Consider the following 57,671-nt stretch of genomic DNA (forward strand, 5'->3'; position numbering starts at 1 on the left):
AATTCGGCAAGGGTGCGGTGATGCGCCTCGGCGAGCGGCCGAACGAGCCCATCGAGGTCATCCCCACCGGGTCGACCGCACTCGACGTCGCACTCGGCGTCGGCGGCCTGCCGCGCGGCCGAGTGGTGGAGGTGTACGGCCCGGAGTCGTCCGGCAAGACGACCCTGACCCTGCACGCGGTGGCGAACGCGCAGAAGGCCGGCGGCCAGGTGGCCTTCGTGGACGCGGAGCACGCCCTCGACCCCGAGTACGCGAAGAAGCTCGGCGTCGACATCGAGAACCTCATCCTGTCGCAGCCGGACAACGGCGAGCAGGCTCTGGAAATCGTGGACATGCTGATCCGCTCCGGCGCTCTCGACCTCATCGTCATCGACTCCGTCGCCGCCCTGGTGCCGCGCGCGGAGATCGAGGGCGAGATGGGCGACTCGCACGTGGGTCTGCAGGCCCGTCTGATGAGCCAGGCCCTGCGGAAGATCACCAGCGCGCTCAACCAGTCGAAGACCACCGCGATCTTCATCAACCAGCTCCGCGAGAAGATCGGCGTGATGTTCGGCTCGCCGGAGACCACGACCGGTGGCCGGGCCCTGAAGTTCTACGCCTCGGTGCGGCTCGACATCCGTCGTATCGAGACCCTGAAGGACGGCACCGACGCGGTCGGCAACCGCACCCGTGTCAAGGTCGTCAAGAACAAGGTCGCACCGCCCTTCAAGCAGGCCGAGTTCGACATCCTCTACGGGCAGGGCATCAGCCGCGAGGGCGGCCTGATCGACATGGGCGTGGAGAACGGCTTCGTCCGCAAGGCCGGCGCCTGGTACACGTACGAGGGCGACCAGCTCGGCCAGGGCAAGGAGAACGCGCGCAACTTCCTCAAAGGCAACCCCGACCTCGCCAACGAGATCGAGAAGAAGATCCTGGAGAAGCTCGGAATCGGAGCACCGACGAAGGCCGCAGTCGCCGAGGACACGGGCGCCGTCCCAGTCCCTGGTGCCGCCCGGACCTCGGCGGGAAACGCCGCCTGACAGGCATGGGCGCCGCCTGGCCGGGGACAGGCTTCCGACATGTTCAGCATCTCGGCGTGCACCACGGCCCAGATCCGCTCGCGTCCCTGTTCCCTGCCGAGAACGTGCTCGTGCGCATCCGGGCGACACCAGCCGATAGGCGAGGCGCAGAGGACACCGCGCTCGGCAAGGATTCGATGACCGCGTCAGGATCCGGCTGGTCGGGAGCGGCCGGACGTGTCGGGGATGCCGGGCACTTCGGGCATGGTTGCCTGGAGATCTCGTTGGACTCCAGGCAACCCACCGGACGGGGCTCGGAGGAGATCGGCATCTCGTGGGCCTTCCGCAGGAGTGGGGGCGCCTTGTGGTCTCCGCCGGCTTGGTTCGGGCCGGGCCGGCCATCTCCTCCGGATGGCAAGGGTGGAGCCAGGATCATCCTGGCTCCACCCTTGGTGCGGGCGTGCCGGTGTGTCACTCCGTGGTGCGGGCGGGCGTGTCACTGGAACTGTGCGAAGAACCTCCAGATCTCTGCTTTGGTCCAGGTGGTGACGCCGCTTTCGCCGGAGGAGCCGTCGACCGGACCCGGTATGTGGCCTCCGTCGAACGCGGCCCATTGGACCGGATATCCGGCACGGCAGCCCGCATAGGTGGTGGTGATGTGCGTTCGGCTGCCCGGCGCGGGCTCGCGCGGGCTTTGGCCGGTGCAGCCGTTGTTGGCGACGAACTTGTCGCGCAGGGACCGTCCTTGCGCGATGCCGAGTACGTTGTCGCTGATGCCGTGGATTCCGAAGTAGGCAATGGGCTGGGCGCCGCCGCTGCACCCGCTGATCTGAGCACCGGAGATGACCGCGACGGCCCTGAAGGCGTTGGCTCGGCTGCATGCGAGTGCGTAGCTCATGCCGCCGCCCCAGCTGAATCCGGTGGCGAAACGCTGTGCCGGGTTGACACAGAGGCCGCCCTCGATACGCCGGATCATGTCGTCGACGAAGGTGATGTCCTCACCGCCCGAATTGGCCCAGCCGTTGCCGAGGCCTTGGGGAGCGACGAGGATCGCGCCGTTGTTCGACTGTTCCTGTTGGCCGTAGTAGGACCAGGCGTTCCCGCTCGTGCCGCCCGAGGCGACGTCGCCGGCGGTTCCGCCCCGCCAGTGGAACGCGAAGATCAGCCGGTAGGGACGGCTGTTGTCGTAGTTGGCGGGAACCCTGAGGATGAAGCTGCGGCTCTTGCCGCCGCTCTGAATCGTGTGCGTACCGCTCGCCAGAGCCGGGGCGCTGCCGCATCCGCCACCACCGCCACCGGACGACAGTTTGATCATCTGCCATTGCTGGTTGGCGCCGCCCCAGTCGGGGTACTGGACGACGTTGCCGCCGTCGGCGGTGGAGGCGCCCTGCACCTCCACCGCCTTGCTGCTGGTGCGGTTGATCAGCCGGACGTGGCCCGCGTCGGAGTCGGCCAGGCGGAACTGCTGGTTGGCTCCGTTGTGGTCGGTCCACTGCTGGATCGCGGCACCGTCCGTGGTCGAGGCGCCGGCCACGTCGAGAACCTTGCCCGAATGCCGGGCCTTGAGGCGGTAGAAGCCGCCGCCGGAGTCCACGAACTGCCACTGCTGGTTGGTTCCGTCGCTGCGCGTCCACTGGCCGGCCCGCGCGCCGTCCGCGGTGGCCGCGCTGGCCACGTCCAGCGCCTTGCCGCTGTTGCGATTGACCAGGACGTACCAGGCGTTGGTGTCCACCGTCGCCGCCGCGGCGGGCGCCGGATCCACCACCGCGAGCATGCCGATCGCCAGGGTCGCCGCCACCATGCCGGCGACCCGGGACCACCAGCGGCGTCTGGGTGGAGGGGCGGAGGAGGAGGCCGCACCGTAGGTCTTCATCGCTTCACCCTCTTCTTCGCGGCGGGTCCCATCAGGTGCGGGTCCAGCGTTGGTTGCTGCCGTTCGAGCAGGTGTAGAGCTGGATCAGGGTGCCGTTGGCGGTGCCGCTTGCGACGGCATCGAGGCAGAGGCCGGACTGGACGCCGGCGATGGATCCGTCGGAGTTGAGGCGCCATTTCTGGTTGTCGCCGCCCCAGCAGCTGTAGATCTGGACTTTGGTGCCGTTGCCGGTGCCGGCGGCGTCCAGACACTTGTTGCCGTAGACCCTGAGCTCGCCGGCAGCGGTGTACGTCCACTGCTGGTTGCTGCCGTTGCTGCAGTCCCACAGGTTGAGCTGGGTGCCGTCGGTGGTACTGGTGCCGGGCACGTCCAGGCAGCGGCCCGAACCGACGCCCTTGACCGGTCCGGATTCCGCCGGAGGCGTCGTGGAACCGCCGTTGAGGGCGTTGAGGACGGAGGTGTAGGCGGGCTTCTTGCTGCCGTTGCCGTTGAACAGCAGCGGCGTGTCCCCCGGTCGCCAGGAGTCGGTGTCGCGTACACCCCAGACGGTGATGCCGAGACAGCGCGGCACGGCCAGGCAGTCGTTGGTCACGTTGGCGTAGGTCGTGGCCGACGCGCCCTGGATGTCGAGTTCGGTGATGGCCACGTCGACGCCGAGGGCGGCGAAGTTCTGCAGGGTGGTGCGGAAGTTGCTGTTGTAGGGGCTGCCGCTGTTGAAGTGCGACTGGAAGCCGACGCAGTCGATCGGCACGCCACGCTGCTTGAAGTCCCGGACCATGGAGTACATGGCCTGGGTTTTGGCCCAGGTCCAGTTCTCGACGTTGTAGTCGTTGTAGCAGAGCTTGGCGGCCGGGTCGGCGGCGCGCGCGGCGCGGAAGGCGACCTCGATCCAGTCGTTGCCCGTGCGTTGCAGGTTGGAGTCGCGCCGGGCTCCCGAACTGCCGTCGGCGAAGGCCTCGTTCACGACGTCCCACTGGGCGATCTTGCCCTTGTAGTGGGCCATCACGCCGTTGATGTGGCCGACCATCGCCTGGCGCAGCGTGCTGCCGCTGAGGCTCTGCATCCAGCCGGGCTGCTGGGAGTGCCAGGCCAGGGTGTGGCCGCGCACCTGCTTGCCGTTCGCCACCGCCCAGTTGTAGACGCGGTCACCGGCGGTGAAGTTGAACTGGCCCCGCTGCGGTTCGGTGGCGTCGATCTTCATCTCGTTCTCGGCCGTCACCGAGTTGAACTCACGGCCCGCGATCGTCGTGTACGCCGAGTCGCCGAGCCTGCCCGAGGCGATGGCGGTGCCGAAGTAGCGGCCGCTCTGCGCCGCCGCGGCGCCGAGCGTGTTCTCGGCGGCGTGTGCCGTCGGCGGCGCGACCAGTGCGGCGGCCGCACCGAGGACGCCGACGAGCAGCGCCAGCAGCAGGCTGCGGATCTGTCGGCGGAGAACGGGTCTGGCAAGGGCATACGAGCCCATGACTGTGCCTCCAGAGTAGGAATCACGGAAGGACGGAAGGACGGAAGGACAGAGGACAGAAGCGCAGGGGAAGGCGTCGCGTACCTCTCCGCTGTGCGAACAGCCAGGACGCGCTGGTACGAGCCTCACCGGAACGAAACGAGGTGGCGCAGGTGCTTCGGTGCGCGGATCTGCAGTGCAGCTGTGCGTGGATCTGCCGTGCTGCGCAGGTACTCAGGGTGACGTCGTTCGGAATACCGAACCGCGGTCGGCCACTCAGAGAGGGATGATTGAGGGATTGACGATGAATCGTCAAGACTCACCACAGAGAAAGTTTCTGTTCGTCGCTCGAATCTTTCGACACTTCGACGAGCGGCAGCTGCCGCTGAGTCAACTCCCCTCCCCCGTGCAGGCCTTGGAATGGCGAGCCGAATCACCTACCTCCGGAGCGCCGCCGGGAGGAACTGTTTGTGGACAGATCGGCGACAGACCTTGACCGGCGGGCCCCGCATTCTTAGCTTGTGGCGTCAAAGGTTCGGAGAGGTCTTCGAAAGTTTCGAGACTGTCTCTGCTCCCGGTACGGCCGCTCCGCGGTTCATCGGCGGCACCCCACCCCGCCCCCAAGGAGGCCTTCTGATGTGGTTTCGCCACCCGTCCCCGGTCCGCCCCAGACGCATACTCGCCGTTCTTGCGCCGCTGCTGCTCGTGGCCACGTTCCTCGGTGCCCAGCCCGCCGCCGCGGCGACCGTCGACCCCAACGCCTCGTATGTGCTGGTCAACCGCAACAGTGGCAAGGCCCTGGACGTCTACAACCTGGCGACCAACGACGGCGCCCGCATCACCCAGTGGACCAGGAACGACCAGAACCAGCAGCTGTGGCAGTTCGTCGACTCCGGCGGCGGCAACTACCGCATCAAGTCCCGCCACTCCGGCAAGGTGCTTGACGTCGACACCGGGTCCACCGTCAACGGCGGTGCGATCGTCCAGCGGTCCGACCTGAACAGCACCAACCAGCAGTGGCGGCTGGCCGACAGCTCGGACGGCTACGTACGGTTCATCGCGCGCCACAGCAACAAGGCTCTCGAAGTACAGGGCGGCTCCACCGCCGACAACGCGAACATCGTCCAGTACGACGACTGGGGCGGCACCAACCAGCAGTGGCAGCTCGTCAAGGTCGGCGCCACCCCTCCCGGCTCGTGCAATCTCCCGTCGACCTACCGCTGGACGTCCACGGGCGCGCTGGCGCAGCCCAAGGCCGGGTGGGCCTCGCTCAAGGACTTCACCGTCGTCCCCTACAACGGCAGGCATCTCGTCTATGCGACGACGCACGGCGCCGCGGGAACGGGAGCGGGCTGGGGTTCGATGAACTTCGGCCTGTTCAGCAACTGGCCGGAGATGGCCTCGGCCAGCCAGAACACGATGTCGAACTCCGTCGTGGCACCCACGCTCTTCTACTTCGCGCCGAAGAACATCTGGGTGCTCGCCTACCAGTGGGGAGGTGGAAGCGCCTTCTCCTACCGGACGTCGAGCGACCCCTCCAACCCCAATGGCTGGTCCGCACAGCAGGTGCTCTTCTCCGGAAGCATCACCGGCTCCGGCACCGGCCCCATCGACCAGACGCTCATCGCCGACGGCCAGAACATGTACCTGTTCTTCGCCGGTGACAACGGCAAGATCTACCGGGCCAGCATGCCGATCGGGAACTTCCCGAGCAGTTTCGGCTCGAACTACACAACGATCATGAGCGACACGACGAACAACCTGTTCGAAGCCCCGCAGGTCTACAAGCTCCAGGGCCAGGACCGCTACCTCATGATCGTCGAGGCGATCGGCTCACAGGGCCGCTACTTCCGCTCGTTCACGGCCACGAGCCTGAACGGCTCCTGGACACCTCAGGCCGCGACCGAGAGCAACCCCTTCGCAGGCAAGGCCAACAGCGGCGCCACCTGGACCAACGACATCAGCCACGGCGAACTGATCCGCACCACCGCCGATCAGACCTTCACCGTCGATCCCTGCAACCTGCAGTTCCTCTACCAGGGACGCAGTCCCAACTCCGGCGGCGAGTACGGCCACTGGCCCTACCGGCCGGGTCTGCTGACACAGCAGCGCTGATGGCGTGACACCGGTCCGGCTCCCGTGCGGAGCCGGCATGGCGGGCTCGGCGCAAGGCCGAGTCCGCCCGGTCACGCGTCCACGTCGGCGCTCGTGCGGCGATGGAGCGCGGGTCGGGCAGCGCTCACCGGTCCGGTCGGCTCCAGGACGACCGGATACAGTGCGCGAGACGGCAGCCCGGTCAGGGAGGGAAGCGTGACCGACACCAGCAACACCCGGCCCACCGACAGCGAAGCGGGGGCTCCGCGGCAGAACCGACTGCACCGCCTGATGCGCTACCTCCCCCTGATCGCCCCCGTCCTGCTGTGGGCCGTGCCCTGCTGGGTGCTCCTGCACACCGGCCAGCACTGGCCGCTGCCCGTCACGCTGGGCGGCACCGCCCTGTTCGTCCTCGGCCTCGCCGGTATGCCGCTCGCGATGGTGCGCGGCCACGGCCGGCGCCAGCAGGACGTGGCGGCGATCGTCGGTGACACCCTGCTGGGTGCCAGCTGGGTTCTGTTCTCCTGGTCCCTTCTGCTCGGCGTCCCGTTGCGGCTCGCCCTGGCCCTGGCCTGCGTCGGCGAGAGTCAGGACCGGGCCCGAATCGTCACGTGGACCGTCCTCGCCGCCACCGCCGTCCTCCTCGCCTGGGGGTACGCCGAAGCCCGCCGCGTGCCGCGCGTGCGCCGACTCGACGTGCAACTCCCGCGGCTGGGCGCCGGGTTGGACGGACTTCGCGTCGTCCTCATCACCGACACCCACTACGGCCCGCTCGATCGCACTCGCTGGTCGGAGCGGGTCTGCGAGACGGTGAACACGCTGGAAGCCGACCTGGTCTGCCACACCGGCGACATCGCCGACGGCACGGCCGAACGCCGCCGCGCCCAGGCCGCCCCACTCGGTACCGTGCGGGCCACCCGGGCCCGTGTGTACGTCACCGGCAACCACGAGTACTACACCGAGGCCCAGGGCTGGGTCGACCTGATGAACGAGCTCGGCTGGGAGCCGCTGCGCAACCGCCATCTGCTGCTCGAACGCGGCGGCGACACCCTCGTGGTCGCCGGCGTGGACGACGTCACCGCCGAGTCCTCCGGCCTACCAGGCCACCGCGCACACCTCGCCGGAGCCTTGAACGGCGCCGACCCCGACCTACCCGTCCTGCTCCTGGCCCACCAGCCCAAGTTCGTCGACCGGGCGGCAGCCGACGGCGTCGACCTCCAACTCTCCGGCCACACCCACGGCGGCCAGATCTGGCCCTTCCACCACCTGGTCCGCATCGACCAGCCCGCCCTCGCCGGCCTCAGCCGCCACGGCACCCGCACCCTCCTCTACACCAGCCGCGGCACCGGCTTCTGGGGCCCGCCGTTCCGCGTCCTCGCCCCCAGCGAGATCACCCTCCTCGTGCTCCGCTCCCCGCACCTGCCCACCTCGCCGTAGCACCGGGCGGGCCGGCACATCCGCTCGGAGCGGTGCACGTGCCGCGGGGTGCGCCGTCGCCAGATCGGCGCGAGGGGGACGCAGGCGCGACAGGCCGGCGCTGACCGCCGGAGAGGGCCTTCGGCTTGCGGGCCCGACGACCTGCACCGCCCACCCGCGTGCCGCCACCGGAGCCGGCCCCGCACGACCACACCCCGGCTCAGCCTCAGGGGGAGAAGAGCATCGGGGGACAAAACTCTCCCTGCCACGGGCGTCACCGGTGGTGCCACACTTCCGGCGTGACCGGCCGCGGCTGTGATCCCCACGGTCTTCCAGGTCCGCCGCGACGCCGGTCCCGCCTCCTGCCGTGCCGCAGTGTGCGGCATGATCCGTCCGCGATGCGAAGGCGTACCCATGCCCACTGAACCCCCCGAGCCGGCCGTTGCACCCCCCGCACCCCCCACAGAAGCCGGTGAGTCCGCTCCGGCAGCCCCCAGTCGGCGTACTTTCATCGCCACCACCACCGCGGTCGGTGGTGTCGTCGTCGCGGGCGGTCTGATCGCAGGGACCGATCTCGCCGGTCCGGGCGAGGCGTCCGCAGCCGAGGCGTCGCCCGCGAGCCGCGTCTCCCTGACGGTGAACGGCACCCGGCGGACGGTGACGGTCGACAACCGCACCTCGCTGCTGGATCTCCTGCGCGAACACTTCGGCCTGACCGGCTCCAAGAAGGGCTGCAACGCGGGTGCCTGCGGCGCGTGCACGGTCCTGGTCGGCGGGCATCGGGTCAACTCCTGCCTGACGCTCGCGGTGCGGCTGGAAGGTGCCGAGGTCACCACCATCGAGGGCCTGGCCGACGGGGACCAACTGCACCCGCTCCAGGAGGCGTTCATCGAGCAGGACGCCTTCCAGTGCGGCTACTGCACACCGGGCCAGATCCTGTCCGGCGTCGGCTGCATCCAGGAGGGCCACACCGGCTCCCCGGAGGAGATCCGGGAGTGGATGAGCGGCAACATCTGCCGCTGCGGCTGTTACGTGAAGATCGTGCGCGCGGTCGAACAGACCGCGGGCCGGAAGTAAGGAGCGGCCACCATGCACCCCTTTACATACACCAAGGCGTCCGACACACGCGAAGCCCTCGACGCGGGCCGCCACGGCGGCCGTTACATCGCCGGCGGCACCACCCTGGTCGACCTGATGCGGGAGACCGTCGAACGCCCCGAGACCCTGGTCGACATCACCGGTCTGCCGATGCGCGCGGTCACGGCCACCAAGCGCGGAGGTCTGCGCATCGGCGCGCTGGTGAGCATGACCGAGGCCGCCGCCCACCCCCAGGTGCGCGCCCTGTATCCCGTCATCTCGCAGTCGCTGGAACTGAGCGCCTCGGCCCAGCTGCGGAACATGGCCACCATCGGCGGCAACATCATGCAGCGCACCCGGTGCACCTATTTCCGTGACGTGACGGCCGCCTGCAACAAGCGTGATCCGGGCTCGGGTTGTGCCGCGCGGGAGGGCCACAACCGCGCCCACGCGATCCTCGGCACCTCCGACCGCTGTGTGGCCACGCACCCCTCGGATGTCGCGGTGGCGTTCGCCGCGCTGGAGGCGACCGTGCACCTGCTGGGCCCGGACGGGGAGCGTCATGTGCCCTTCGCCGGCTTCCTCCTCAAGCCCGGCAGCACTCCCGACCGTGAACACGCCCTGAGAAAGGGCGAGTTGATTACCGCGGTGGAGATCCCGGCTCTCACCCGTCCACTGAGGTCGGGCTATCTGAAGGTCCGTGACCGGCAGTCGTACGAGTTCGCCCTGACCTCGGCGGCCGTCGCCCTGCACGTGCGCGGCGGGGTGATCCGGGAGGCGAAAGTCGCCGCCGGCGGGGTGGGCACGGTGCCGTGGAAGCTGCCCGCGGTCGAGGAACACCTCGTCGGCGAGCGCCCCTCCGCGGCCCTGTGGACGGCCGCTGCCCGGACGGCGGCGGACGGGGCCCGCCCGCTCACCCACAACCGGTTCAAGGTCGAACTGCTCCAGCGGACCGTGGAACGTCAGCTGCGCATCGTAGGAGGTACGAAGTGAGTCCTCAGCCGCAGGCCGCCGTGGGTGCGCCGCTGTCCCGGGTGGACGGCCGGCTGAAGGTCACCGGCAAGGCGCTGTACGCCGCCGAGTTCGACGTCGGCGGAGCGGTGCACGCCGTCATCGTCGACGCGAGCATCGGACGTGGCCGCATCACCTCCATCGACACCCGTGACGCCGAAAAGCACCCTGGGGTGCTGCGGGTGATCCACCACGGCAACGCGCCGAAGCTGCCGTACCGCGACAACGCCGGCTCGAACAACATGCCCGGGCGCAGGCTGCGGGTGTTCCAGGACGACAAGGTGCTCTTCCACGGTCAGCCGGTGGCCGTCGTGCTCGCCACCACCCTGGAGGCCGCCCAGCACGGCGCGAGCCTGGTCGAGGTCGGTTACGACGCCGAGCGTCCGTCGACCGACCTGCACACGGCCGAGCCGGACGAGCCGACGGACTACGCGCGCGGCGACGCGGAATCCGGCCTGCGCGACGCGGCGGTACGGCTTGACCTGACGTACCAGCTGGCCCGCAACCATCACAACCCGATGGAGCCGCACGCCACCGTCGCCCGCTGGGACGGGGACAAGCTGACCGTCTGGGACAAGACACAGTGGGTGATGGGCACCCACGACGAGATCGCCGCGGTGTTCGACCTGCCCGCGGACGCGGTGCGCGTCATCAACCCGTTCGTCGGCGGCGGCTTCGGCAGCGGGCTGCGCTGCTGGCCGCACACCATCGTCGCCGCCCTGGCCGCGCGGGAGACGAAGCGCCCGGTCAAGCTGGTGCTCAGCCGTCGGCAGATGTACTTCGGCACCGGTTTCCGGCCCTCCTACGAGTACCGGCTGCGCCTCGGCAGCGACCGGCGCGGCCGGCTGGCCGCCGCGGTCCACCGGATCGACGCCGAGACCTCGTCGTACGAGACGTTCACCGAGGCGGTCATGCTCGCGGGGCAGATGCTCTACAGCATGCCCGGCGTCAGCCAGGCGTACCGGACGGTGCCGCTGGACGTGAACACCCCGATCTGGATGCGCGGGCCGGGGTTCGCGTCGGCGTCGTTCGTGATCGAGTCGGCCATGGACGAGCTCGCGCACAAGGTCGGCATCGACCCCATCGAGCTGCGCCGACGCAACGAGCCGTCCGAGGACGAGGGGAAGAACCTGCCGTTCTCCACCCGCCGGCTGCGTGAGTGCTACACGGTCGGTGCCCGGGAGTTCGGCTGGGACCGCCGTAACCCCGAGCCCCGTTCGACGCGTGACGGGGACTGGCTGATCGGCATGGGGATGGCTGCCGGGGTCTACGATCCCGGGCGTTTCCCGGCGCAGGCCAGGGCTCGTCTGGATGCCGACGGAACCGCGGTGGTCGAGTCTGCCACCAGTGACATGGGCCCGGGCACCTACACCTCGCAGACCCAGGTGGCCGCGGACGCGCTCGGACTGACCGTGCGCGCCGTCACGTTCCGGCTCGGCGACTCGCTGTATCCGCAGACCGGGCCGCACGGCGGCTCGGCGACCATGGCCAGCGTCGGCTCCGCCGTCGTCGACGCATGCGACCAGGTGCGCAGGCAGGCGATCAAACTGGCCGTCGAGGACCGCGAGTCGCCGCTGTACGGGGTGGACGCCGGCGACGTGGTCGTACGTGGCGGCCGACTGCACGTGCAGGGCCGCCCGGCGCGCGGGGAGACCTACCGGAGACTGCTGGCCCGTAACGACCGCTCCCACCTGGAGGCCCGCGGTGACTACACCGGGCCGCCGACTCCCGAGCGGGAGTCCTACGCCGCCTACAACGCGACCTTCGCCGAGGTCGCGGTGGACGCGACGCTCGGTCTGGTGCGGGTGCGGCGGATGCTCGGTGTGTACGACGCGGGCCGCGTCATCAGTCCCAAGCTCGCCGACAGTCAGGCCATCGGCGGCATCGTGGGCGGCATCGGCACGGCCCTGCTGGAGCACACGGTCACCGACCACCGCGACGGCCGGATCGTCAACGCCAACCTCGCCGACTACCTCGTGCCCGTGAACGCCGATGTCCCCGAGGTCCGGGCGATCTACCTGGACGGCGAGGACAACGCGGGCAACGCACTGGGGGTGAAAGGGCTCGGCGAGGTCGTCCAGGTGGGGGTGGCGGCCGCGATCGGCAACGCGGTCTTCAACGCCACCGGCCGCCGCGTCCGTCAACTGCCCATCACTGCCGAGGCGTTGCTCTGAGCAGAGTGGCCCGGGCCGCTGCGGAGCGACCCAGCGGCCCGGGCCACTCCGTCATCGTCCGGCAGTCGGTCCCCCCGTCCGGCTGCCGGACCTTCCGGGGCCGCCGCCGTGTGCTGACGCTCCCCCGCGACGCGGCGGCGGCCCGCCCACGCCCCCTGCACGAAGGACCCGTTCATGCTGAACATCGCGGAGACACTGCACCGCTGGTGCCGCGAAGCCCGCCCCTTCGCCCTGGCCACCGTCGTCGACGTCACCGGCAGCGCACCGCTGCCCGCGGGAACGTCGGTGGCGGTGGACGCGGACGGCAACGCGGTCGGCAGTATCTCCGGCGGCTGCGTCGAGGGCGCGGTCTACGACCTGTGCCGACAGGTGCTGCGCGACCGGGGCGCCCCCCAGCGGGCCTGGTTCGGCTACTCCGACGACGACGCCTTCGCCGTCGGCCTGACCTGCGGCGGAGAACTCGACGTCCTCGTCCAGCACATGGATCCCGCAGCCCAGCCACACCTCGCCGCGGCCCTCGGCGAGGTCGTCCAGGGACGGCCCGCCGCGGTGGCACAGATCGTGGACGGCCCCCGCGACCTCCTCGGCTCGACCCTGAGCGTCCTCGCCGGCGGCGGCGTCACCTACGGCACGCTGGACGACGGAGCGGCGGACCAGCTGGTGGCGGACGAAGCCACGGCCCTGTTGCGATCCGGGCGGACCGCCCGCGTCACGGTCGGCGGGGACGGGGACGGCTGCCCCGAACCTCTGACCGTCCTCGTCCACGTCCACGCGTCCCGCCCGCGTCTGCTGGTCTTCGGCGCCGTCGACTTCGCCGCCGCGCTCAGCCGGGCGGGGGCCTTCCTCGGCTACCACGTCACCGTCTGCGACGCCCGCCCCGTCTTCGCCACCGCCGCACGTTTCCCGTACGCGGACGAGGTCGTCGTCGACTGGCCCCACCGCTACCTGGAACGCACCGACGTGGACGCCCGCACCGCTGTCTGCGTCCTCACCCACGACGCCAGGTTCGACATCCCCCTGCTGCGCCGGGCGCTCGATCTGCCCGTCGGCTACGTCGGTGCGATGGGGTCCCGGCGCACCCACGCCGAACGCCTTCGCCTCCTGCGGGAGGCCGGCGTCCGCGCGGAGCAGCTCGCCAGGCTGCGCTCACCGATCGGCCTCGACATCGGGGCCCGCACACCCGAGGAGACCGCGGTGTCCATCACCGCGGAGATCATCGCCCACACCAGCCGGGGCACGGGCCTGCCCCTGTCACAGGCCACCGGTCCGATCCACCGGCCGCTTCCCACTCGGGGGGCCGAATCGCCGCACGGCGCATCAGCGGTTCCCTGTCCGTGAAGCGGCGGCTGCCGGGGATTCGGCCGCTCGCCGTTCTGCCACGAAGCGGGAAGAGGTTCCTCCCCGTCGCAGAACGCCGGTGCGGTGCGATGTTCTCGGCATCCCCACACCGCGGCGGTCGCACGTCGCCCCGAAAGTCGCCCCGAAATGAGAGTGCCACCGCATGTCGTCCCCGCCCGGCAGCCGCAGGCTGCCCTTCGTCGTCCTGGTGCTGTCCGCCGGAACGTTCCTCATGGGCACCACCGAATTCGTCATCGCGGGCCTGCTCCCCGAGATCGCCGGCGATCTGGAGGTCAGCGTGTCCCGCGCGGGTCTGCTGATCACCGTGTTCGCCGCCGGCATGGTCGTCGGGGCACCGGCGATGGCCATCGCGACGCTGCGCCTGCCCCGGCGCTCCACACTGATCCTCGCGCTCGTCGTCTTCTCCCTCGGCCACCTGGCCGCCGCGCTCAGCTCGTCCTTCGCTCTGGTGGTCGCGGCCCGCGTGGTGACCGCGCTGGCCACGGGCACCTTCTGGTGTGTCGGCGCGGTCGTGGCGACGACCGCGGCGGGACCGGCAGCGACGTCACGGGCCCTGGGCATGCTCATGGGAGGCCTGACCCTGGCCACCGTGGCCGGGGTACCGCTGGGCTCGTGGCTCGGACAGTTGTCGGGCTGGCGTGGGCCGTTCTGGGTCCTGGCCGCGCTGTCAGCCGTCGCGGCGGCAGTCGTGGGCCGGTTCATACCTGCCGACGAGCGGCGTGAAGCGCCTTCTGTTCGGGCCGAGCTCGCCGCGCTGCGGGACGGGAGGGTATGGCTGACGCTGAGTGCCATGACGCTGCTGATGGGCGGTGTCCTGGCGACGTACAGCTACATCTCGCCCCTGCTCACCGAGCGGGCCGGCGTCCCCGCCGGGGCCGTACCCATGGTCCTGACCGGCTACGGTCTGGGCGCCCTGCTCGGCACCACGGTCGGCGGGCGCCTGGGCGACCGTCGGCCCCTTGCCACCCTCTTCACGGCCACCGCGACGACCACGCTGGCCCTGCTGCTGTTGACCGTCTTGTCCACGAGTCCCGTGACGACCATGGCCCTGGTGACGTTCCTGGGGGTGACCGGCTTCGCCGCGACCCCGGCGCTCGGCGCGCTGGCCCTGCGCTTCGCCGGCTCCGCGCCCACCCTCGCTTCGGGCCTGAGCGGAGCGGCGCCCAACGTGGGGATCGCCGTCGGCTCCTGGACGGCAGGCATCGCCCTGACCTCACCGCTGCGGCAGGCCGGACCCCCGCTGGTCGGCACGGTGGCGGCCGCGCTGGCCCTCGTACCACTGACCGCCCTCGCGCTGATGCACGGCACCCGTGCCGAGACACCCCGGCCCCGGCCGGGAACGGCCACGGACCAGGCGGCCGGGGCGCGCACGCAGGACGTCGGCTGACGCGGTGCCCGTCCCCGGCTCGATGAGCGTGTCCCGCTCGTGGGCCGTCGGCATGTGAGGTCACGGCACGGCACGGGGCGCTGCCGGGTCGGCACGCCATCGCTCCCGGGAATGACCGGAAGTCCGTCGGTCGGCGTGGGCCGCGGTCAGCGGAGGGACGAGGAGGGCGACAGGTTCTGCTCGGCGGCCCAGGAGGCGAGGATGCGCAGCCGCTCGTGGGTGGGGGAACCGGGGGCGGCGGTCCAGACGGTGAGGTGCTGGTCGGGGTCGGTGTTGGCGGTGAGGGTGTCCCAGTCCAGGACGAGTTCGCCGACGACCGGATGGTTGAGGGTCTTCGTGCCCACGGTGCGGGCGGCGACCTTGTGGTCGCCCCACCACTGTGCGAACTGCTGGTCACGCGTGGACAGTTCACCGACCAGCTCGACCAGCCGGGGGTCCTCGGGATACCTGGCCGCCTCCATCCGCAGTTGCGCCACGGCGATCCGCGCCGAGCTCTCCCAGTCGGCGTACAGGCCGCGCATCGCCGGATCGGTGAAGATGAGCCGGGGGTAGTTGCGGTGCTTCTCCCATACCTGGGAGAAGTCGGTGACCAGCGCGGCCGCCAGCGCGTTCCACGCCAGGACGTCCCCGCGCCGCCCCTGCACGATGGCCGGGGTGGCGGTGAGGTCGTCCAGCACGCGTTGCAGCTGCGGCTGGACCTTCTGCCTGCCATGACGCCGGGTGCGGGTGGTGGTCTTCCCGGCGAGCTGGAACAGATAGCCCCGCTCGTCGTCGTCCAGATGCAGAACCCGGGCGAGGGTGTCCAGGACGGGAGCCGACGCCTGCATACGGCCCTGCTCCAGCCTCGTGTAGTAGTCCGTGCTGATCGAGGCCAGCTGGGCGACCTCCTCCCGGCGCAGCCCCTCGACCCGGCGCGGCCCGCCCGTCTCCGGCAGCCCCACCGTGCGCGGACTCAGCTCCGCCCGGCGCTTCTTGAGGAATTCACCAAGCTCATTGAGAGGAACGTTGCTGGTCATGCTTCCCATCCTGACGAGGCCGGCGGGCAATAGTCGGTGACCCGCTCGTCGTCGTCCAGATGAAGGACCCGGGCGAGGGTGTCCAGGACGGGAGCCGATGCCTGCATACGGCCCTGTTCGAGCCTCGTGCAGTAGTCCGTGCCGATCGAGGCCGGCTGGGCGACCTCCTCCCGGCACGGCCCTTCCACCCGGCGCGGCCCACCCGTCCCCGGCAGCCCCACCGTGCGCGCACTCAGCTCCGCGCGGCGCTTCCTGAGCAATTCGCCCAGTTCATCGAGGGTGGCGTTGCTGGTCATGCTTCCCAGCATTGCATCGATCGCACCTGCGGAAGGGGGGAGAGTTTCCTCCCTGGATGTTCCTCTCCCGGGAGAGGTTCCTCCGCTTTTCCCGCCCGCTCCCGCGTGTGAGGCTCGATCGTGAGCAGCCTTTCCCGACTCCGGCTGCGGCTCTCCGTCCCCGTACCGAAGGAAGCACCATCATGCGCGGAGCAGTCATTCACGCCCCCGGCGACGTGCGCTTCGAGGAGCTGGACGATCCGAGGATCAGCCGTCCGACGGACGCCGTCATCCGGACGGTCGCCACCTGCGTGTGCGGTTCGGACCTGTGGCCCTACCGCGGCGCGGAGCCGGTGGACGAGCCCCATCCGATGGGGCACGAGTACGTCGGCGTCGTCGAGGAGGTCGGCAGCGAGGTCACCAACGTCAAGCCGGGCCAGTTCGTGGTCGGCTCGTTCGCCACCTCGGACAACACCTGCCCGAACTGCCTGGCCGGCTGGCAGTCCAGCTGTCTGCACCGGGAGTTCATGAGCACCTGCCAGGCCGACTACGTCCGCATTCCCCACGCCCACGGCACGCTCGTCGCCACCGACGAGCACCCGTCCGCCGATCTGGTGCCCAGCCTGCTGGCCGTCTCCGATGTGATGGGCACCGGCTGGTACGCCGCCGTCGCCGCCGAAGTGGGCCCGGGCTCGACCGCGGTGGTCGTCGGTGACGGCGCGGTCGGCCTGTGCGGTGTCATCGCCGCCAAGGAACTCGGCGCCGAGCGGATCATCGCCATGAGCCGGCACGCCTCCCGCCAGAAGCTGGCCGTCGAATTCGGCGCGACCGACATCGTCACCGAGCGCGGTGAGGAAGGCGCCGCCCGTGTGAAGGAGCTGACGAACGGCATCGGCGCCGACTCGGTCCTGGAGTGTGTCGGCACGTCCGAGTCGATGCGGCAGGCCCTGCACTGCGCACGGCCCGGAGGCAGCGTCGGCTTCGTCGGTGTCCCGCACGACGTGGCGATCGACGGCCAGGAGCTGTTCTTCTCGCACGTGGGTCTGCGCGGCGGCCCCGCCCCGGTCCGGCGCTTCCTGCCCGACCTGATCGGCCGTGTCCTGGACGGCAGGATCGACCCGGGCAGGGTCTTCGACCTCACTCTGCCGCTGGAGCAGGTGGCCGAGGGCTACAGGGCGATGGACGAGCGCCGCGCCATCAAGGCCCTCCTGACGCCCTGAACCCGTGAACCGTCCCACCGCCGGGGGCGGGCATCCACAGTCCGGCCCCGGCGCCCCCTCCGACCAAGGACTCACCGTGACCACCTTCGCTCTCATCGGTGCCGGCCCCGGCCTCGGGCTCGCCACCGCCCGACGCTTCGCCGCGGCCGGCCACTCCGTCGCCCTGCTCTCTCGCAACGCCCAGAACCTGGACGACCTGGCGGCCGGGCTGGCCCGTGACGGCGTTCAGGCCCGCGGCTTCCCCGCCGACGTCCTCGACACCGCCTCCCTCACCGCCGCCCTGCGCGCCGCCGCCGACGCCCTTGGGCCCGTCGAGATCCTCCAGTACAGCCCCGTGCCCCGCGCCGACTTCATGAAGCCGGTCCTCGACACCGGCGCCGACGACCTCGACGCCCCGCTCGCCTTCTCCGTCAAGGGCCCCGTCACCGCGGTGACCGCCGTCCTGCCCGGTATGCGCGAACTCGGCCGCGGCACCCTGCTGTTCGTCAACGGCTCCAGCGCCGTACGGCCCAACCCGAACGTCGCCGGCACCTCCGTGGCGTTCGCCGCCGAAAGCGCCTACGCCCGCATGCTCCACGACGCCCTGGCCCCGGAGAACATCCACGCCGCGCAGCTGATCGTCCCCGGCGCCATCCGGCCCGACGCCGAGCACAGCAGCCCCGCCGCACTGGCCGAGCGCCTTTACGGCATGCACACCGAGCGCGACGGCTTCCGCCACTACGCCGAGGCCCTGCCGACCGAAACGCCGGACGGCCCGTGACCGCGGCCGCCCCTCTCGGCCTCGCCCGTGGTGCCGTGGCCGCGGCTCTCCTGCTTGCCGTGACCGCATGCACCGACAGCTCGCCGTCCCCCCGGTCCTCGTCCGGGGCGACGTCCACGTCCCCGAACACGCCGGAGCGAAGGACGACGAGTCCCGCACCCTCCACACCCCCTGGCAGGTCCACCGCCATGAAGATCCGGATCACCATCGACGGCACCCCGGTCGCCGCCACGCTCAACGACAGCGCCACCGCCCGGGACTTCGCCGCCCTGCTCCCCCTCACCCTGAACCTGACCGACTTCCACGAGAACGAGAAGATCGCCGACCTGCCCCGCCGGCTGTCCACCTCCGGCGCCCCCGACGGAGTCCGTCCCCGTACCGGCGACCTCGCCTACTACGCGCCCTGGGGCAACCTCGCCATCTACTACCGCGACGGTTCCCCCAGCCCCGGCAACGACCTGATCGTCCTGGGCCACATGCCCGAAGGCGCCACGGCACAACTCGCCGACAACGACGAGGTCAGGGTCACCGTCGAAGACGCCTCCTGAGCTCCCCGCAGCCTGGTGGCCCCTCCCCCGGCGCGCGGTCCCCGATCCACGACAGGAGAAGCACGACATGAACCCCACCTACGACTTCGCCGGCCAGGTCGCCCTCGTCACCGGAGCCGGCTCCGGCATGGGCCTGGCGACCGCCCGCGCCTTCGCGGAGTCCGGGGCCGCCGTCGCCCTCACCGACATCGACGAAGCCGCCCTGAACGCCGCCACGAAGGAACTCACCGACGCCGGCCACAAGGTCCTCGGCCTCACCTGTGATGTCACCGACGAGGACCAGGTCGCCGCCGCGGTCGACCGAACCGTGGAGACCTTCGGCCGCCTCGACATGGCGTACAACAACGCCGGCATCCAGATCCCGCCCAGCGACGCCGCCGACGAACCCGCCGAGCGGTTCGACCGCGTCAACGCCATCAACCTCCGCGGCGTGTGGGCCTGCATGAAGCACGAACTGCGGCACATGCGCGCCCAAGGCAGCGGAACCGTCGTCAACTGCTCCTCACTCGGCGGTCTCGTCGGTCTCCCCGGCCGCGCCTCGTACCACGCCGCCAAACACGGTGTGATCGGCCTGACCACCAGCGCCGCCCTCGAATACGCGCCCCGGGGCATCCGCATCAACGCCGTCTGCCCCGGCACGATCGACACGCCCATGGTCAGCGACATGATCGGCAAGGGAGAGCTCGACCGCGCCGAGGCCGAGGCCAACCAGCCCATCAACCGTCTGGGCACAGCCGAGGAGATCGCCCAGGCCGTCCTGTGGCTGTGCAGCCCCGGAGCCGGATTCGTCGTCGGCGTCGCCCTCCCCGTCGACGGCGGCTACGTTGCCCGGTAGGGACCGGCCGCGTGCTTCATGTCACCGTCCGGGCTGCGGCAAAGTCCGCCGTCGTGGGACGCCTCCCCCTACAGTGGCCTGTGCAGCTGGTTCGCCCCGTCCGCCAGGCGGGATGCGTCGCAAGAGGGAACCCGGTGGGAATCCGGGACTGCCCCGCAGCGGTGAGCGGGAACGACCGCCGTCATACGCACTGGGTCCGGTGAACAGGGCCTGGGAAGCGACGGCCAGTAGGTGTCCTCCGTACGGAGGACGTGCTCGCGAGTCCGAAGACCTGCCCGTTGCCCGCGCGCGATCCCTCGTGCGCGGCCATCCCGGTGACCTCGTGGGCGGGTCGGCGTACATGTCTGACGGAGGACCGCGCCGTTTCGCGCGGGATCGGCTCCGTCGGGCTCGTCACCCCTTCGCGTTCGCGTTCCGTCCCGGGATCCCAGGGAGATATCTCGCGAAGGAGATTTCCGTGACAGCGAAGTCCGCGACCGCGGCAGCACGTGCCACCGTGTACGGCTACCCCCGCCAGGGACAGCACCGGGAACTGAAGAAGGCGATCGAGGGCTACTGGAAGGGCCGGGTCGACGCCGACACCCTCCGGACCACCGCCGCCGGCCTGCGCCGGACGAACTGGCTGCAGTTGACCGGGGCCGGCCTCCACGAGGTGCCCACCGGCGACTTCTCGTACTACGACCACGTCCTGGACACCAGCGTCATGGTCGGCGCGATCCCCGCACGACACCGTGCCGCCGTCGAGGCGGACGCGCTGGACGGCTACTTCGCCATGGCGCGCGGCACCCAGGACGTGGCCCCGCTGGAGATGACCAAGTGGTTCGACACCAACTACCACTACCTGGTTCCGGAGTTGGGCCCTGACACCGTCTTCGCGGCCGACTCCACGAAGCAGGTCTGCGAGCTGCGGGAGGCCCTCGCCCTCGGCCTCACCGCCCGTCCCGTCCTCGTCGGCCCCGTCACCTATCTCCTGCTGGCCAAGCCCGCCCCCGGCGTGGCCGCCGACTTCGACCCGCTGACGCTTCTCGACCGGCTGCTGCCCGTGTACGCCGAGGTCGTCGCCGACCTGCGCGCGGCGGGCGCCGAGTGGGTACAGCTCGACGAACCGGCCCTCGTCCAGGACCGCACCCCCGCCGAGCTGAACGCCGCCACCCGCGCCTACCGCGACCTCGGAAGGCTCCCCGACCGCCCGAAGCTGCTGGTCGCCTCGTACTTCGACCGGCTCGGCGACGCACTGCCGGTGCTGGCCAAGGCTCCGGTCGACGGCCTCGCCCTCGACTTCACCGGGGCGGCCGCCGCCAACCTGGACGCGCTCGCCGCCGTGGGCGGGCTGCCCGGCAGGCGTCTGGTCGCCGGTGTCGTCGACGGCCGCAACATCTGGGTCAACGACCTGGCCGAATCACTCGCCACACTCGGCACCCTGCTGGGCCTGGCCGGCCGGGTCGACGTGGCCGCCTCCTGCTCCCTGCTGCACGTGCCCCTCGACGCCACCGCGGAACGAGACATCGAACCGCAGGTCGCGCGCTGGCTCGCCTTCGCCCGTCAGAAGACGGCCGAGATCGCCGTCCTCGCCAAGGGCCTCACGGGCGGCACCGACACGATCGCGGCCGAACTCGCCGCCAACCGGGCCGACCTGGCCTCCCGCGCGACCTCGCCGATCACCCGCGACCCGGCCGTCCGGGCCCGCGCCGCCGCCGTCACGGACGCCGACGCCCGCCGTTCCCAGCCGTACACCGAACGGGCCGCCGCGCAGCGCGCCCGTCTGAGGCTGCCTCTTCTGCCGACCACCACCATCGGCTCCTTCCCGCAGACGAGCGACCTGCGCACCGCGCGGGCCGACCTGCGCGCCGGACGGATCGACAGCGCCGGGTACGAGGAGCGCATCAGGGCCGAGATCGGCGAGGTGATCTCGTTCCAGGAGAAGACCGGACTCGACGTGCTCGTGCACGGCGAGCCCGAACGCAACGACATGGTCCAGTACTTCGCCGAACAGCTCACCGGCTACCTCACCACACAGCACGGCTGGGTCCAGTCCTACGGCACCCGTTACGTCCGCCCGCCGGTCCTGGCCGGGGACATCTCCCGCCCCGAGCCGATGACGGTGCGCTGGACCACGTACGCGCAGTCACTCACCCCCAAGCCGGTCAAGGGCATGCTCACCGGCCCGGTCACCATGCTCGCCTGGTCCTTCGTCCGCGACGACCAGCCGCTCGGCGACACCGCCCGCCAGGTCGCCCTCGCCCTGCGCGACGAGGTCGACGACCTGGAATCCGCGGGGAGTTCGGTCATCCAGGTGGACGAACCCGCGCTGCGGGAGACACTGCCGCTGCGCGCCGCCGACCGTCCCGCCTATCTGGCGTGGGCCACCGAGGCGTTCCGGCTCAGCACGGGCGGGGTACGGGCGGACACCCAGATCCACACCCACATGTGCTACGCCGAGTTCGGCGACATCGTCCGGGCCATCGACGACCTCGACGCCGACGTCATCAGCCTGGAGGCGGCCCGCTCGCACATGCAGGTCGCCCGGGAGCTGGCCGGGCACGGCTATCCGCGCGAGGCCGGACCCGGTGTGTACGACATCCACTCCCCGCGTGTGCCGAGCACCGGCGAGGCGGCAGCCCTGCTCCGCAAGGGACTTGAGGCCATTCCGGCCGAACGGCTGTGGGTCAATCCCGACTGCGGTCTGAAGACCCGCGGCTGGCCCGAGACCCGGGCCTCCCTGGAGAACCTGGTCACCGCGGCCCGGACGGTCCGCACCGAGCTGTCCGCGTCCTGACCTCACCCCTGGTTCCGCCGCGGGTCCGCGGCGGAGCCAGGGGCTGTCGGGGGCCGGCCGGGGCTACCGTCGGCTCCGTACCAGCAGATACAGGAAGTACGGCGTGCCGATCACCGCTGTCATCAGGCCGGCGCCCAGCTGGGCGGGGGCGATGACCGTGCGGCCCAGCAGGTCGGCCGTGCAGACGAGTGCCGCGCCGAGCAGGACGGCCACCGGCACCACCCGGACGTGCCGCCGGCCCACGAGGGCGCGTGCCGCGTGCGGGGCGACGAGGCCCACGAAGCCGATGGTGCCGGCCGAGGCGACGGCGGTCGCGCTGAGCAGCACACCCACCACGAGGAATCCGAGCCTGGCCCGGGACAGTCCGAGGCCCAGGAGCCGCGGGGTGTCTCCGTCCAGGGAGACGAGGTCCAGCTCGACCCGCCGGGCGACCGCGACGACGAGACCGAGCACCAGTACCAGCGCGACGGGCAGGACGTCCGGCATGGTCCGGCCGTACGTCGAACCGGACAGCCAGGTCAGCGCCTTCGTGGCGTTGAACGGATCGGTGAGCACGATGAGCAGGCTGATCAGCGCCGCGGTACCGGCGGCCATGCCGATACCGACGAGAACCAGCCGGTTCTGCTGGTAGCCGCCCCGCGCGGCGAGCCCGAAGACGACCACGGAAGTCGCGGCCGCGCCCGCGAAGGCGGCACCCGCGATACCCCAGGTGCCGGCGGCGGGCACGGTGGTGACGAGGAGGACGGCTCCCAGTCCGGCTCCGCCGGACACGCCCAGGACCCCCGGCTCCGCGAGCGGGTTGCGGGTCACGGCCTGGATGAGCGTGCCGGCCAGCGCGAGCGCGGCGCCCGCGCACAGGGCCGCGAGCACCCGTGGCGTCCGGGTGTCGAGGACGAAGGAGACGGCCTGGCCTGCCCTCCCCTGGGCCCAGTTCACGAGGTCGCCGAGCAGGAGTTTGCTGTCGCCCAGCAGAGCTCCGGCGATCGTGACGCCGACGACCGCGGCGACGAGGGCGACCAGGGTCACCAGGAACGCCGTCCGGCTGGGGATGCGCAGCCGGTCCGGTGCCTCGGCCCCTGACGTGTCCCGCAGTCGCAGGGCCATCACGACCAGGAACACGGCACCGACCAGGCTGGTGACGACGCCGGTGGGCACGGCGACGGCCGTGTCCGAGGGCACGAGGGCCCGCAGCAGCACGTCCGATCCGAGCACCAGTCCCGCGCCGACGACACCGGCCACGGGCAGGACCGTACGGATGCGGACGAAGCCCCGGAAGCGGCGGGCGAGCGGACGCACCAGGGCCGGTGCGCACAGGCCGACGAAACCGATGGGCCCGGCGAGCGTGACCGCCGCGGCGGAGAGCAGGGACGCCAGTACGACGACGGTGACCCGGGTCGTCCGGACGGGGACGCCCAGTCCACGGGCGGCGTCGTCACCGAGGGCGAGGGCGTCGACCCGGCGGGCCGTCAGCAGCAGGCCGACGAGGCCGACCAGGGCGATGGGCAGCATCTGCAGGACGCCGTCGAAGCCGTTCTGGCTGATGCTGCCCTGGTTCCACTGGTAGAGGCCCTGCGTCTGCTCGGGGAACAGCAGGAGCAGCCCCTCCGTCACGGAGTTGAGGCCCAGTGCCAGCGCGGTGCCGGCCAGGACCAGTCGTACGGTGCCCGTGCCGAGGCCGGACAGCGCGAGGACGACGGCCGCGGCCAGGAGCCCGCCGACGAAGGCGATTCCGGAGGAGGCGAGCAGCGGGAGCGACACACCGGTGGCGCCGGCCAGGCCGAGGGCGAGGTACGAACCGGCGTTCACCGCGAGGGTGTCGGGGGAGGCGAGGACGTTGCGGCTGACGGCCTGCAGCACGGCGCCGGCCACGCCGAGGATGACGCCGACGAGGATGCCGGCGACCATCCGCGGCAGCCGGGAGGCGATCACGACGGACGCGTCGCCCGGATCGGCCCGGCCGGTCAGGGCCTTGAACACCTCGGCCGGTCCGACGGCGGCGGTGCCCTGGGTGATGTCGACGACGGCGAGGGCCGCGACCAGGAGGACGAGCGCGGCCGTCACCGCGGCCGCGCCCGTCCGGGACGCGGCCGTCGGCCGACGGAGGGCGGGGGGCGTGGCGGTGACGGCCATGACCTCGTTACTTCGTCAGCGCGTCGACGAGGGCGTCGATGTACGCCTCCATCGACTTGGGACCGCCGAACATCCAGATGCCGTCGGGCAGTCGGTGCACGTCACCGGACTTCACGAACGGCAGGGAGGTCCACACCGCGTTCTTCGCGAGCGCACCGGTGAAGGGAGTGCTGCCCTTGTCGTCGTCGTTGCCGATGTAGGCGAACCGGGTGTCCTTGGGCAGGGCGGTGAGGCCTTCGACGTCGGTGGTGCCGAGACCGTAGGCCGCGTCGCCCTTGACCTTCCAGGCGTTCTTCAGGCCGAGACGCTCGTTGACGCTGCCTATGAGGGAACCGCTGGTGTACGGGCGCAGGGAGACCTGGTTGGAGGTCACGTAACCGTCGGCGAAGGCGATGTCCGCGCCGGCGAGGTCGGCGTCGGCGAGGGCCTTCCTGCCCTCGGTGATCTTGGCCTCGAAGGCGGCGCGGACCGTCTTGGCCTTGTCGGTGGTGCCGGTGGCCTTGGCGATGAGGTCGAGGTTCTCCGTCATCTGCCCGATCTGGTCGGAGGCGTCCGCCGACTTGATCCCCAGCACCGGGGCGATCTTGCGCAGCTGCTTCACGGCCGAGGGCGGCAGGTCGGAGGAGGCCACGATGAGGTCGGGCGAGAGGGACGCGACGGTGTCCATGCTCGGCTCGCCGCGGGTGCCGATGTCCTTCGGCTCGTTCTTCAGCGGGACGGCGGTGTCCCAGGTCTTGTAGCCCTTGACGTCGGCGACGCCGACGGGGTCGACGCCGAGCGTGACGAGGCTCTCGACCTCGTTCCACTCGGTGGCGACGACCTTGGTGGCCGGGCCGTCGAGCTTGATCTTGGCGCCGGTGGAGTCGGTGAGGGTGATGGCCTCCGAGGGCTTCTCGGTCTTGTCGGCGGCAGGCTCGGTGGTGCCGCAGGCGGTGAGGGTGAGCGCCGCGGCGGTGGTGGCGGCCGCGGTGAGCAGGAGGCGTCTCATGAGGTGGTGCCGAGCCTTTCGGTTCGAGTGTGCCGGGTGTGGTGGCGGCCGATCGGGCGGGTGCGCAGTCGGCCGGTCAGGGGGTCTGTGTCGACGTCGATCCGGATGCCGTAGACGGCTGTCAGGCGTTCCGGTGTGAGGACGTCCTCGGGCAGGCCGTCGGCGACGATCCGGCCCTGTTCGAGCAGCGTGACGCGGTCGGCGACGGCGGCCGCCTGGTCGAGGTCGTGGAGGACCACTCCGACGGCGATGCCGTGGTCGTCCGCCAGGTCGCGGATGAGGTCGAGGAGTTCGATCTGGTAGCGCAGGTCGAGGTAGGTCGTGGGCTCGTCCAGGAGGAGCACGCCGGTCTCCTGGGCGAGGCAGCTCGCGAGCCACACCCGCTGCAGCTGCCCGCCGGACAGGTGGTCGGCGCCCCGCTCGGCGAGGTCCGTGACTCCGGTGAGCGCGAGCGCCCGGTCGACCGCCGCCGTCGCGTCCGGATCCGGCCTGCCGAAGCGGCCGCGGTAGGGGTAGCGGCCGAACTCGACGACGTCCCGCACGGTCAGGCCGCTGGGCGTGGGGCGGCCCTGGGTCAGCAGGGCGACGTACCGCGAGAACTCCCGGGCGCTCAGGGCGAGGCCGTCGGTGTCGGCGTCGATCCTGAGCGTCGCGTGGCGGGCCCGCTGCAACCGGGCGAGCGTCCGCAGGAGGGTCGACTTTCCGCTGCCGTTGGGGCCGACCAGGACGGTCACCTCGCCGGGCCGGAGCGTGACCGCCGCGTCGTGCACGACGTCGACGCCGTCGTACGACACGGTCACGCTCTTGGCCGACAGTTCGTGCCCGCGCAGACGCGGGGTGTCGGCTGCTTCTTCACCAGATCTCACATTGCGAAGGTTAGCCTAACCTAAATTCACCTTGACAGGGGTGCCCCCACGCCGGTTCAGCCGGTCTGCCAGGACGCCGGATTCCAGACTCCCGAGCGGCGCAGCGACTGCGGGCAGTGCAGGTAGATCTCGTCGATCTCCAGGACCAGGGCCAGCGTGGGGCGCTGCTCGGACGAGGTCATCGCGTCGAAGAACGGGGCGTCCGTGAGGATGCGGGCCCGGCCGTTCACCCTCAGGACCTCTTTGCTGCCGGGGATCAGGTACAGCAGGCCCGCGTGCGGGTTGTCGAGAATGTTGTGGAAGCTGTCGCCGCGCCTGTTTCCCGGCCGGTCGGGCAGGGCGAGCGTGCCGGAGTCGACGACGTGCGTGAAGCCGGGGACGTCCCCGCGCGGGGAGACGTCGCAGTTGCCGTGCGCGTCGGAGGTGGCCAGCAGGCAGAAGGGCGAGCGGGCGAGTATCTCCAGGTCCTTGTCGGTGAGACGGTCGTGGACCTTCTCGATCACCACGGGCCAGGGCTCACCCAGCAGTTCGCGCAGCTCGTCGCGTGAGCCCAGCTCGACCCAGCCCTCCCCGGTCGTGGCACCCTGCCCGCTCCCGGGGGTTTCGATCGTGTGCGGCAAGGCCGACTCCCAACATACGTATGTCCCACGAACAGTTGCACAGGGAACATTATCGGACGTTAGGTTTGCCTTACCTACCTCGGGCGCCTGACGCGGGTCTCCGTCGTCAGGCGCCTTCGGTCGGCTCGGTTCGCAGGGGTCACCTTCGTCGGACCGTCCGGGCGCGGGATGCGGCCGCGACGACGCGGTCCCGCTCGGCGGGGGTGAAGAGCCCTTCGGCCAGCCAGGTGTCGGCGAGTGTGCGTGCCGCTTGGACGAAGCGGCCGGAGTTCACGAAGGGGGCCTGCCCCCAGAGGACGTCGAGGAAGGTCAGCCCGTCACCGCGGGCGCGGTTCGGCACGCCGGAGTCGGCGGTGCCGAACACGACGACGGGTTCGGAGCGTCGGAAGTAGGCGTGGTAGCGGGCGCCGTCCGCGAGGTGGAACGGCGCCAGGGTCAGGCCGTGGGTGGTGAAGTGCAGCGGGCGGCCTTCAGGTGCGATCACGTCGGCGAGATCTCCCCGGAGCGTGAAGTCCTTGTAGAAGGAGAACGTGCGGAATCCCGTCTCCTGGCTCCGCGCGACCAGCAGGACCGGACCGTAGAACAGTGACTGGACGGTGGGGTCGTCCAGGGCCCGCTCGACGCGCAGCCGGTAGGGGGCGGTGACGCGGATCCGGTCGCCGCGCTGCCAGTTCCGGCTGAGGGTGAGGTAGCTGCCGGGTTCTGCCTCGGCCCGCTGCCGGACCCCGTTGACCGTGACGGTGAATCCGCCCGTGGCCCAGGACGGCACCCGCAGTCTCACGTCGAGCCGGCCGCCGCCCTCACGGAACGTCAGGGTGCGGACGCCTTCGGCCGGGTAGTCCCCGGTCTGCTCGATGACGAGGCCCTTCTCCGGCCATCGCAGGGTGGAGGCGAGGTAGAGGTTGACGTACAGCGCGTCGCCCGCGGCGGACCGGAAGTAGACCGAGTCCTGGTACTTGGTGTGGTTCTCCATGCCCGTGCCGCCGCAGCAGGTGCCGGTGTTGCCGTACTCGCGCACGACCCCGGGCCCCATGCCGACGAAGTAGGTGACCTCCGGGCTGCTCGTGCTGGGGGCGTCCCGGCGGGAGGCGAGGATGTGGTTGGTCAGGCCCCGCTCGTAGTGGTCCATGTAGGCGGCGTCAGGCTCGTGGAAGAAGAGCTGCCGGCTCAGCTTGAGCATGTTGTACGTGGCGCAGGTCTCGGCGTTCTTGTCGTCCAGGGTCGCCGCGATCGCGCCCCGGGCCCGGAACATCTCGCCCTGCCCCGTGCCGCCCAGGCTGTACGTCCGGGGGCCCGCGACCATGCCCCAGAAGTTGCGGGCCGCGGTGGCGTACGCCTCCTCCCCGGTGTGGTCGTGGAGCCGCAGGTATCCCGTGAACTGCGGGATGTGCTGGTTGGCGTGTCTGCCGTCCAGGATGTCGCGGTCCGCCACGCAGGCGTCGAGCAGCGCGGTGTTGTCGAAGCAGCGGGCGGCGGTGAGGTGTTCCGCCCGTCCGGTGAGGGCGTGGAGGTCGGCCAGCACCTCGTTCATCCCGCCGTACTCGCCGGCGATGTAGATCGACCACATGCGGTCCAGCTGGGCCTTCGGCAGCCGGGCCAGCCTGCTGTGCACCCAGTCGCCCATCGCCGAGGCGATGGTCAGGGCCTGTGCGTTCCCGGCCAGGGTGTGCGCGTCGAGGAGACCGCGCATGATCTTGTGACAGGTGTAGTACGGCGCCCAGATGGTGGGGTAGGTCGTGTAGCTCTCCAACAGGACGAACTGGGTCTCCGGGTAGGCCGCCAGGTAGCCGGGATGACTTGGTCTCGGCGAGCCGTGTTCCGCCAGGGCCCGCTGGCATTCACCGAGTGCGGTGACCAGGTGGTCCAGCTTGGCTTTGAGCGCGGCCTCCCGTGTGTCGGCGTACGCCTGGGCGACGAGGGTGAGGAAGTGACCGCCGTAGTGGCCCCGCAGGTTGCCGTCGGAGGTCTCCCAGCCGCCGGGCGGGCGGGCCCCGCGGGTGTCGAGTCCGGCGTTGGCCCGGAAGACGGCCAGGATGCGGTCGGCCGGGTAGGACCTGGCGTAGTCGAGCATCAGGTCACGCTTGCGGCGGAACACGCCGTCGCCGAGGGCGACCTGGCCCAGCGGGAACGGCTGCACCGGCCAGGCGGGCGCGACGGCCGGGACGGCCGACGGGACGGCGGCGGCCCCGTCGGCCGTCGCCCCCGCGGCGCGGGCGAGGGGCGCCGTAGCCGGGGCGGCATGCGCCGGGGTGATCGCCTGAGCGAGCGGCACAGCGGCCGCCGCCCCGGCTGCGAACCGCAACAGACCGCGGCGTGTGGGGGGTTGGGACATGCTCGGACTCCGATCGTGGTGGGTCGGCGGACACGGGCGTGGTGCGGAGGAGATGGCGGAACAGACGAGGGCGCCAGCGGGCCGCGGCCGTCGTGGCGAGGTGGGTACCGGGGCCGCGGGGGCATGACGGAACGGCGGTGCACGGCTGCTACCTCGCGGTGGGGGTGCTGTCCGGCGGCGTGGGGCGGTCCGGCTCCTCGGCGGGCAGCCACACCCGCATCGTCGCGGGACCCCGGTTCGCCCAGGAGTGGTACGGGACCAGGACGATTCCCGTGCGCTCGGCGGCCGGTGGGGCGGCGGGAGCGTCCACGGGCCGGTACGGCCAGGGTCCGTCGTGCTTCGTGTCATGAGCGGTCACCTGCCCGGTGACCACCACGGTGGCGTCCGCCGGGTCCGGTCCGTCCTCCGGTTCGGCGGACGGGTCCACCCGGATCGCGTCGACGTCGTGGCCGGCGGGCAGGTCGACGGACTCGGCGCAGTACACCAGCGGCCCGCGCTGGACGGCCACGGCGGCGCGTACCGCGTCGACGCGCGGGTCGGCCCGGACCCAGCGCGGCCGGACGGGCAGTTCGAGGCGTATCTCGTCACCGGGCCGGAAGACCCGGGTGACCTCGGCCGTGCCCGCGGCGACGGCACGGCGTGTGCCGTCCGGGTCGGTGAGCCACACCGTGTCCCCCGCCGTCCACGCGGGGACGCGCAGCGACACGGTCCACGGACGGGCCGGCGACGACCCGTCGATGCGTACGACCACGTTCCCGCCGGACGGGTAGTCGGTGCGCATGCTCAGTGCGACGGCGTGACCGGCCGTGAGGGAGGTGGTGATGCGCGCGTCGGCGTACTGGTGCAGTTGCACGCCGTGGTCGTCCGCCGTGGCCAGGTACGCAGGCAGCAGGGCAAGGGTCCGCGCCACGTTGGTCGGGCAGCAGGACACCGCGAACCAGGGCGCGCGCAGGCTCGACTCGGCGCGCGGGCTGGGTGCGTCCGTGGCGGGCACGCCGCCCCGGTGGCGCCGGTGCAGGGTGTTGGCGTAGAAGAAGGCCCGGCCGTCCTCGGCCGGGGAGGTCGCGACCACGTTGAACAGGGTCCGCTCGGAGAGGTCGGCGAACCGTGGTTCGCCGGTGGCAAGCAGCAGCCGCCAGCCGAGCATCACGGAGGCGACACCCGCGCAGGTCTCCGAGTAGGCGCGGTCCGGCGGGAGGACGAAGTCGTCGCCGAAGGACTCGTCCCGGTGGTGCGAGCCCATGCCGCCGGTCAGGTAGGTACGCCGGGCGACCCCGGCCTCCCACTGCCGTACGACGGCGGCGAGCAATTCCTCGTCGCCGGTCTCCACGGCCACGTCGACGGCGCCGGCCGCGAGGTAGAGGGCCCGGACGGCATGGCCGCGCAGCACGGTGGCTCGGCGTACGGGCAGGTCGTCCTGGTAGTAGACGCGGCCGAACTCGCCGTCGGCGAGCGTGCCGTGGCCGCGGCGGTCGACGAAGAGCGCGGCCTGGTCGAGGTAGCGCTGCTCCCCCGTCAGCCTGGCCAGTTCCACCAGGGCCGTCTCGATCTCGGGGTGACCGCAGACTCCCTCGATGCCGCCCCGGCCGAAGGTGGCGCAGACGTGGTCGGCGGCCCGGCGGGCGATCTTCGTGAGTTCGCCCTCGCCGCGGGCCCGCGCCTGGGCGACGCCCGCCTGGATCAGGAAGCCGTGGCAGTAGAGCTCGTGGCCCCATTCGAGGTCGCTGTAGCGGGACTGCTGCCCGGGGTTGCCGAAGGCGGTGTTCAGGTAGCCGTCCGGTGCCTGGGCGGGCGCCAGGGTTTCGGTGAGTGCGGTGATGTCCGCGTCGAGGCCGGTACCGGTACGGGCACCGGTCTGCCAGGCCATGGCTTCGAGGAGTTTGTAGATTTCGGAGTCGGCGAACTCCCGGCCGCGCCGGTCCCGGTGGACGCGGCCTTCGGCGACGGCCCGGAAGTTGCCGGTCCAGCCGACGCGTTCCATCCAGTCGCGGCAGTGGCCGAGGGTGGCCGTCTCGTTGATGTGCCGGCGGTGGGCCCAGAAGCCCCCGGTGATGCCGACCTCGTCGAGACCCAGGGGTCGCAGCCGGCCCCGGGAAGGTGCCACCGGGAGGACGGATGACGGCGCTGTGTTCTCCTTCACCACTTCATGCCTTCGGTTCATCCCTTCGGTTGTCCGTCCAGGTCGTCCGGTGCTTCAGCCCTTGAGCGCACCGGACATGAAGCCCCGCATGTAGTGCCGTTGCAGCAGCAGGAACAGCAGCAGGCAGGGCACGGCGAGGACCACCACGCCCGCTTCGGTGGCCCCGTAGTCGACGGCGCCCATGCTCTGCTGCCGGAGGTTCGCGACGGCCAGCGGCAGGGGCGCCTTCTCGCTGTCCGAGATGAGGATCAGCGGGGCGATGAAGTCGTTCCAGGCCGCGAGGAACGCGAAGAGCCCGACGGTGATCAGCCCCGGCCGCACCGCCGGGAGGAGGATCCGGCGCAGGGCGCCCGCCGTGCCGCACCCGTCGACGAACGCCGACTCCTCCAGTTCGCGGGGCACGGCCTCGAAGGAGATCCGCATCATGAAGGTGGCGAACGGCAGTTGGAACATGGTGAGCACCAGGCTCAGCCCGACGAGCGAGTTCTGCAGGTGGAGTCTGCCGAGCAGTACGTAGAGGGGGATGAGGAGGGTGGCGTACGGGACCATGAGGATGGCCAGGGTGAGCAGGAACAGCAGGTTCTTGCCGGGGAAGTCGAAGCGGGCGAAGGCGTAGCCGCCCAGCAGGGACACTCCGAGGGTCAGGGCGACCGTCAGGGCGGAGACGACGGTGCTGTTCAGGAGGTACCGCCACAGGCCCGCGTCGTAGTCGAGCAGGGTGCGGTAGTTGCCGAGCCCGTAGCCGGATTCCTGGGCGGTGCCCGGCTGTCCGCTGACGGAGGCCCAGGCGTTCCACAGCAGGGGGAAGAGGAAGATGACGGCCAGACCGCCCGCTACGACGAAGTAGGGCGTCCTGCCGAGGGCGCGGGTCAGCACCGTGGTGTCCCTTCTCGCGAGGTACGGCTCATGACTCGTCGGCGCGGCGCAGTCCGCGGAACTGGAGGGCGTTGAGCAGGAGCAGTACGGCCAGCACGATGATCGACAGGGCGGCGGCGGTACCGAGGTCCAGCCGCTGGAAGGCCTCGCGGTAGATCAACTGGACGACGGTGACCGTGCTGTTGTCCGGTCCGCCCTTGGTGAGGATGAAGAACTGGTCGAAGGCCAGCAGGGATCCGGTCACGCAGAGCAGCAGGGTCAGTGCGAGGGAGGGCCGCAGCAGCGGCAGGGTGATGCGGCGGAAGATCTGGCCGCGGCTCGCGCCGTCCATGCGGGCCGCCTCGTACACCTCGTGGGGGATGCGCTGGAGGCCGACGAGGAGGATCAGCATGTAGAAGCCGGCGAACTTCCAGACGATGAGGAAGACCGTCGACAGCAGGGCGGCGGTCGGTGTGCCGAGGAAGGACACCGGGTCGTCGACGAGGCCGAGCTTCTCCAGGATGCGGCTCAGGGGTCCGGTGGTGGGGCTGTAGAGGCCCCAGAACAGCAGGGACGCGGAGGCGAGTCCGAGGGCGCCGGGCAGGAAGTACACCGTGCGGAAGAAGCCCGCGGCGGGGCGGGCCTCCTGCACCAGCAGGGCGAGGCCGAGGGCCAGGCCGAGGAGCACGACCGTGACGATCACGGTGTAGAGGAGGGTGAAGCGGATCGCGGGCCAGAACAGGGTGCTGTCGGTGGCGTCGGTGTAGTTCTCCGGCGCGTTGACGCCCCGGTCGCCCGCGAGGAGCGGCCAGTCGCTGAGTGACATCTGTCCGACGAGCAGCAGCGGCAGCAGGAAGAACACCGCGACGAACACGGCGGTGGGAGCCGCGTAGGCGAGACCCTTCAGGGTGCGGGGCCGCCACCGGGGCGGGGTGGGGCGGGGCGGGTGGACCCGGCGCTGTGGCCGGGTCCGGGGTTCGGCCGGCGCCGGGTCGGCCGCCTTCACCTGCATGGCTCTCCTTAGCCGGGTGACGTGGGAGGGGTGGTGCCGCGGCCGGGTGCCGTTCAGTCGGCCAGTGACGAGCTGACCGCGTCGTTGTCCTTGTCGAGGGCCGCCCCGTCGCCGAAGACGGCGTTGCGCATCAGGCTCAGCCAGGGCCCGTTGGGGTCGTTGAAGGTCTGGCCGAACTTCAGGGCGTACGGGGTGCGGCCGTCGGCCACGAGTTCGTTGATGGTCACCAGGCGGGGGTCCGCCTCGGAGTGCTTGTTGGACGCGAGGTCGGTGCGCGCCACCACGTCCTTGTGCGCGGCGACCACGTCGACCTGCGCCTTGTCGCCGAGGGACCAGGCGAGGAAGTTCCAGGCCTGGTCGGCCGACCTGCTGGTGGCCGAGATGCCGATGGCGTCACCGCCGACGAAGGTGGACCTGCCGCCGTCGGGGCCGGGGATGGGCGCGACCCCGAGGTCGAGGTCCTTGGGCATCAGCCCCAGGGTGGTCGACGGCATGGGCATCACGCCGACCTTCCCCTTCGGGAAGACACCGGTCCAGGTCGTGCCCGTCTCGTCGCGTGCGCCGGGGGCCACGATGTCGTCGTCCACCCATCCGCGGTAGGTGTCGTAGACCTTCTTCGCGGTGTCGGAGGCGAGCTCGGCCGCTGTTCCGTCCTTGTTCAGCACCTCGTCGCCGGCGGCCCAGATGGAGGGCCACCAGGTGAAGACGCCGCAGCCGCCGCAGTTGCCGCCGAAGAAGGTGCCGTTGACGCCCTTGCCGAGCGCGTCCACGGCCCGTGCCTGCCGGTCCCATTCACCCAGGCTGGTGGGCGGCTTCTCCGGGTCGAGTTCCGCCTGCCGGTAGAGGTCCTTGTTGTAGAAGAGGACCGACAGGTCGAGGGTGTGCGGCACGACGTACTTCTTGTCCTCGTACGTGCCCGCCTTGATGTGCGACTGGGCGAGGCTCTTGGCGAAGGGCAGGGCGTCGATGCGTTCGGTGAGGTCGGCGAACAGTCCGCTGGAGGTGTAGTTGGGGACGAACACCACGTCGGAGGCGAACAGGTCGGGCAGGTCCTTCGCTCCCGCGGCCGCTCCGACCTTGGCCTGGTAGTCGTCCGTGGGGACGACGGTCAGCTCGATCCTGTTCTTGTGGCTCGCGTTGTACGCCTCGACCAGTGCCTCGCTCTGCGGCCGGGTCGCCGCGCGCGTCCACATCGTCAGCGTGGCGCCGTCGTCGGTGCCCTTGGCGTCCGCCGCCGTCCCTCCCCCGCCGCCGTCGGGTCCGTCGTCCCCGGAGCCGCATGCCGTGACCAGGCTCGCGGCGGCCAGCAGCGCGATGGCACCGGTGACGAGGCGGTGTGTACGTCCACGTGGTCCGGCCGTGCTCCCCATGGTCGATCCCCCTTGTGCGGCGGCGGGCGTGGGCCGGCCGGCGGGACGATGGATGTGGTGGCACTGAACTCTGCGGTGGAGTCCGACAGCGGACGAGCACGTCGGACGTCGGCGTCGGAACGCGTCGGACGAGCACCTCGAACGCCGGCGTCGGACTTCCACGACGGAAAGAGAACGAAAAGGCTTTCTGCAAGTTAGGACCCGGCTCACCGCCCGTCAATCCCCTTGCCAGGAAAGGCTTTACGCGACTTGCCGAAACCCGTGGAAGCGTCATGTCCGCACCTCGGCCGAAACTTCTCGCGTACCGTTTCCGGCGTGACGTGCCACCCTCGACGGCCTCGGCACGCGACGCGAGACAGGAGAACCCCATGGCACAGGCCATCGACCCCTCCCGTTCGGGGCCCGCCACGCTCAGCGACGTCGCCCGGCTGGCGGGCGTGTCCCTCGCCACCGCGTCGAAGGCCCTCAACGGCCGCAGCCAGGTGCGTGCCGAGACACGGCAGCGGGTGATCGAGGCGGCCGAGCGACTGTCGTTCCGGCCCAACCAGCTGGCCCGTGGCCTGCTCGCCGGGCGCACGGGCACCGTCGGTCTGCTCACCAGCGACCTGGAGGGCCGGTTCGGCATCCCGATCCTCATGGGTGCCGAGGACGCGTTCGGGGCGGGTGAGGTCGCGGTGTTCCTCTGCGACGCCCGCGGGGACGCGATCCGTGAGCAGCACCATGTCCGCGCCCTGCTCGGCCGCCGGGTCGACGGCCTCATCGTGGTGGGCAGCCGGACCGACCCACGTCCGTCCCTGGGCCGCGAACTGCCCGTCCCCGTCGTCTACGCGTACGCGCCGTCGGAGGATCCGGCGGATCTGTCCATCGTCCCCGACAGCGTGGGCGCCGGCCGGATCGCAGTCGGTCACCTGCTCGCCTGCGGCCGTACGCGCATCGCGCACATCACCGGGGACCCCGGGTATCTCGCGGCGCAGGAACGGGCCGAGGGTGCCCGGGCCGCCCTCACCGACGCCGGGCTCGGCCTGGTCGGCGAACCGCGGTTCGGGGTGTGGTCGGAGGGCTGGGGGCGGGCGGCCACCGCGATGCTGCTCGACCAGCACCCGGACGTGGACGCCGTCCTGTGCGGCAGCGACCAGATCGCCCGCGGCGTCATGGACGTACTGCGTGAGCGCGGCCACCGGGTGCCGGAGGACGTGGCGGTGATGGGCTTCGACAACTGGCAGGTGCTGACCTCCGCCTCCCGCCCGCCGCTGACCAGCGTCGACATGAACCTCGAACAGGTGGGGCGGGCGGCCGCGCACGCCCTGTTCAGCGCGATCGCCGGGGCGCGGCGGTCGGGCGTGGAGACCCTGCCCTGCCGAGTGGTGATCAGGGGGTCCACCGCGGCTCTGTCCTGAGGGCCGAGGGGGCGGGCCGTGCCGGGCCGCGCGCCTCCCTCTTGACACTTCCGGAGCACAGACCTACGTTGCGAAAACCTTTTAGGTCGCTTTCAGCGCCTCTCCGGCACGCGGGGTCTCCCTCCCCGGCAGGTCCCGTTCTCGCTCTCCAGCGCTTCCCGTGCACGTCCGCACAGCTGCATGTCATGAGCACAACACACTCGACGGCAGTCGACGAGCCGTCTCCCGGCACGTCCGGGCGACGGCGTGTGCCGTCAACCGGACAGGGAGCTCCGATGAGAAGACGACGGCCGGCGTCCCCGGAAAGGGACGCCCTGCACGCCCCGCACCACTTCATGTCATCCGGGGCCGGCGGGACCGGACCCGAAACCACCTGCGCCCGCGGCCGGTTGGACGCCCGCCGCCGAAGGGCACTGTCGTGAAGCGCCTTCTCGTCGCACTGGTGCTCATCATCTGTTCCGTCGTCACCGCGGCTCCGGCCCATGCCGCGCAGACCATCGGCTTCCCCACCTTCAGCGGGCCCGCGATCCCGGCACCGCCCGTCGCCCACACGACGGGCGACATGATGCGGAGCATCTACGACGCGGAGAGCTCGGGGACCGACTTCTGGATGGACCGTCTGCTGGCCCGCACCGGCAACGACCCGGCCGGGCCCTGGCTGATGACCCGCGGCCGCGCGCTCTTCATGAAGACCCACGACCCCGCGGTGCTCGGCTTCGGTGGCCACGCCGCCTACTGGGAGAGCGTCAACGACAACAACGCCTACAGCGTGGCGCTCTCCCCCGGCACCTTCACCGAGCAGGTCTCCCAGCGCCGGCAGACGCCCAGCCACTGGAAGAGCGTGCACACCAGCGGCTCGGTCACCGTCGACCAGACCAAGTTCATCACCGACAACAACGTCGCCGTCACCAACCTGTCGATCAGGAACACCGGCAGCGGCTCCACCACACTGCAACTGCGGGCCACCTCCCCGCACGCCACCTCCGGCAGCGGCAGCGAACTGACCGGGCAGGTCAACGCGTACAACAACCTCACCACCCTGCGCCCGCGGCTCACCGGCGACGGTTTCGCCGTCTCCGGCGGCGGGCTGAACCGGTCCGTGACGATCGCGGCCGGAGCCACGGTCACGGCCAAGGTGGTGATGGGCTTCGTCACCGACGAGATCCCCGAGTCCCTGACGGAGTACAACGCCTACGCGGGCTACTCCAACAGCACCGCGTTCGCCACCCACGTCAGGGCCTACAACCTGTGGTGGGCGCAGAACGTGCCCTACATCGACGTCCCCGAAGGCGCGATCAAGAAGAACATCTACTACCGCTGGTGGCTGATGCGCTTCAACAGCCTCGACGCCGACATCCCCGGGCAGACCTTCCAGTTCCCCACCTCGACCGAGGGCGTGCTCGGCTACAACAACGCGATCGCGCTCACCCAGCCCATGCACATCGACGATCTCAAATACCTGCGCAACCCTGCCTACGCGTACGGGGACTGGCTCAGCGTGGGCCAGACCTCCAAGGGCGCCCGCTTCCTCGACAACCCGGGAGATCCGGAGAACTGGTCCAACAGCTACACCCAGTACATCGCCGAAGCGGCCTGGAAGAGCTACCAGATCCACGGCGGCCAACCAGGCATCGCCGCCAACCTGGCCCGCTACGCCGAGGGTGACGTCAAGGGACAGCTCGCCCACTACGACCACGACAACAACAAGCTCATCGAGTACGACTGGGGCGCCCTGACCGGCAACGACGCCGACGCGGTGTCCTTCCACTGGAAGCCCGGGAACATGGACCGCGCCGAGTCCGCCTACCAGTACAGCGGCGCCCTCGCCGCCGCCCAGGCCTACGAGGCGATCGGCAACACGGCCAAGGCCACCGAGATGCGCACCCTCGCGACGCAGATCAAGGACGCCATCGTCAACGTGCTCTGGAACCCGAACAGGCAGCTGTTCGAGCACCGGCTCAAGTCGACCAACGAGTGGGTGCCCTGGAAGGAGATCAACAACTACTACCCGTTCTCGGTCGGAGCCGTCCCCAACACGGCGACGTACCGGCAGGCCCTGCGGCTGTACGACGACCCGGCCCAGTATCCGGTCTTCCCCTTCTACACGGCCAACCAGGTCGACAAGAAGGCCGCGGCCGACGCCGGGAACCCCGGCTCCAACAACTTCTCCACCATCAACTCCACCGTGCAGTTCCGCCTCTACTCGTCGGTGCTGCGCAACTACCCCAACTCCGCGATGAGCGCGACCGACTACAAGAAGCTCCTCTACTGGAACACCTGGGCACAGTACGTCGGCGGCAACACCCAGTGGCCGGACGCCAACGAGTTCTGGGCCGACTGGAACGGCACCGGGATCGACTACCGCTCCTGGATCCACCACAACATCCTCGGCAGCAGCAACTGGACCGTGATCGAGGACGTCGCGGGGCTGCGCCCACGCAACGACGCGAAGGTCGAGCTCTCCCCGATCAACATCGGCTGGAGCCACTTCACCGTCAACAACCTCCGCTACCGTGGCGCCGACCTGTCCATCGTCTGGGACGACCCGGCCGACGGCGTGGTCCGCTATCCAGGCGTCCCGGAGGGCTACTCGATCTACGTCAACGGCAACCGGGCCGCGACGGTCAGCTCCCTGGTGCCCTTCACCTGGGACCCTGCCACCGGCGACGTCACCACCAGCGGCACGGTCACCCACCACACGTCCGTCGCCGGGCTGAAGGCCCCGAACCAGGTCGTGCAGAACAGCCCCCGGATGGTCGACATGCTCGCCAAGGCCGGCGTCGACCTGACCGCGGACCTCACCAACCTCGCCTCCGGGGCGACCGTGTCCGCCTCCCACACCGGGTCCGGCAGCAGCACCTCCGGGGCGGTCGACGGCTTTCCCACCAACGAGCCGTTCTGGGGCGCCGGCGGCTCCGCCAACAGCCAGGACTGGTACGAGCTGAACCTCGGCAGCGCCCGCACGCTCGACGAGGTGCGCCTGTACTTCAAGGACAGCCGCCCGGCCAGTACCACCTACCGGGCGCCGTCCGCGTACACCGTCCAGTACCACAACGGCAGTTCGTGGGTGAACGCGCCGAGTCAGACCAAGAGCCCGGCCGCGCCACGCGCCAACTACAACCTGGTGCGGTTCCCGGCGGTCAGCGCCCAGCGCATACGCATCCTGGCGACCAACGCCTCAGGCGCCAGGACGGGGCTCACCGAGGTCAAGGTGTACAACCGGGGCGGCGTCCAGCCGCCGGCCAACCAGGCGACGTCCGCGACGGCGTCCGCGTCGTACACCTCCTCCTGGGAGAGCGTCGCCGCGGTCAACGACGGGATCGATCCGCCGTCGTCCAACGACGCGGTGAACCCGCGCTGGGGAACCTGGCCGGAGACGGGCCAGCAGTGGGCCGAGCTGACCTGGCCGTCCGCGAAGACCCTCGACAGGGCCGAGGTGTACTTCTTCGACGACGACCAGGGCATCGACATGCCCGCCTCGTGGAAGCTGCAGTACTGGAACGGCAGCGCCTACGTCGACGTGCCGGGCACCGGCGGCTATCCACTGGCCAAGAACCAGTACAACACCGTCACCTTCACCCCCACGAACACGACCCGACTACGGGTGCTGCTCACCGGCAACGGCAGCAGCTCCGTCGGGCTCCTCGAAGCCAAGGTGTACGGCCCCCCGGCAACCTCCAAGCGATGAAGGGTGTGCCCCAGTGACCCGTTCCAGATGCCTGTCCGTGCTCACCGCCGTGCTCGCCGTTGTGGTCGCCCTCCTCGTGGCACCCCCGCCCGCGGCCGCCGCCGTCGCCTTCACCTCGACGGGGGTGAACCAGAACGGCGGCAACTGCCTTGAGCTTCCCGGGGGTTCGACGACCAACGGAACACAGCTGCGTGCCGCCGCCTGCGGTGCCGGTGCGAACCAGGACCTCGGCTTCACCCCGGTCGCGGGGACGAGCGACACCTACACGATCACCACGCGGTCGGGTCAGTGCGTCGACGTGTCCGGCGCGTCCACGGCGGACAACGCCACGATCATCCAGTGGCCCTGCCACAACGGGACGAACCAGCGGTGGCGGCTCGCACCGGTGTCCGTGACCGGAACGGACAAGACCTTCAACCTGGTGTCGGCCGGCTCCGGCAAGTGCGTGACGCCCAGCGGCGGTTCGTCGGCCTCCAACACCGGCCTGGTGCAACTGCCGTGTGCCACCGCGAACGGGAGGGTGTGGCGGCTGCCGGGCTTCACCGGCGGCGGCACGAGCCCGGGGACGTTCACCAACCCGCTCGCCCAGCGCGGCCCCGACCCCTGGCTCACCTACCACGACGGGAACTACTACCTCGCCACCACGACCTGGAACTCGACGGTCACCATGCGCAAGGCCGACACCCTGGCAGGTCTGAAGACGGCCACGGAGCAGGTGATCTTCAACCTCTCCCGGCCCAACGGCGCCGGCACGATGTGGGCCCCGGAGTTCCACCTGCTCGACGGCCCCAACGGGAAGCGGTGGTACTTCTACTACACGGCCGGGCGGGAGCCGTACGACCTGGGCACCCAGCGGATCCACGTGCTGGAGAGCGCCGGCCTGGACCCGATGGGGCCCTACAGCTTCAAGGCCGACCTGCTCGATCCGGCCCAGGACAACACCTGGGAGCTGGACCCGGGCATCCTCCAGCTCGACGGCAAGCTCTATCTGCTCGGCACCTTCTACAACGGTTCGCAGCCCATGTTCATCAGGCCGCTGTCGAACCCGTGGACCGCGAGCGGTACCCGCCGGGTGCTGTCCACCCCGACCCACGGCTGGGAGACGGTGGGCGGCGCGGTCAACGAGGGCGCCGAGGTCCTCCAGCGGGGCGGGAAGACCTTCATCGTCTACTCCGCCAGCCACTGCTCGACGCCCGACTACAAGCTGGGGATGCTCACGTACAACGGGGGTGACCCGCTCAGCTCCTCGTCCTGGGTCAAGTCGCCGAACCCGGTCTTCCAGCGGTCCAACGCGGCCGGTGTGTACGGGCCGGGCCACAACGGCTTCTTCAAGTCGCCCGACGGGACCGAGGACTGGATGGTCTACCACGCCAACAGCTCGGCCTCCGGCGGTTGCGACATGAACCGGAGCACCAGGGCGCAGAAGTTCACCTGGAACGCCGACGGCACGCCGGACTTCGGCACGCCGGTGGGTCTCGGCGTCAGCCTGACGGCACCGTCGGGCGAGTAACCGCCTCTGCGGGAACCGCCGCTGCGGGAACCGTCGGTTCGGGAACCATCGCTTCCCGGGCCGACGGTTTGCGGATCAGGAGCAGCGCGGCGTCGTCGTGGAGCCGGCCGCCCACGTGCGCCAGCAGTTCGCCGTGGATGGCGCCGAGGGTGCGCGAGGGCTCGTCGGACACGTGGCGGGCCAGGCCTTCCACGAGGGGGTAGAACGCGCGGCTCCGGTCGCGGGCCTCGGTCACCCCGTCGGTGTAGAGCAGCAGTTGGTCGCCGTCGGCGAAGGGCAGGACCTGCAGGTCCGGGGTGTGGCCCGTGAGGGCGCGCAGCCCGAGGGGCGGGGCCGGGTGTGTCGGCTCCGCCGCGACGACGTTCCCGGCCGCGTCCACCAGCAGCGGGGGCGCGTGTCCGCAGTTGACGATTTCCAGGTGTCCCGCGTCGGTGTGCCCGGCCCGCGGGTAGCCGGCGACGACGGCGGTGACGAAGTCGTCGTGGCCGAGATTGCGCGCGAGGCTGCGCTCGATGCGCTCGACGACGGCGAGGAGGTCGGGCTCGTCGTAGGCGGCCTCGCGGAAGACGCCGAGCACCAGCGCGGCGGTCCCCACGGCCGGCAGCCCCTTTCCGCGCACGTCGCCGACGATCAGGCGGACCCCGTACGGCGTGGGTATCAGCGCGTAGAGGTCCCCGCCGATACGGGCCTCGGCCGCGGCGGCGCTGTAGCGGACGGCCACCTGGAACGGGCCGACCGTGGCGGGCACGGGTTTGAGCAGGGCGTGCTGGGCGGTCTCCGCGACGGAGCGGACGGCCGCGAGCACCCGTTCCCGGCGTCCGCGCAGCGCGCTGGCCAGGCCGCCGGCCAGGGTGACGGCGGCCAGGGCGCACAGCACGGCCGCCAGTTCCCGGCCCGGGACGCCGTCGCGGATGCCGAGCGTGGCGCCGAGCGCCGCGGCGAGGAGACCCACGCACAGGACGCCGCGCGGTCCGTTGGTGGTCGCGGCCAGGGCCGGTCCGGCGGCGAGGAGGGGCAGCCAGATCATGCCCGCTCCGCCGAGGAGGTCGGTGAGCGCGACGACGGAGACGATCAGCACGGGCAGGACGGGCGTCCCGGCGGCCAGCCGGACGGCGGCGCGCCTGCGGGCCGGGCTTCCGGGGCAGGTCACGCGGTGCCGGAACAGCCGGGCCTGCCGGTGGTCGCCCCCGTGGTGTCGCGCCTGGCTCATGCGGCAGCAGTCCTCGTCTGTGGATGGGCGCACCTACGGGACGTACTCCCGAAATGCCTGTTTCATCCAGGAAACGGTGTCGGCCGGGGCTGCCACAAGGCGGCGGATTTCAGATAGTGAGCGAGAGGCCCCGGGTCACCCGGTCCGCGGCAGGGATCAGCCGCGCACTGATCTCCTCCAGCCGGGAGAGCCGGCTCACCGGGAGCGAGACGCCGAGCGAGCCGAGCGTGTCCCCGCTGTAGACGGGCACGGCCACGCAGACGGTACCGAGGGCGTACTCCTCCAGGTCCGTGACGGCCGGGGCCACCGGGGAGGAGTCCAGGCGCCGGAGCAGTTCCGGCCGGCTGGTGATGGTCCGTGGCGTGAGGTCGGCCAGGCCATGGCGGGAGAGGTAGTCCTCGCGGGCCTCGTCGTCCAGTTCGCGCAGTACGGACTTGCCCAGGGCCGTGGCGTGCCCGGCGTCCTCGAAACCCACCCAGAGGTCGACGCGCGGGGCCCGCGGGCCGTCGACGATCTCGGCGACCCTGATCTCGCCCTCCTCGTAGAAGGTGAGGTAGGCGGCGGTCGCCAGGTCGTCGCGGAGCGCGGCGAGCGCGGGACGGACGCGACTGAGGAGTGCCTGCCCGCGGCCCGTGCTGCGCAGCGTCTGCACCTTGTCGCCCAGGACGAACCCGCCGTCCTCCAGCTTCCGCACATATCCGTCGTGGACCAGTGTCCGCAGCAGGTGGTAGGCGGTCGCCAGCGGCAGGCCCGTCTCCCGTGCGAGCTGTTTCGCCGGCGCGCCGTTCTCGTGCGCGGTCACCGCCTCCAGCAGCCGGAAGGCCCGCTGGACGGACGCGATGAGCGTAGGCCCGTCGTGCGCACCCATGGGACCAGCGTGCGTCACGCGCACGGAGCGGGCAAGGCGGGCACCGCCCAGGAGGGCCCAGAAGTATTCACATATGCAGACGCACCGTCATGTCCGTACGAATGTCGGCTTGTTGCTGCACACCCCTTGACGTCTTCGACAAAGCCCACCCAATAATGATCGTCCACATATCTAAACCGCGTTCTCCATTGTGGACGGAGTCCCTGGTTGCGCTTGCGGAGGAACAGAACAGTGATCGGTCCAGGCCCAGTGCGCATCCGCTCCCACACCCGTCCACGCCGCAGACGCACCGCGGGCGTGCTCGCGTCGGCCCTCGTCCTGCTGGCCGCCCCGGCCTGCTCGGTCGCCGGTGCCGACCCCATCGGCGAGGGCCCCGGCACCCTCCGTGTCGTCCTGCCCGAGGAGCCGCCGACCCTCGAACCCTGCGACGCCTCGCTCACCGCGACCGGCCGGGTCACGCGCTCCAACATCACGGAGGCGCTCACGGAACGCGATCCGTCCACCGGGCGGCTGGAGCAGGCCCTGGCCACCGAGTGGAAGCGCGACTCGCCCACCTCGTGGACCTTCACCCTGCGCGAGGGCGTCCGCTTCCACGACGGCTCCGCGTTCACGGCCGAGGCCGCGGCCTTCTCCATCGAGCGCGCCACGGAGTCGGACCTCAACTGCAACGTCGACGGCTACATCTTCACCGACAGCAAGGTCACCGCGACACCCGCCGGGGACACGACGCTCAAGGTCACCACCGCAGAACCGGACCCGATCCTCCCGCTGCGCCTGTCCTTCGTCGAGATCGTGCCCACCAGCACCGACCCCGACGCGAGGGTGCGCAAGCCGGTAGGCACCGGGCCCTACCGGCTCGACGAGTGGAGCCAGGGCCGGTTCCTGCGCCTGAAGCGCTTCTCCGGCTACTGGGGTGAGGCCCCCGACTTCGCCGCCGCCAAGTACGTGTGGCGGGCGGAGGGCAGCGTGCGCGCGGCCATGGTCACCAACGACGAGGCCGATGTCGCGATCGGGCTCGCCCCGGAGGACGGCGCGGGCGACCGGGCCGTCGAGTTCACCACCAACGAGGTCTCGTACCTGCGGATGGACGCCACCAAGGCACCGCTCGACGACATCCGGATCCGACGGGCCGTCAACTACGCCATCGACAGGGAGGGCCTGGTCACGGCGGTCTTCTCGGGCCGACCGAGCGGCCAGCTCGTGTCGAAGGGCGTCACGGGACACAACCCGCGGATCAAGCCCTGGGCCTACGACCCCGAGCGCGCCAAGGCTCTCGTGGCCGAGGCCCGCGCGGACGGCGTACCGACCGGCACCACCATCACCCTCATCGGCCGCAACGGCATCTACCCGAAGGCCGCCGAGGCCATGGAGGTGGTGCAGGACGGCCTGATCAAGGCCGGGCTCAAGGTCGAGATCAAGATGCTGGACGTCAACGCGTGGCTGGAGTACCTGCTGCGCCCCTTCCCCAAGGGAATCGGCCCCACCCTCCTCCAGGCACAGCACGGCAACCAGGCGGGGGACGCGGCCTTCACGATGGGCCAGATCTACGGCAGCAAGGGCGCGCAGAGCAGTTACGGGACGCCCGAACTCGACGCCCTGACGACACGGGCCCAGCTGGCGTCCGGCGACCAGCGGCAGAAGGCCTTCGCGGACGCGTTCGCCCACCAGAACGACGAGGTCGTACGGGACGCCGTCATGGCCAACATGACCGGCATCCTCGCTCTCTCCTCGCACGTCCGCTACCGGCCGGACTCGGCCACCAACGACGAGATGCGGCTCTCCGACATGCGCCGCGCGGACTGAGGGAGGAGCGGACCGATGTTCACCATGCTGCGCCGCCGTGCGCTCTCCAGCGTCATCCCCCTGCTGGTGGTGGTCCTGGGAGTGTTCTTCCTGGCCCGCCTCACCGGGGACCCGTCCAACCTGTATCTCCCGCTCAGCGCGACACCCGAGATGAGGGACGAGTTCGCCGCCCGCAACGGCTTCGACCAGCCGCTGCTCACCCAGTTCGGCGACTACCTGGTCCAGGTCGCCCACCTCGACTTCGGCGAGTCGCTGCGCACCGCGCAGTCGGCGAGCGAGTCGGTGCTGCGGGCCTTTCCCGCCACGCTGCAGCTCGCCGGGTGGACGATGCTGCTCGCCGTCGTGGGTGCCGTGGTGATCGGCAGCCTGGCCGCGTACCGCCCCAACTCGGCGACGGACCGCGTCGCGAGCTTCCTCTCCTCGACGGCCGCCAGCATCCCCGACTTCTGGTTCGCCATCATGGGCGTCCTGATCTTCGCGGTGACACTGGGCTGGCTCCCCACGTCCGGCACCGACAGCGCGGCCGCGTGGATACTGCCCGTGGCCACACTGCTCGTCCGCCCCTTCGGCGTGCTGGTCCAGGTCGTACGCGGCGCCATGGTCTCCGCGCTCTCCGCCCCCTACGTGAAGGTGGCCCGTAGCAAGGGCGCCCGCGAGTCGCGGGTGGTCTTCGGGCACGCCCTGCGCAACGCGGCCGCCCCCGCGCTCACCGTCGCGGGGGACCTCGCCGTCGGACTCGTCAACGGGGCCGTCGTCGTCGAGACCATCTTCGGCTGGCCCGGCATCGGCAAGCTCATGATCGACTCGGTGCTCCAGCGTGACTTCGCGGTGCTGCAGGCCGCCGTCCTGCTGACCGCCCTTGTGATCTTCGCCCTCAACATCCTCGTGGACGTCTGCCACGCGATCCTCGACCCGCGGGTCCGGCAGCGGGCGGCGGCGTGAGCCAAGGAAGAGACATGCTCCGTAAGAACACCGTCCGCAAGGACGCGGACCACGACGGCGACGCGAGTCCCGGCACCGGCCCGGTGACGGCCCGGCGCAAGTGGCTCACCCTGCTCCTCCAGGACAGGTTCGCCTGCGCGGCGGCCCTGGTCCTGCTGGCCGTCGGGGTGTGCGCCGTCCTGGGCCCGCTGCTCGTGGGTGACCTGGCGACGCAGCAGAACCTGCGCGATCCCGGCCGGTCGCCGTTCACCCTCGACCACGGCTGGGCCTTCGTGCTCGGCAGCGACTCCCTGGGCCGCCCCGTGGCCGCCCGGCTGATCACAGCGGCCGGGACCACCCTGTCCGTGGCGGTGCCCGCCGTGCTCTGCTCACTCGTCGTCGGCTCGGTCTGGGGCATGTGGGCGGGCTATCACGGCGGCCGGCGCGAGAACGTGTCCCTGCGGATCGCCGACGTGATCCTCAGCTTCCCCTCCCTCCTGCTGGCCGTGGTCGTGCTGTACGTCTTCTCGCCGAGCGCCGCCAACATCGTGCTGGTCCTGGCCGTCGCCCGGATCCCCGTGTACCTGCGCACCGCGCGGGCCGAGTCCGCCGAACTGCGCAGCCGCCTGTTCATGGACGCGGCACGCACCTTCGGCACCGGTAGCTGGGCGGCCATCCGTCGCCACGTCGCCCCCACGGTGCTGCCCACCCTGCTCACCGTCGCCGCGCTCGACTTCTGCTTCGTGATGCTGACCGAGTCCTCGCTGAGCTTCCTCGGCATCGGCATCCAGCCGCCGGACGTGAGCTGGGGGCTGATGGTGGCGCAGGGGCGGCAGGAGTTGCAGAGCTCCTGGTGGATCGCGGTCTTCCCGGGCCTCGCCATCGTCCTGACCACGGTGTCGGCGACCGTCCTCGCCGCCTGGGCCCGGCTGGCGACCGACCCGGGCCAGCGCTGGCGGCACGGCCTGCGACGCGGTGGCCGCCGCGGACGGCTGCGCGGCCGCGCAGCGGCCGAGGGCACGGGGGAGTCCGGAGCCCCGGGCGCCCCGGGTGTCCAGCACGGGCCGGAGTCCGGGCCCGCCGCCCCCACGGCCGCCGACGTCGCGCCCGCCGCGGCCGTCCACACCGTTCCCCGCCCCCGTGAAGGAGCCGGCGGGACCGCCACGGGAGCGCAGGACGACACCCTCGCCGTCGACGCCCTGTCGGTCGACATCCGTACCCCCGCCGGGTCCGTCCCCGTCGTGCGCGGTGTGAGCTTCGCCGTGCGGTCCGGGGAGACGCTGGCGCTGCTGGGCGAGTCGGGATGCGGCAAGAGCATGACCGCCCACGCCGTCGCGGGGCTGCTCGACCCGGCCGCCGAGGTCGTGGGCGGGCAGGCCCGGCTGGAGGGTGAGGACCTGCTGGCGCTGGGTGCCCGGGCCAGGCGCAAGCTGGCCGGCCCCGGTCTGGCCATCGTCTTCCAGGACGCGCTCAGCGCGCTCAACCCGGTCCAGACGGTCGGGGCGCAGCTCGCGGAGCCGTTCCGCATCCACGAGAAGATGTCCCGGCGCGCCGCGAAGGCCAAGGCGGTCGAGCTGATGGAGCGGGTCGGCATCCCGGAGGCTCCCTCGCGCGCCGGCGCCTACCCGCACCAGTTCTCCGGCGGCATGCGCCAGCGGCTGCTGATCGCCATGGCGGTCGCCCTGCGGCCGAAGGTGCTGCTCGCCGACGAGCCCACCACGGCACTGGACGTCACCGTGCAGGCCCAGATCATGGACCTGTTGCGCGAACTGCGCGGCGAGCAGCGGATGGCCCTGGTCCTCATCACCCACGACCTCGGGCTCGTCGCGGAGCACGCGGACCGGGTCGCCGTCATGTACGCGGGCACGGTCGTGGAGACCGGTCCGGTGGGCGAGGTGTTCGGCAAGCCCAACCACCCGTACACGCGGGGCCTGTTGGAGTCGGTGCCGGCCGAGCAGCACAAGGGTTCCCGGCTGAGCTCCATACCCGGGAGCCCGCCCGACCCACGCTCCGTGCCCTCCGGCTGTGCCTTCCGGCTGCGCTGCCCGATGGCCCGCGACCTGTGCGCAACCCACCGGCCCGAGCTGGCCGGGACCGGAGCCGGACGCGCCGCCGCCTGTCACTTCTCGGAGGAACTGGCCGATGCCTGAGCCCGGAACACCCCTGCTGGAGGCCACCGGCCTGGCCAAGACCTTCCCGGTGCCGCGTACCGCGAAGGGCAGCACCAGACTGCGGGCCCTCGCGGGCGTGGACCTGTCCCTCGGCCGCGGCGAGACGCTGGGCCTGGTCGGCGAGTCCGGCTGCGGCAAGACCACGCTCGCCAGGGTCCTGCTGATGCTGGAACGGCCCGACGAGGGAACCGTACGGTTCGACGGAGTGGACCCGTTCTCGCTGTCGGGGGCGAAACTGCTCGCCTGGCGGCGCAAGGTGCAGATGGTCTTCCAGGACCCGTTCGGCTCGCTCAATCCGCGGCTGTGCGCGGCGGACCTGATCGGCGAGCCGTGGCACACCCACCGCGACCTCGTACCCGCCCCGAGGCGCGCGGCGCGCGTGGCCGAACTGCTGGAGATGGTGGGACTGCGCGCCTCCGACGCGCGCCGCCACCCCCAGGAGTTCTCCGGCGGGCAGCGGCAGCGGATCGGCATCGCCCGCGCCCTCGCCCTGGAACCCGAGGTCATCGTCTGCGACGAGCCGGTCTCCGCGCTGGACCTGTCCGTCCAGGCGCAGGTGCTCAACCTGCTGGGCGATCTGCGGGACGAGCTGGGTCTGTCGTACGTGTTCATCTCGCACGACCTGTCCGTGGTGCGGCACGTCGCCGACCGCGTCGCCGTGATGTACCTCGGCAAGATCGTGGAGACCGGATCGGCGGAGGCTCTCTTCGAACGGCCCCGGCACCCCTATACGGCGGCTCTCCTGTCGGCGGCCCCGTCGCTCGCGGCCGGGCGCGGGGCGAAGCGGGAGCGCATCCTGCTCACCGGTGAGATCCCGTCCCCGGCCGACCCGCCGTCCGGCTGCCGCTTCAGAACACGGTGCTGGCGTGCGGAGGACATCTGCGCCGAGGCCGTCCCCGCGGCGCCCCTCGCGACGCCGCACCACACGGCGGCCTGCCACTTCCCGCTGGAGGAGACACCCGTGGCCGCGGCGGCGCCCGGGACCGGGGCTCTCTGAGCGCGGCGCGCGCCGGGACGCTCAGCGGACCCGGCGCGCGCCGCCGTCGGCACGTGTCAACTGGCCGTACGCCGGATGCGGCCCGCGTACCTCGTCTCCAGCTCCAGGTTGCCCTCGAAGCCGCCGGGCACGTTGGCGGAGACGTAGACGGGCGGTCGCAGTCCGTCGGCGAGCAGCCGCGCGGCCGTGTCGGCGACGGTCATCTGGACGAGCATCACCCCGGTGAGGGTGGACAGGGCGCAGACGGCACCGCCGCCGGGGAGTTCGAGGAGTGCGTCGCCCCGCGGAGCGGCGTTGTCGAGGACGACGTCGGCGATGTCCGCGAGTTTCTTCCCGCTGGGGTGGGAGGCGGGGACGGCCCGTGTGTGGGCCAGCGAGGTGATGGCGAGGACCTGGTGGCCCCGTTCCTTGGCCCGCAGCGCCATCTCCACGATGACGTTGTTGACGCCCGAGTTGGAGATGATGACGAACAGGTCCGCCGGTTGCGGCCCGGCGAGGTCGTAGAGCCGTTCGGCGACGCCCGGCCTGCGCTCCAGGAGCGGGTCGTCCAGGACGCTCGGGTCGTCGCCCCCGTACAGGACGAGGTCGGCGATGCTCAGCCGGTTGGTGGGGACCAGCCCTCCGGCGCGTCCGGCGAGTTCGAGGACGAGTGCCTGCGAGTGCCCGGTGCCGAACGCCTGGATCACTCCGTCCGTGCGCACGCACCGGGCCAGCAGTTCGGCGGCCCGGCCCACCGCGTCCCGGGAGGACGCGGCGATGTGCTCCAGGACGTCCAGGCCCTGGCGTGCGTATCCGCCCGCGTTCACAGAGTCGACGGTCACGCGGCACTCCCCACCGGTGGATGAAACCACCACTCTTCATGAGCTTGCTTGAATGAATAAACCATAGGCCACGGACGTCGGGCAACGGGACTTCTCCACGCCCTCGCCACGGCCGGGCGTGGCGGCCTTTCGGTCCTGAGATTCAATCTGCGGGACGGTTGGTGGCTGATACATTCTCAGCTGCACTGCAGGCACCACCGAGGAGATCGGGAACCCCATGGAACGGACCGGCGCCGGCAACGGAATGCCCCCGACGGACGTCACCTCGCTGATCCGCACGGAGCTGCCCCGGCTGGCCGGCTCGCTGCGGAAGGTGGGCGAGCTGATCCTGGAGGATCCCGCGGCCGTCACCCACTCCTCCGCCGCCGAGCTCGGGCGCCGCACCGGCACGTCACAGGCCACCGTGACCCGGTTCTGCCGCGCCATCGGCCTGGACTCGTACCAGCATCTGCTGATCGAACTGGCCCAGGAGCGCGGCCGCGGCGAGGTCTCCGACTGGGGCAGCGCGGAGATCGGCCCCGACATCTCCCCGGACGACGGCCTGGAACGGGTCGTCACCGTCGTCGGCAGCGCGGACCTGCGGGCGGTCCAGCAGACGATCGACCGGATCGACCTCGACGCACTGGAGCGCGCGGCCCAGGCCGTCGCCCGCGCCCGCCGTATCGACGTCTACGGAGTCGGCGGCAGCGGCGCGGTGGCCCAGGAGACCGAGACCCGGCTGTTCCGCATCGGCTGCTCGGTCCGCGGCTGGACCGAGGTGCACGCGGCGACCACGTCGGCGGCGCTGCTCACCCCGGCGGACGTCGCCATCGGCATCTCGCACTCCGGGGCGACCCGGGAGACCATCGAGCCCTTCGAACTCGCCAAGGAGCGCGGCGCCACCACCGTGGCGCTCACGGCGGACCCGAAGTCGCCGCTCGCCCGGGCCGCGGACATCCGTCTCGTCTCCTCCTCCTCCGAGACGAGTTTCCGCACCGGCAGCATCGGCGCCCGGCACTCCGTCCTGGTGCTCATCGACTGCCTCTACGTGCGGGTGGCCCAGCTGTCGTACACCCGGGCCAGCGCCTCACTGGCCCTGACCGACCACATCGCCGGACAGCACGCGGTGAAGAACCGCCGCACACGGTAGGCCACCCGGGGATGTATGGATGAACCACCGAGAATCTCGATGGATGGTTGTTTGAATCATCCTCTCGGTGTCACGATGGGGCTCCGCCGAGCACCCTCGTAGGAGCCCCATGCGCGTGATCTCTGTCGAGTCGACCGAGCTCTTCGTCGGAACCGCCGAACAGCCGCGCCAGGTGGTGGCCGTCGAACTGAGCCACTCCCCCGGCCGGACCGTCCGCCTCACGGTCGAGGGCCCCGGTGTCGCCGGAGAGTCCCGCGCCACCGCGGCCGACGACGGCACCGTGCGCGCCGAGACACCCGTGCTCAGCAGCCTCGCCCCCGGCGAGCGCCGCACCATCACGGTGACCGCGACCGACGAGCGCGACGCCTCTCAAGTCGCCGTGCACACCGCCGAGTTCACCGCCGCCGAGACCGGCTGGACCATGTTCATGGTCAGCCACTTCCACTACGACCCCGTCTGGTGGAACACCCAGGCCGCGTACACCGAGACCTGGGACGTCGCCGACGACCCGGCCGTCACGGGCCTGCCGGCCCGTACCTTCGACTCCCGCGGCCGGTCCGGGATGAGTCTCGTGCGCGCCCACTGCGATCTCGCGCGGCGCGATCCGGCGTACACCTTCGTGCTGGCGGAGGTCGACTACCTCAAGCCGTACTGGGACTCCTTCCCGGAGGAACGCGCCTTCCTGCGGGAGCTGCTGCGCACCGGCCGTGTCGAGATCATGGGCGGCACCTACAACGAGCCGAACACCAACCTCACCGGCGCCGAGGCCACCATCCGCAACGCCGTCCACGGAGACGGTTTCCAGCGCGGCATCATGGGGGCCTCGCCCGAGACGGCCTGGCAGCTGGACGCCTTCGGGCACGATCCGCAGTTCCCGGGCCTGATGGCCGACGCGGGTCTGACCTCCAGCTCGTGGGCGCGCGGCCCCTACCACCAGTGGGGCCCCACCCTCTCCGTCTTCGGTGAGGAACCCCGTGATCCGAAGCGGATGCAGTTCCCCGCCGAGTTCTCGTGGATCGCGCCGTCGGGACGCGGGCTGCTGACCGCGTACATGGTCAACCACTACGGCGCGGGCTGGGCCATCGACAACGCGCCGACGCTCCCCGAGGCGCGGGCGGCGGCGTTCAAGCTGTTCCGCGGCCTCAAGCAGGTGGCGCTCACCCGCAACGTGCTCCTGCCGGTCGGCGGGGACTACGCCCCACCGTGCCGCTGGGTCATGGACATCCACCGCGACTGGAACGCCCGCTATGTCTGGCCGCGCTTCGTCAGCGGGGTGCCCCGGGACTTCTTCGCCGCGGTGCGGGCCGAACTGGACGCCGAGGGGCGCAGGCCTTCGCCGCAGACACGGGACATGAACCCGGTCTACACCGGCAAGGACGTCTCGTACATCGACACCAAGCAGGCCCAGCGGTACGGCGAGACGCTGCTCGCCGACGCCGAGGCCTGGGCGACGCTCGCCTCGCTCGTCACCGGGCACGTCTATCCGGACGCCGCCCTCGACAAGGCCTGGCGTCAGCTGATCTACGGCGCCCACCACGACGCCATCACGGGCTCGGAGTCCGACCAGGTCTACATCGACCTGCTGACCGGCTGGCGCGAACTGGCCGACCTCGCCGAGACCGTCCACGCCGACGCGACCGGAGCCCTGGCTGCACACGTGGCCCCCCTGCCCGGCGGCGGCCCGGACCTGGTCGTCTTCAACTCCGCGACCTGGCAGCGGCGGGACGTGCTGACCGTCGCCGACCCCGGGCTCGTCCCGCTCGACGACACGGGTCTGCCGCTGCCCGCCGTCCGGGAGAACGGCGAACTGCGCGTGGTCGTACCGGACGTCCCCGGCATGGGTCTCACGGCGCTCCCTCTCGCACGGGGCAGCGTCCCCGAGTGGGCACCGGGCGAGGGCGCCACCATCCGCAACGAGTTCTACGAGCTGACCGTCGACCCGGAGCGCGGCGGCGCGGTCAGCGCGCTGCGCGCGCTCGCGGAGGGCGGCCAGGACCTGCTGCGCACCGGCGAGATCGGCAACGAACTGGTGGTGCAGGAGGAGTACCCACGCCACCCGCGTTTCGGTGAGGGCCCCTGGCATCTCACCCCGACCGGCACCACCGCCGCCCGCAGCGGCGAGGTGCCCGCCGACGTCCGCGTCGAGCACTCCCCGGCAGGCTCCCGGATCACCGTCACCGCGGACCTCGGCCTGTTCCGCTACACCCAGCGGCTGTGCCTGTGGAAAGGGGTGGCGCGCCTGGACCTGTCGACCACGATCGACGGCTACGACGGCGCCGACCGGCTGATCCGGGTGCGCTGGCCCTCCGACGTGCGGGGCGGGCTGCCGGTGCACGAGGTGGCCGACGCCGTCATCGGGCGCGGATTCGGCTTCGTGGACGTCGACAGCGAACGGTTCCCCTGGACGCTGGACAACCCCGCGAACACCTGGTTCGGACTCGGCTCCACGGCCCGCGCCGAGATCCGGGACGACACGGGCAGACTCCTCGGCCACCGCTCCATCGGGGTCGCCGAACTCGTGTACGGCTCCTGGGACGAGGCCGGCGAACTCGGCACTCCGCTCGCGGCGGCCCTGGTCCGCGTCGGTGTCACCGCGACCTCGACCATCGCCGGCGGGCCGCGCTACGGCGACCTGGAGGTGGACTCCAACCTGCCGGACATCCGTATCGCCGTCGGCGGCCCGGACCGCAACGAGGTCGTCGCCGAGGCACTCGGCTGGGATCCGGCCGCCGGACGCGAACTGCGCCGACAGCTGGCCGAGAAGGGCGTGGCGGCCGTCTGGGTCGCCCCGCGCGCGAGCCTGCGCGAGGAGTGGGTGCCCGGCGCCGACCTGCGGGACCTCGAACGGCTGCCGCTGCTCGTCGTCGCCGGCCTCCGGCAGGAGGACGACGCCAAGGCGGTCGACGCGCTGGTCGCGGACCTGGACGACGCGGTGGTGCGGGCCACGGCGGCGGGCGGCGGCGAGGCCCTTCCGCCGGGCGACGCCTGGGACGGCCGCAGCTTCGCCGTCCTCAACCGGGGCACCCCCGGCTGCGTGGTCACCAGCGCGGGCGACCTCTACATGTCGCTGATGCGCTCCTGCACGGGCTGGCCCTCGGGCATCTGGGTCGACCCGCCCCGCCGCACGGCCCCCGACGGCTCCTCCTTCCAGCTCCAACGGTGGTCGCACACCTTCGAGTACGCCGTGGTGGGCGGCGTCGGCGACTGGCGGGACCTCGGCCTGCCACGCACCGGCCACGCGTACAACCGTCCGCTCACGGCGCGGCTGCGCGACGGCGGCGGGTCCCCGGACGGCCCCCCGCTGCCCAGGCGGACGGCGCTGCTGGCGCTGGAACCGGCGGGCGAGGTGCTGCTCGACGCGCTGAAACCGGCCGGATCGCCGCTGGCCCGCGGCAGCGTGGCCCTGCCGGACCCGGGCCGGGGAGTCGTCGTCCGGATGCACGAGGTGTCCGGCCGCCCGGTCCGGGCCCGTGTGCACGGGCCGGGCGCCTGGAGCGCCGGGGCGCGCGCCGACGTCCTGGAGACACCCGGAGAGCCGCTGGCCCCGGACGAGGACGGTGTGCTGGACGTCGGCCTCACCGGGTTCGAGGTCGCGACGGTCCTGGCGACTGCGCGGTCGGCGCCCGGGCTGACCACGGCCGGGCCCCAAGTCGCCGCGCACGAACCGGCGCAGCCCGTCCACACGAGGTACTGGCTGCACAACTCCGGTCCCGCCCCGCGCGGCAACCTGCCCGTGGCGGTGTACGTCTCACCGCCCGCGCTCACCGCTTCCGGACCCGTGACCGCGACGGTCCGGGTCAGCTCCGAGCTGACGGACGCCCCGGTCTCGGGCACGGTCCACCTTCGGATACCGCCCGGCTGGTCCGCCGAGCCCGCCCAACTGCCGTACACGCTGGGCCCCGGCGGTTTCACCCTCGCCGAGGTCACCGTCACTCCCGCTCCGGGCGCCGCGCCCGGCCGCCACTGGCTCGCCGCACGCCTCGCGCACGGCGGCCAGACGTACGAGGACGTCGTGGCCCTCGACGTGCCGGGCACCACACCGGCGGACGAGCCCGACGGGCGCACGGGCCCGGCGCTGGTCTGCCGGCTCGGCGCCGAGCGCGTCGGTGTGCGGGCCGGCGAGCGCGTACGGGTCCCGGTGACGGTGCGCAACACCACGCGCGGCCCGGTCGGCGGCACCCTGTGGGCCGTGTCGTCGTGGGGAACCTGGCCGGGGGTGACCCCGGGCAGCCAGGGCTTCACCGTGCCCGCCGGAGAGAGCCGGGAGTGCGTGATCGAGGTGGACGGCGACGCGGTGGCCCCGGGCGCGTACTGGCTGATGGTCAAGGCCGCCTGGCACGGCAGCGTGGCCTATACGGAGGCCGTCCCCCTGGAGGTGCTGCCGTGAACGGTCACGGACACCCGCATCCGCATCCGCATCCGCATCCGCCCGATCCTCCCCCGGGCACTCGGCCGCCCGAGGGCGCGGCCGCGCTGGTGCACGGCAAGGCACTCGCCGCACGGCACGTCGACACGCTGCTGACAGCCGTGCCGCCCCGCGATCCGGGGACGCGGCCCGACGCGTCGGCGCGCGCCGAACGGCAGCGGCGGCGCTGGGCGACGCAGGTCGTCGTCGTGGACGAACTGGCGCGCCGGGCCTGCGCCGAACGCGGACTGCGGCCTCCCGAAGAGGCCCGGCCCTCCGAGATCCTCGCCGTCGCCGAGGCCGACGTCGCCGATCTCGGCAGCATCGTCGCGGCGGTGCTCGCACACTCCCCGGCCGCGCGGGCCCTGCTCGCCGCGCTGGAGGCCGAGCAGGACGTGCCCGCGGCGGCGGTGCGGGACTACTACGACCGCAGTCCCGACCGTTTCCTCACCCAGGACGCCCTGCGGCGCGGCGTCGATCCCTTCGGCGACCACTCGGGCGGGGCGCAGCCCTCGGACTTCCTGCCGTACGAGGCCGTACGCGCGGGCATCGCCCACGAGTTGCGCCGGTCGGCGGGCCGGCGCGCCTTCTTCAGCTGGCTCGACGAGGCACGGGCCGCGGTGGTGTACGCGGCCGGCCACGAGCACCCCGGCGACCCCTCCCAGCCGGACCACGAGCACCGGCACTGACGGTCCACGGAACCTAAAAGCAACACGGCACCCATTGACCTCCGATGAATTCTGGTCCACCTTTTCATCAATCGGAGTCGAAGTTGGTGAATTGAACCAGCAGAAGACTGGGTCTCAGGAGGGCAGCAATGCGCGCAAGAAGACTGACCGGATCCCTGGCCTGTGCCGTCGTACTGACGCTGACAGCCGCAGGCTGCGGCCTCTCCGGCGGCTCCGACGACGGGGACGCCACGGCGGGCGGCTGCAAGGTCGACCAGGGCAACGTCGGGTCCGGCAAGCTCGGCGGCGACGTCAAGGGAAAGATCACCTTCCAGACCACCAACCTGAAGAAGGACTTCGGCACCTACTTCAACGGCGTCATCAAGGCTTTCGAGAAGGCCCACCCCGGTACGAGCGTGAAGTGGATCGACGACCCCGGCGACTCCACCTTCACCCAGCGCCTGGTCGCCGACGCCCAGGGCTGCACCCTGCCCGACGTGGTCAACATCAACGTCAACACGGCCATCGCGCTGACGAAGAACGGCTACCTCCTCGACCTGGACAAGAAGGCACCGGACGCGGGCAAGCCGTTCACCGACGCGATGTGGAAGTCCAGCACCTACGCCGACGCGAAGGGCACGAAGGTGCACAGCGTGCTGCCCTGGTACTCCGGCGGCATCGTGCAGACCTTCAACACGGAGCTGCTGAAGAAGGCCGGCCTGGACCCGGCGAAACCCGCGACGACGATGTTCGGCCTGTTCGCCGACGCCGAGAAGATCGCCAAGGCCTCGGACGGCGACTACTACGCCTTCCTCGCCAACCCCTCCCTGCGCATCCCCGCCGACTGGCAGCAGATGGGCGTCGAGGTGCTGTCCGCCGACGGCAAGTCCTTCACCTTCGCCGACGACCCCAGGACGGTCCAGTGGGTCAACTGGATGAAGAAGCTCTACCAGGCCGGTGCCATGCCCCGCGACTCGATCTCCTCCAACCAGGACCCGTCCTCGGTCTACGGCCAGGGCAAGCTCGTCTACGGCCAGACCAACCCCAACTACCTGCGCTTCATCGAGCAGAACAACCCGACCGTCTACAAGAAGACCGGCGTCGCCCGCTACCCGCTGGACGACCTCGGTCACACCGTAGGCGCCCCGCAGTACGTCGGCGTCGCGTCGACGAGCAAGAACGCCCCGACGGCTCTCGCCTTCGCACAGTTCCTCACCAACGCCCGGAACCAGCTGGCGTGGGCGAAGGACCCGAACGTGGTGATCTTCCCGTCCACCACGGAGTCGCTCAAGGACCCCTTCTTCCAGAAGGTCGAGGGTGACGACCCCTTCGCCGAGGCACGCAAGATAGTCGCCGGTGACCGCCAGACCTCCACGGCCGACGAGATCGCCCTCACCCCGGGCGAGTTGAACGCCATCGCCGCCCAGGTGCAGCTCGCGATGCAGGGCAAGAAGAGCGCCCAGGACGCCCTGGACGAGGCCCAGTCCAAGGCCGACGAGCTGATCGAGCA

The 57,671-nt window shown here is 71.2% G+C and carries 39 protein-coding genes, 1 pseudogene and 1 riboswitch (1 of these 41 running past the window's edge); of the genes and pseudogenes, 24 read left to right on the top strand and 16 right to left on the bottom strand.

Features of this window, described 5'->3' with window-relative positions; translation table 11 throughout:
• Window positions 1–1,019: recombinase RecA (gene recA, locus KUF83_RS37395; RefSeq protein WP_217459505.1), on the top strand; the 1,019-nt coding region annotated here is incomplete at its 5' end.
• Window positions 1,020–1,494: 475 nt separating this feature from the next.
• Here the strand turns inward: recA and KUF83_RS37400 are convergent.
• Window positions 1,495–2,799 carry an RICIN domain-containing protein gene (locus tag KUF83_RS37400; protein ID WP_217459566.1) on the bottom strand — a complete coding sequence of 435 codons (1,305 nt, stop codon included), beginning with the start codon at window positions 2,797–2,799 and terminating at the stop codon, window positions 1,495–1,497.
• Between the two features lie 103 nt (window positions 2,800–2,902).
• Window positions 2,903–4,333, bottom strand: coding sequence for an endo-1,4-beta-xylanase (locus KUF83_RS37405; RefSeq protein WP_217459506.1), 1,431 nt, complete (start codon window positions 4,331–4,333; stop codon window positions 2,903–2,905).
• A gap of 615 nt (window positions 4,334–4,948) precedes the next feature.
• Here KUF83_RS37405 and KUF83_RS37410 point away from each other — a divergent pair.
• From KUF83_RS37410 to KUF83_RS37440, 7 genes are all read left to right on the top strand, one after another.
• The gene (locus KUF83_RS37410) at window positions 4,949–6,427 is read left to right on the top strand and encodes a non-reducing end alpha-L-arabinofuranosidase family hydrolase (protein ID WP_217459507.1); all 1,479 of its coding nucleotides are present in this window, start codon (window positions 4,949–4,951) and stop codon (window positions 6,425–6,427) included.
• A gap of 195 nt (window positions 6,428–6,622) precedes the next feature.
• Window positions 6,623–7,843 (top strand): metallophosphoesterase, encoded by a 1,221-nt coding sequence (locus KUF83_RS37415; RefSeq protein ID WP_217459508.1) that lies wholly within the window; start codon window positions 6,623–6,625, stop codon window positions 7,841–7,843.
• A 393-nt stretch (window positions 7,844–8,236) separates the two neighbouring features.
• Complete coding sequence (locus tag KUF83_RS37420; protein ID WP_217459509.1) at window positions 8,237–8,899, top strand: (2Fe-2S)-binding protein; 663 nt, start codon at window positions 8,237–8,239, stop codon at window positions 8,897–8,899.
• Window positions 8,900–8,911: 12 nt separating this feature from the next.
• The gene (locus tag KUF83_RS37425) at window positions 8,912–9,892 is read left to right on the top strand and encodes a xanthine dehydrogenase family protein subunit M (RefSeq protein ID WP_217459510.1); all 981 of its coding nucleotides are present in this window, start codon (window positions 8,912–8,914) and stop codon (window positions 9,890–9,892) included.
• Complete coding sequence (locus KUF83_RS37430) at window positions 9,889–12,084, top strand: xanthine dehydrogenase family protein molybdopterin-binding subunit (protein WP_217459511.1); 2,196 nt, start codon at window positions 9,889–9,891, stop codon at window positions 12,082–12,084. Before KUF83_RS37425 ends, KUF83_RS37430 begins: the two co-directional genes overlap by 4 nt.
• Window positions 12,085–12,258: 174 nt before the next feature.
• Window positions 12,259–13,422: an XdhC/CoxI family protein gene (locus KUF83_RS37435; protein ID WP_217459512.1), complete on the top strand. Its 1,164-nt coding sequence runs from the start codon at window positions 12,259–12,261 to the stop codon at window positions 13,420–13,422.
• Window positions 13,423–13,585: 163 nt separating this feature from the next.
• Window positions 13,586–14,830: an MFS transporter gene (locus KUF83_RS37440; RefSeq protein WP_217459513.1), complete on the top strand. Its 1,245-nt coding sequence runs from the start codon at window positions 13,586–13,588 to the stop codon at window positions 14,828–14,830.
• Window positions 14,831–14,976: 146 nt separating this feature from the next.
• On the opposite strand, the gene KUF83_RS37445 is transcribed toward KUF83_RS37440, so the two are convergent.
• The gene (locus tag KUF83_RS37445) at window positions 14,977–15,846 is read right to left on the bottom strand and encodes a helix-turn-helix domain-containing protein (protein ID WP_217459514.1); all 870 of its coding nucleotides are present in this window, start codon (window positions 15,844–15,846) and stop codon (window positions 14,977–14,979) included.
• A gap of 53 nt (window positions 15,847–15,899) precedes the next feature.
• Window positions 15,900–16,154, bottom strand: a pseudogene (locus KUF83_RS37450) (helix-turn-helix domain-containing protein); the annotation flags it as partial.
• A gap of 170 nt (window positions 16,155–16,324) precedes the next feature.
• On the opposite strand from KUF83_RS37450, the gene KUF83_RS37455 reads away from it, so the two are divergent.
• From KUF83_RS37455 to metE, 5 genes are all read left to right on the top strand, one after another.
• Window positions 16,325–17,341: a zinc-dependent alcohol dehydrogenase family protein gene (locus tag KUF83_RS37455; protein WP_217459515.1), complete on the top strand. Its 1,017-nt coding sequence runs from the start codon at window positions 16,325–16,327 to the stop codon at window positions 17,339–17,341.
• A 76-nt stretch (window positions 17,342–17,417) separates the two neighbouring features.
• Window positions 17,418–18,101: an SDR family oxidoreductase gene (locus KUF83_RS37460; protein WP_217459516.1), complete on the top strand. Its 684-nt coding sequence runs from the start codon at window positions 17,418–17,420 to the stop codon at window positions 18,099–18,101.
• A 188-nt stretch (window positions 18,102–18,289) separates the two neighbouring features.
• Window positions 18,290–18,649, top strand: coding sequence for a cyclophilin-like fold protein (locus KUF83_RS37465; RefSeq protein WP_308403313.1), 360 nt, complete (start codon window positions 18,290–18,292; stop codon window positions 18,647–18,649).
• A 67-nt stretch (window positions 18,650–18,716) separates the two neighbouring features.
• Window positions 18,717–19,484, top strand: coding sequence for an SDR family NAD(P)-dependent oxidoreductase (locus KUF83_RS37470; protein ID WP_217459517.1), 768 nt, complete (start codon window positions 18,717–18,719; stop codon window positions 19,482–19,484).
• Window positions 19,485–19,554: 70 nt separating this feature from the next.
• A riboswitch (cobalamin riboswitch) is annotated at window positions 19,555–19,778 on the top strand.
• A 163-nt stretch (window positions 19,779–19,941) separates the two neighbouring features.
• Window positions 19,942–22,260, top strand: a complete 2,319-nt coding sequence (gene metE / locus KUF83_RS37475; protein WP_217459518.1) for a 5-methyltetrahydropteroyltriglutamate--homocysteine S-methyltransferase — start codon at window positions 19,942–19,944, stop codon at window positions 22,258–22,260.
• A gap of 63 nt (window positions 22,261–22,323) precedes the next feature.
• Here the strand turns inward: metE and KUF83_RS37480 are convergent, their stop codons facing one another.
• The 9 genes from KUF83_RS37480 to KUF83_RS37520 form a co-directional block, all read right to left on the bottom strand.
• Window positions 22,324–24,390 carry an iron ABC transporter permease gene (locus KUF83_RS37480; RefSeq protein ID WP_217459519.1) on the bottom strand — a complete coding sequence of 689 codons (2,067 nt, stop codon included), beginning with the start codon at window positions 24,388–24,390 and terminating at the stop codon, window positions 22,324–22,326.
• Window positions 24,391–24,397: 7 nt separating this feature from the next.
• A complete protein-coding gene (locus KUF83_RS37485) occupies window positions 24,398–25,378 on the bottom strand; it encodes an iron-siderophore ABC transporter substrate-binding protein (RefSeq protein ID WP_217459520.1) in 981 nt (326 codons plus the stop codon).
• Entirely contained in the window at window positions 25,375–26,244 is an 870-nt protein-coding gene (locus tag KUF83_RS37490; RefSeq protein WP_217459521.1) for an ABC transporter ATP-binding protein, read from the bottom strand. The genes KUF83_RS37485 and KUF83_RS37490 overlap by 4 nt, the downstream gene beginning before the upstream one ends.
• 56 nt (window positions 26,245–26,300) lie before the next feature.
• Window positions 26,301–26,864 carry an MSMEG_1061 family FMN-dependent PPOX-type flavoprotein gene (locus KUF83_RS37495; protein WP_217459522.1) on the bottom strand — a complete coding sequence of 188 codons (564 nt, stop codon included), beginning with the start codon at window positions 26,862–26,864 and terminating at the stop codon, window positions 26,301–26,303.
• Window positions 26,865–27,003: 139 nt separating this feature from the next.
• Complete coding sequence (locus tag KUF83_RS37500; protein ID WP_217459523.1) at window positions 27,004–29,196, bottom strand: glycoside hydrolase family 127 protein; 2,193 nt, start codon at window positions 29,194–29,196, stop codon at window positions 27,004–27,006.
• A 148-nt stretch (window positions 29,197–29,344) separates the two neighbouring features.
• On the bottom strand, window positions 29,345–31,357 hold the full coding sequence (locus KUF83_RS37505) for a glycoside hydrolase family 127 protein (protein ID WP_217459524.1): 2,013 nt from the start codon (window positions 31,355–31,357) through the stop codon (window positions 29,345–29,347).
• A 33-nt stretch (window positions 31,358–31,390) separates the two neighbouring features.
• Window positions 31,391–32,212, bottom strand: coding sequence for a carbohydrate ABC transporter permease (locus KUF83_RS37510; RefSeq protein ID WP_217459525.1), 822 nt, complete (start codon window positions 32,210–32,212; stop codon window positions 31,391–31,393).
• A gap of 28 nt (window positions 32,213–32,240) precedes the next feature.
• Entirely contained in the window at window positions 32,241–33,203 is a 963-nt protein-coding gene (locus KUF83_RS37515) for a carbohydrate ABC transporter permease (RefSeq protein ID WP_217459526.1), read from the bottom strand.
• 53 nt (window positions 33,204–33,256) lie between these two features.
• Entirely contained in the window at window positions 33,257–34,573 is a 1,317-nt protein-coding gene (locus KUF83_RS37520) for a sugar ABC transporter substrate-binding protein (RefSeq protein ID WP_217459527.1), read from the bottom strand.
• A 368-nt stretch (window positions 34,574–34,941) separates the two neighbouring features.
• Between KUF83_RS37520 and KUF83_RS37525 the strand changes: the two genes are divergently transcribed.
• The 3 genes from KUF83_RS37525 to KUF83_RS37535 all read left to right on the top strand — a co-directional run bounded on the left by KUF83_RS37525 (window position 34,942) and on the right by KUF83_RS37535 (window position 41,168).
• A complete protein-coding gene (locus KUF83_RS37525; protein WP_217459528.1) occupies window positions 34,942–35,970 on the top strand; it encodes a LacI family DNA-binding transcriptional regulator in 1,029 nt (342 codons plus the stop codon).
• Window positions 35,971–36,388: 418 nt separating this feature from the next.
• A complete protein-coding gene (locus KUF83_RS37530) occupies window positions 36,389–39,658 on the top strand; it encodes a discoidin domain-containing protein (protein ID WP_217459529.1) in 3,270 nt (1,089 codons plus the stop codon).
• A gap of 13 nt (window positions 39,659–39,671) precedes the next feature.
• Window positions 39,672–41,168, top strand: a complete 1,497-nt coding sequence (locus KUF83_RS37535; RefSeq protein WP_217459530.1) for a family 43 glycosylhydrolase — start codon at window positions 39,672–39,674, stop codon at window positions 41,166–41,168.
• On the opposite strand, the gene KUF83_RS37540 is transcribed toward KUF83_RS37535, so the two are convergent.
• Together KUF83_RS37540 and KUF83_RS37545 are read right to left on the bottom strand one after the other, a co-directional pair.
• A complete protein-coding gene (locus KUF83_RS37540; RefSeq protein WP_217459531.1) occupies window positions 41,140–42,378 on the bottom strand; it encodes a PP2C family protein-serine/threonine phosphatase in 1,239 nt (412 codons plus the stop codon). The genes KUF83_RS37535 and KUF83_RS37540 overlap by 29 nt on opposite strands.
• A gap of 109 nt (window positions 42,379–42,487) precedes the next feature.
• Window positions 42,488–43,246, bottom strand: a complete 759-nt coding sequence (locus KUF83_RS37545; protein ID WP_217459532.1) for an IclR family transcriptional regulator — start codon at window positions 43,244–43,246, stop codon at window positions 42,488–42,490.
• Window positions 43,247–43,477: 231 nt separating this feature from the next.
• Here KUF83_RS37545 and KUF83_RS37550 point away from each other — a divergent pair, with 231 nt between their 5' ends.
• Genes KUF83_RS37550 through KUF83_RS37570 form a run of 4 tightly spaced genes read left to right on the top strand, consistent with a single transcriptional unit; the run spans window position 43,478 to window position 49,138 of the window.
• Entirely contained in the window at window positions 43,478–45,049 is a 1,572-nt protein-coding gene (locus tag KUF83_RS37550; protein ID WP_217459533.1) for an ABC transporter substrate-binding protein, read from the top strand.
• Between the two features lie 15 nt (window positions 45,050–45,064).
• Window positions 45,065–45,991, top strand: a complete 927-nt coding sequence (locus tag KUF83_RS37555) for an ABC transporter permease (protein ID WP_217459534.1) — start codon at window positions 45,065–45,067, stop codon at window positions 45,989–45,991.
• A gap of 14 nt (window positions 45,992–46,005) precedes the next feature.
• Window positions 46,006–48,120, top strand: a complete 2,115-nt coding sequence (locus KUF83_RS42345; protein WP_254644940.1) for a dipeptide/oligopeptide/nickel ABC transporter permease/ATP-binding protein — start codon at window positions 46,006–46,008, stop codon at window positions 48,118–48,120.
• The gene (locus tag KUF83_RS37570; RefSeq protein WP_217459535.1) at window positions 48,113–49,138 is read left to right on the top strand and encodes an ABC transporter ATP-binding protein; all 1,026 of its coding nucleotides are present in this window, start codon (window positions 48,113–48,115) and stop codon (window positions 49,136–49,138) included. Before KUF83_RS42345 ends, KUF83_RS37570 begins: the two co-directional genes overlap by 8 nt.
• Before the next feature lie 56 nt (window positions 49,139–49,194).
• Here KUF83_RS37570 and KUF83_RS37575 read toward each other — a convergent pair whose 3' ends face one another.
• Window positions 49,195–49,959 carry a sugar isomerase domain-containing protein gene (locus KUF83_RS37575; RefSeq protein ID WP_217459536.1) on the bottom strand — a complete coding sequence of 255 codons (765 nt, stop codon included), beginning with the start codon at window positions 49,957–49,959 and terminating at the stop codon, window positions 49,195–49,197.
• 244 nt (window positions 49,960–50,203) lie between these two features.
• Here KUF83_RS37575 and KUF83_RS37580 point away from each other — a divergent pair, with 244 nt between their 5' ends.
• From KUF83_RS37580 to KUF83_RS37595, 4 genes are all read left to right on the top strand, one after another.
• Window positions 50,204–51,088 (top strand): MurR/RpiR family transcriptional regulator, encoded by an 885-nt coding sequence (locus KUF83_RS37580; protein WP_217459569.1) that lies wholly within the window; start codon window positions 50,204–50,206, stop codon window positions 51,086–51,088.
• A gap of 109 nt (window positions 51,089–51,197) precedes the next feature.
• On the top strand, window positions 51,198–55,475 hold the full coding sequence (locus tag KUF83_RS37585) for an NEW3 domain-containing protein (protein ID WP_217459537.1): 4,278 nt from the start codon (window positions 51,198–51,200) through the stop codon (window positions 55,473–55,475).
• Window positions 55,472–56,182 carry a peptidyl-prolyl cis-trans isomerase gene (locus KUF83_RS37590; protein WP_374106237.1) on the top strand — a complete coding sequence of 237 codons (711 nt, stop codon included), beginning with the start codon at window positions 55,472–55,474 and terminating at the stop codon, window positions 56,180–56,182. The genes KUF83_RS37585 and KUF83_RS37590 overlap by 4 nt, the downstream gene beginning before the upstream one ends.
• A gap of 128 nt (window positions 56,183–56,310) precedes the next feature.
• On the top strand, window positions 56,311–57,671 hold the 5' portion of the coding sequence (locus KUF83_RS37595) for an extracellular solute-binding protein (RefSeq protein ID WP_217459538.1). Its footprint extends 10 nt past the window's final position; the window shows 1,361 of its 1,371 coding nt (coding positions 1–1,361); its start codon is at window positions 56,311–56,313; its stop codon lies beyond the right edge, outside the window.

This window comes from Streptomyces sp. BV286 (assembly GCF_019090165.1).
In the GTDB taxonomy this organism is placed as follows: Bacteria; Actinomycetota; Actinomycetes; order Streptomycetales; family Streptomycetaceae; genus Streptomyces.

What these genes read in the sequence shown, in the direction of transcription:
- KUF83_RS37420 (WP_217459509.1), top strand. Translation starts at nt 8,237, where the DNA reads ATGCCCACTGAACCCCCCGAGCCGGCCGTTGCACCCCCCGCACCCCCC.
- KUF83_RS37470 (WP_217459517.1), top strand. Translation starts at nt 18,717, where the DNA reads ATGAACCCCACCTACGACTTCGCCGGCCAGGTCGCCCTCGTCACCGGA.
- KUF83_RS37455 (WP_217459515.1), top strand. Translation starts at nt 16,325, where the DNA reads ATGCGCGGAGCAGTCATTCACGCCCCCGGCGACGTGCGCTTCGAGGAG.
- KUF83_RS37485 (WP_217459520.1), bottom strand. Translation starts at nt 25,378, where the DNA reads ATGAGACGCCTCCTGCTCACCGCGGCCGCCACCACCGCCGCGGCGCTC.
- KUF83_RS37515 (WP_217459526.1), bottom strand. Translation starts at nt 33,203, where the DNA reads ATGCAGGTGAAGGCGGCCGACCCGGCGCCGGCCGAACCCCGGACCCGG.
- KUF83_RS37480 (WP_217459519.1), bottom strand. Translation starts at nt 24,390, where the DNA reads ATGGCCGTCACCGCCACGCCCCCCGCCCTCCGTCGGCCGACGGCCGCG.
- KUF83_RS37410 (WP_217459507.1), top strand. Translation starts at nt 4,949, where the DNA reads ATGTGGTTTCGCCACCCGTCCCCGGTCCGCCCCAGACGCATACTCGCC.
- KUF83_RS37500 (WP_217459523.1), bottom strand. Translation starts at nt 29,196, where the DNA reads ATGTCCCAACCCCCCACACGCCGCGGTCTGTTGCGGTTCGCAGCCGGG.
- KUF83_RS37505 (WP_217459524.1), bottom strand. Translation starts at nt 31,357, where the DNA reads ATGAACCGAAGGCATGAAGTGGTGAAGGAGAACACAGCGCCGTCATCC.
- KUF83_RS37425 (WP_217459510.1), top strand. Translation starts at nt 8,912, where the DNA reads ATGCACCCCTTTACATACACCAAGGCGTCCGACACACGCGAAGCCCTC.
- KUF83_RS37525 (WP_217459528.1), top strand. Translation starts at nt 34,942, where the DNA reads ATGGCACAGGCCATCGACCCCTCCCGTTCGGGGCCCGCCACGCTCAGC.
- KUF83_RS37440 (WP_217459513.1), top strand. Translation starts at nt 13,586, where the DNA reads ATGTCGTCCCCGCCCGGCAGCCGCAGGCTGCCCTTCGTCGTCCTGGTG.
- KUF83_RS37555 (WP_217459534.1), top strand. Translation starts at nt 45,065, where the DNA reads ATGTTCACCATGCTGCGCCGCCGTGCGCTCTCCAGCGTCATCCCCCTG.
- KUF83_RS37570 (WP_217459535.1), top strand. Translation starts at nt 48,113, where the DNA reads ATGCCTGAGCCCGGAACACCCCTGCTGGAGGCCACCGGCCTGGCCAAG.
- KUF83_RS37540 (WP_217459531.1), bottom strand. Translation starts at nt 42,378, where the DNA reads ATGAGCCAGGCGCGACACCACGGGGGCGACCACCGGCAGGCCCGGCTG.
- KUF83_RS37520 (WP_217459527.1), bottom strand. Translation starts at nt 34,573, where the DNA reads ATGGGGAGCACGGCCGGACCACGTGGACGTACACACCGCCTCGTCACC.
- KUF83_RS37435 (WP_217459512.1), top strand. Translation starts at nt 12,259, where the DNA reads ATGCTGAACATCGCGGAGACACTGCACCGCTGGTGCCGCGAAGCCCGC.
- KUF83_RS42345 (WP_254644940.1), top strand. Translation starts at nt 46,006, where the DNA reads ATGCTCCGTAAGAACACCGTCCGCAAGGACGCGGACCACGACGGCGAC.
- KUF83_RS37465 (WP_308403313.1), top strand. Translation starts at nt 18,290, where the DNA reads ATGAAGATCCGGATCACCATCGACGGCACCCCGGTCGCCGCCACGCTC.
- KUF83_RS37445 (WP_217459514.1), bottom strand. Translation starts at nt 15,846, where the DNA reads ATGACCAGCAACGTTCCTCTCAATGAGCTTGGTGAATTCCTCAAGAAG.
- KUF83_RS37580 (WP_217459569.1), top strand. Translation starts at nt 50,204, where the DNA reads ATGCCCCCGACGGACGTCACCTCGCTGATCCGCACGGAGCTGCCCCGG.
- KUF83_RS37400 (WP_217459566.1), bottom strand. Translation starts at nt 2,799, where the DNA reads ATGGTGGCGGCGACCCTGGCGATCGGCATGCTCGCGGTGGTGGATCCG.
- KUF83_RS37545 (WP_217459532.1), bottom strand. Translation starts at nt 43,246, where the DNA reads ATGGGTGCGCACGACGGGCCTACGCTCATCGCGTCCGTCCAGCGGGCC.
- KUF83_RS37585 (WP_217459537.1), top strand. Translation starts at nt 51,198, where the DNA reads ATGCGCGTGATCTCTGTCGAGTCGACCGAGCTCTTCGTCGGAACCGCC.
- KUF83_RS37405 (WP_217459506.1), bottom strand. Translation starts at nt 4,333, where the DNA reads ATGGGCTCGTATGCCCTTGCCAGACCCGTTCTCCGCCGACAGATCCGC.